Annotated in this window: 48 protein-coding genes (2 of these 48 cut by a window edge); 9 read left to right on the top strand and 39 right to left on the bottom strand. The window is 36.0% G+C overall.

The features are described from left to right. The 15 genes from FHG64_RS06425 to FHG64_RS06360 form a co-directional block, all read right to left on the bottom strand. Positions 1-1,069, bottom strand: the 5' portion of a protein-coding gene (locus FHG64_RS06425; protein ID WP_317133592.1) for a type I restriction endonuclease subunit R. It extends 1,514 nt beyond the left edge of the window; only the first 1,069 of its 2,583 coding nucleotides appear in the window; it begins with the start codon at positions 1,067-1,069; the stop codon falls past the left edge of the window. Continuing rightward, the gene (locus FHG64_RS19880; protein ID WP_317133591.1) at positions 997-1,368 is read right to left on the bottom strand and encodes a hypothetical protein; all 372 of its coding nucleotides are present in this window, start codon (positions 1,366-1,368) and stop codon (positions 997-999) included. Before FHG64_RS19880 ends, FHG64_RS06425 begins: the two co-directional genes overlap by 73 nt. An 11-nt stretch (positions 1,369-1,379) precedes the next feature. Further along, entirely contained in the window at positions 1,380-2,609 is a 1,230-nt protein-coding gene (locus FHG64_RS06420; protein ID WP_139065646.1) for a PDDEXK-like family protein, read from the bottom strand. Next, positions 2,610-3,158 (bottom strand): hypothetical protein, encoded by a 549-nt coding sequence (locus FHG64_RS06415; protein WP_139065645.1) that lies wholly within the window; start codon positions 3,156-3,158, stop codon positions 2,610-2,612. 2 nt (positions 3,159-3,160) lie between these two features. Further along, positions 3,161-4,072, bottom strand: a complete 912-nt coding sequence (locus FHG64_RS06410) for an Abi family protein (RefSeq protein WP_139065644.1) — start codon at positions 4,070-4,072, stop codon at positions 3,161-3,163. 201 nt (positions 4,073-4,273) lie between these two features. Beyond that, positions 4,274-5,431, bottom strand: a complete 1,158-nt coding sequence (locus FHG64_RS06405) for a restriction endonuclease subunit S (protein ID WP_139065643.1) — start codon at positions 5,429-5,431, stop codon at positions 4,274-4,276. 1 nt (position 5,432) lies between these two features. After that, positions 5,433-6,995, bottom strand: coding sequence for a type I restriction-modification system subunit M (locus tag FHG64_RS06400; RefSeq protein WP_139065642.1), 1,563 nt, complete (start codon positions 6,993-6,995; stop codon positions 5,433-5,435). 64 nt (positions 6,996-7,059) lie between these two features. Continuing rightward, on the bottom strand, positions 7,060-8,004 hold the full coding sequence (locus FHG64_RS06395) for a hypothetical protein (RefSeq protein WP_139065641.1): 945 nt from the start codon (positions 8,002-8,004) through the stop codon (positions 7,060-7,062). Between the two features lie 270 nt (positions 8,005-8,274). After that, a complete protein-coding gene (locus FHG64_RS06390) occupies positions 8,275-8,955 on the bottom strand; it encodes a hypothetical protein (RefSeq protein ID WP_139065640.1) in 681 nt (226 codons plus the stop codon). A 5-nt stretch (positions 8,956-8,960) separates the two neighbouring features. Beyond that, complete coding sequence (locus FHG64_RS06385) at positions 8,961-9,611, bottom strand: hypothetical protein (RefSeq protein ID WP_139065639.1); 651 nt, start codon at positions 9,609-9,611, stop codon at positions 8,961-8,963. 483 nt (positions 9,612-10,094) lie between these two features. After that, entirely contained in the window at positions 10,095-10,520 is a 426-nt protein-coding gene (locus FHG64_RS06380) for a BLUF domain-containing protein (protein WP_139065638.1), read from the bottom strand. Positions 10,521-11,084: 564 nt separating this feature from the next. Further along, on the bottom strand, positions 11,085-11,369 hold the full coding sequence (locus FHG64_RS06375) for a hypothetical protein (RefSeq protein ID WP_139065637.1): 285 nt from the start codon (positions 11,367-11,369) through the stop codon (positions 11,085-11,087). A 79-nt stretch (positions 11,370-11,448) separates the two neighbouring features. Further along, a complete protein-coding gene (locus FHG64_RS06370) occupies positions 11,449-12,612 on the bottom strand; it encodes an exonuclease domain-containing protein (protein ID WP_139065636.1) in 1,164 nt (387 codons plus the stop codon). Positions 12,613-12,742: 130 nt separating this feature from the next. After that, positions 12,743-12,955: a hypothetical protein gene (locus FHG64_RS06365; protein WP_139065635.1), complete on the bottom strand. Its 213-nt coding sequence runs from the start codon at positions 12,953-12,955 to the stop codon at positions 12,743-12,745. Between the two features lie 105 nt (positions 12,956-13,060). Next, entirely contained in the window at positions 13,061-16,339 is a 3,279-nt protein-coding gene (locus tag FHG64_RS06360; protein WP_139065634.1) for an SNF2-related protein, read from the bottom strand. Between the two features lie 288 nt (positions 16,340-16,627). On the opposite strand from FHG64_RS06360, the gene tnpA (FHG64_RS06355) reads away from it, so the two are divergent. The 3 genes from tnpA (FHG64_RS06355) to tnpC (FHG64_RS06345) are packed head-to-tail and all read left to right on the top strand — an operon-like array spanning position 16,628 to position 18,957. Beyond that, the gene (gene tnpA / locus FHG64_RS06355) at positions 16,628-16,912 is read left to right on the top strand and encodes an IS66 family insertion sequence element accessory protein TnpA (RefSeq protein ID WP_139064652.1); all 285 of its coding nucleotides are present in this window, start codon (positions 16,628-16,630) and stop codon (positions 16,910-16,912) included. A gap of 3 nt (positions 16,913-16,915) precedes the next feature. Further along, the gene (tnpB, locus tag FHG64_RS06350) at positions 16,916-17,290 is read left to right on the top strand and encodes an IS66 family insertion sequence element accessory protein TnpB (protein WP_139064653.1); all 375 of its coding nucleotides are present in this window, start codon (positions 16,916-16,918) and stop codon (positions 17,288-17,290) included. 38 nt (positions 17,291-17,328) lie between these two features. Continuing rightward, the gene (gene tnpC / locus FHG64_RS06345; RefSeq protein ID WP_139064654.1) at positions 17,329-18,957 is read left to right on the top strand and encodes an IS66 family transposase; all 1,629 of its coding nucleotides are present in this window, start codon (positions 17,329-17,331) and stop codon (positions 18,955-18,957) included. 191 nt (positions 18,958-19,148) lie between these two features. Here tnpC (FHG64_RS06345) and FHG64_RS06340 read toward each other — a convergent pair whose 3' ends face one another. The 12 genes from FHG64_RS06340 to istA form a co-directional block, all read right to left on the bottom strand. After that, on the bottom strand, positions 19,149-19,766 hold the full coding sequence (locus FHG64_RS06340) for an HNH endonuclease (protein ID WP_139065633.1): 618 nt from the start codon (positions 19,764-19,766) through the stop codon (positions 19,149-19,151). Between the two features lie 200 nt (positions 19,767-19,966). Beyond that, on the bottom strand, positions 19,967-21,595 hold the full coding sequence (gene tnpC / locus FHG64_RS06335) for an IS66 family transposase (RefSeq protein WP_139064654.1): 1,629 nt from the start codon (positions 21,593-21,595) through the stop codon (positions 19,967-19,969). A gap of 38 nt (positions 21,596-21,633) precedes the next feature. Beyond that, positions 21,634-21,768, bottom strand: coding sequence for a hypothetical protein (locus FHG64_RS19875; RefSeq protein ID WP_317133590.1), 135 nt, complete (start codon positions 21,766-21,768; stop codon positions 21,634-21,636). 44 nt (positions 21,769-21,812) lie between these two features. Then, a complete protein-coding gene (tnpB, locus tag FHG64_RS19560) occupies positions 21,813-22,007 on the bottom strand; it encodes an IS66 family insertion sequence element accessory protein TnpB (RefSeq protein ID WP_246054314.1) in 195 nt (64 codons plus the stop codon). A gap of 3 nt (positions 22,008-22,010) precedes the next feature. Continuing rightward, positions 22,011-22,277: an IS66 family insertion sequence element accessory protein TnpA gene (gene tnpA / locus FHG64_RS06325; protein ID WP_139065632.1), complete on the bottom strand. Its 267-nt coding sequence runs from the start codon at positions 22,275-22,277 to the stop codon at positions 22,011-22,013. Continuing rightward, the gene (locus tag FHG64_RS06320; protein WP_139065631.1) at positions 22,265-23,650 is read right to left on the bottom strand and encodes an AAA family ATPase; all 1,386 of its coding nucleotides are present in this window, start codon (positions 23,648-23,650) and stop codon (positions 22,265-22,267) included. The genes tnpA (FHG64_RS06325) and FHG64_RS06320 overlap by 13 nt, the downstream gene beginning before the upstream one ends. 145 nt (positions 23,651-23,795) lie before the next feature. Next, the gene (locus tag FHG64_RS06315; RefSeq protein WP_139065630.1) at positions 23,796-25,292 is read right to left on the bottom strand and encodes a P-loop NTPase fold protein; all 1,497 of its coding nucleotides are present in this window, start codon (positions 25,290-25,292) and stop codon (positions 23,796-23,798) included. Positions 25,293-25,437: 145 nt separating this feature from the next. After that, positions 25,438-25,851 carry a hypothetical protein gene (locus FHG64_RS06310; protein WP_139065629.1) on the bottom strand — a complete coding sequence of 138 codons (414 nt, stop codon included), beginning with the start codon at positions 25,849-25,851 and terminating at the stop codon, positions 25,438-25,440. 151 nt (positions 25,852-26,002) lie between these two features. After that, positions 26,003-27,733: an ATP-dependent nuclease gene (locus FHG64_RS06305; RefSeq protein ID WP_139065628.1), complete on the bottom strand. Its 1,731-nt coding sequence runs from the start codon at positions 27,731-27,733 to the stop codon at positions 26,003-26,005. A gap of 313 nt (positions 27,734-28,046) precedes the next feature. Continuing rightward, a complete protein-coding gene (locus tag FHG64_RS06300) occupies positions 28,047-28,595 on the bottom strand; it encodes a hypothetical protein (RefSeq protein ID WP_139065627.1) in 549 nt (182 codons plus the stop codon). Between the two features lie 567 nt (positions 28,596-29,162). Continuing rightward, on the bottom strand, positions 29,163-29,900 hold the full coding sequence (gene istB / locus FHG64_RS06295) for an IS21-like element helper ATPase IstB (RefSeq protein ID WP_139064981.1): 738 nt from the start codon (positions 29,898-29,900) through the stop codon (positions 29,163-29,165). 20 nt (positions 29,901-29,920) lie between these two features. Continuing rightward, the gene (gene istA, locus FHG64_RS06290; protein WP_218937560.1) at positions 29,921-31,453 is read right to left on the bottom strand and encodes an IS21 family transposase; all 1,533 of its coding nucleotides are present in this window, start codon (positions 31,451-31,453) and stop codon (positions 29,921-29,923) included. A gap of 241 nt (positions 31,454-31,694) precedes the next feature. On the opposite strand from istA, the gene FHG64_RS19975 reads away from it, so the two are divergent. Continuing rightward, on the top strand, positions 31,695-31,901 hold the full coding sequence (locus tag FHG64_RS19975) for a DUF3892 domain-containing protein (RefSeq protein WP_139067905.1): 207 nt from the start codon (positions 31,695-31,697) through the stop codon (positions 31,899-31,901). Between the two features lie 340 nt (positions 31,902-32,241). Here FHG64_RS19975 and FHG64_RS06280 read toward each other — a convergent pair whose 3' ends face one another. The 3 genes from FHG64_RS06280 to FHG64_RS06270 all read right to left on the bottom strand — a co-directional run bounded on the left by FHG64_RS06280 (position 32,242) and on the right by FHG64_RS06270 (position 37,130). Then, a complete protein-coding gene (locus FHG64_RS06280) occupies positions 32,242-32,856 on the bottom strand; it encodes a hypothetical protein (RefSeq protein WP_139065626.1) in 615 nt (204 codons plus the stop codon). A 2-nt stretch (positions 32,857-32,858) separates the two neighbouring features. Continuing rightward, complete coding sequence (locus tag FHG64_RS06275) at positions 32,859-35,984, bottom strand: HsdM family class I SAM-dependent methyltransferase (protein ID WP_139065625.1); 3,126 nt, start codon at positions 35,982-35,984, stop codon at positions 32,859-32,861. Positions 35,985-36,686: 702 nt separating this feature from the next. Beyond that, positions 36,687-37,130, bottom strand: coding sequence for a helix-turn-helix domain-containing protein (locus FHG64_RS06270; RefSeq protein WP_139065624.1), 444 nt, complete (start codon positions 37,128-37,130; stop codon positions 36,687-36,689). Positions 37,131-37,848: 718 nt separating this feature from the next. Here FHG64_RS06270 and FHG64_RS06265 point away from each other — a divergent pair. Genes FHG64_RS06265 through FHG64_RS06255 form a run of 3 tightly spaced genes read left to right on the top strand, consistent with a single transcriptional unit; the run spans position 37,849 to position 45,159 of the window. Continuing rightward, positions 37,849-40,854 (top strand): SusC/RagA family TonB-linked outer membrane protein, encoded by a 3,006-nt coding sequence (locus FHG64_RS06265; RefSeq protein WP_139065623.1) that lies wholly within the window; start codon positions 37,849-37,851, stop codon positions 40,852-40,854. Between the two features lie 11 nt (positions 40,855-40,865). Continuing rightward, a complete protein-coding gene (locus FHG64_RS06260) occupies positions 40,866-42,266 on the top strand; it encodes a RagB/SusD family nutrient uptake outer membrane protein (protein WP_139065622.1) in 1,401 nt (466 codons plus the stop codon). After that, a complete protein-coding gene (locus FHG64_RS06255) occupies positions 42,253-45,159 on the top strand; it encodes a M16 family metallopeptidase (RefSeq protein ID WP_139065621.1) in 2,907 nt (968 codons plus the stop codon). The genes FHG64_RS06260 and FHG64_RS06255 overlap by 14 nt, the downstream gene beginning before the upstream one ends. A gap of 54 nt (positions 45,160-45,213) precedes the next feature. Here FHG64_RS06255 and FHG64_RS06250 read toward each other — a convergent pair whose 3' ends face one another. From FHG64_RS06250 to FHG64_RS06235, 4 genes are all read right to left on the bottom strand, one after another. Beyond that, on the bottom strand, positions 45,214-45,477 hold the full coding sequence (locus FHG64_RS06250) for a DUF6520 family protein (protein WP_139065620.1): 264 nt from the start codon (positions 45,475-45,477) through the stop codon (positions 45,214-45,216). Between the two features lie 89 nt (positions 45,478-45,566). Further along, positions 45,567-46,046, bottom strand: coding sequence for a MauE/DoxX family redox-associated membrane protein (locus FHG64_RS06245; RefSeq protein WP_139065619.1), 480 nt, complete (start codon positions 46,044-46,046; stop codon positions 45,567-45,569). Positions 46,047-46,136: 90 nt separating this feature from the next. Continuing rightward, positions 46,137-47,069 carry an AraC family transcriptional regulator gene (locus FHG64_RS06240; protein WP_139065618.1) on the bottom strand — a complete coding sequence of 311 codons (933 nt, stop codon included), beginning with the start codon at positions 47,067-47,069 and terminating at the stop codon, positions 46,137-46,139. 14 nt (positions 47,070-47,083) lie between these two features. Continuing rightward, positions 47,084-47,464 (bottom strand): DUF7793 family protein, encoded by a 381-nt coding sequence (locus tag FHG64_RS06235; protein ID WP_139065617.1) that lies wholly within the window; start codon positions 47,462-47,464, stop codon positions 47,084-47,086. A gap of 220 nt (positions 47,465-47,684) precedes the next feature. Between FHG64_RS06235 and FHG64_RS06230 the strand changes: the two genes are divergently transcribed. Next, complete coding sequence (locus FHG64_RS06230) at positions 47,685-50,108, top strand: bifunctional aminotransferase class I/II-fold pyridoxal phosphate-dependent enzyme/GNAT family N-acetyltransferase (protein ID WP_139065616.1); 2,424 nt, start codon at positions 47,685-47,687, stop codon at positions 50,106-50,108. A 318-nt stretch (positions 50,109-50,426) separates the two neighbouring features. Here the strand turns inward: FHG64_RS06230 and FHG64_RS06220 are convergent, their stop codons facing one another. Next, positions 50,427-51,083, bottom strand: coding sequence for a hypothetical protein (locus FHG64_RS06220; RefSeq protein ID WP_139065614.1), 657 nt, complete (start codon positions 51,081-51,083; stop codon positions 50,427-50,429). A gap of 344 nt (positions 51,084-51,427) precedes the next feature. Here FHG64_RS06220 and FHG64_RS19150 point away from each other — a divergent pair, with 344 nt between their 5' ends. Beyond that, complete coding sequence (locus tag FHG64_RS19150; RefSeq protein WP_168191326.1) at positions 51,428-51,595, top strand: hypothetical protein; 168 nt, start codon at positions 51,428-51,430, stop codon at positions 51,593-51,595. 142 nt (positions 51,596-51,737) lie between these two features. Here FHG64_RS19150 and FHG64_RS06215 read toward each other — a convergent pair whose 3' ends face one another. From FHG64_RS06215 to FHG64_RS06200, 4 genes are all read right to left on the bottom strand, one after another. Beyond that, positions 51,738-53,855: a glycoside hydrolase family 97 protein gene (locus FHG64_RS06215; protein WP_218937574.1), complete on the bottom strand. Its 2,118-nt coding sequence runs from the start codon at positions 53,853-53,855 to the stop codon at positions 51,738-51,740. A 121-nt stretch (positions 53,856-53,976) separates the two neighbouring features. Beyond that, positions 53,977-55,368 carry an alpha-amylase family glycosyl hydrolase gene (locus FHG64_RS06210; protein WP_139067904.1) on the bottom strand — a complete coding sequence of 464 codons (1,392 nt, stop codon included), beginning with the start codon at positions 55,366-55,368 and terminating at the stop codon, positions 53,977-53,979. A 31-nt stretch (positions 55,369-55,399) separates the two neighbouring features. Next, positions 55,400-56,755 carry a SusF/SusE family outer membrane protein gene (locus FHG64_RS06205; RefSeq protein ID WP_139065612.1) on the bottom strand — a complete coding sequence of 452 codons (1,356 nt, stop codon included), beginning with the start codon at positions 56,753-56,755 and terminating at the stop codon, positions 55,400-55,402. Positions 56,756-56,766: 11 nt separating this feature from the next. Next, positions 56,767-57,671, bottom strand: partial view of a RagB/SusD family nutrient uptake outer membrane protein gene (locus FHG64_RS06200; RefSeq protein ID WP_139065611.1) — the 3' portion only. 589 nt of this gene lie beyond the right edge of the window; the window shows 905 of its 1,494 coding nt (coding positions 590-1,494); its start codon lies off the right edge, out of view; it ends in the stop codon at positions 56,767-56,769.

Here is a 57,671-nt window from a genome sequence, read left to right as displayed (position 1 = left end):
TAAACGTATTGCTCTTTTGCTTATACCTGCCAATATATTCTATGCTGAACTTTAAAACATTCTGATCCCTGATAGCATCTGTGATCACATATTTGTGCAGGCACTCTCCAAAAAGGTCTTTTGTAGTTCGTTTTCCCAGGTCATTCTTCGCTGCATTATCTGCAAAGATTGGTGTTCCGGTAAAGCCGAACAGCTGAGAATTATTAAAGAAACTGGTGATCTTTTTATGCGTATCCCCAAACTGACTGCGGTGGCATTCATCAAAAATGAAGACAATACGCTTGTCCTGCAAATGGTCCATTTTAGACTGATAACGGCCGGGGGAGATGGCATTGTTCAGCTTCTGAATGGTTGTTAGGATGAGTTTGGTGTCATCGCTAAATTGCTTTACCAGGGAAAAGGTATTATCTGTAACATCAACAGAGTCTTTCTTGAAGCTGTTGAATTCCTTCATCGTTTGGTAATCCAGATCCTTCCTGTCCACCACAAAAACCACTTTATGCACCTCCGGCAGGTCCATCAGCAACTGACTCGCTTTAAAGGATGTCAATGTTTTTCCGGAACCGGTGGTGTGCCAGATGTAGGCATTGTCCCCGGAGGTCTTCACCTGATTGATTATCGCCTCTGCCGCATAGAACTGATAGGGGCGAAGCACCATCAAAATTTTATGGGTCTCGTTAAAAACAATATACTTAGCAAGTATTTTCCCCAGGTGATCCGGGTTTAGAAATGCAGTGGTAAAATCTGTAAGTTCTTTTATGTTTCTGTTCTGCCTGTCGGCCCAGAAAAAGGTCTGCTTAAAAGTGAGGGTTTGCAGCGGATTGTTGGAAAAGTATTTCGTGTCCACTCCGTTACTTATTACAAACAGCTGCACAAAATTGAACAGCCCGTAATTATTCCAGTAGGAGTGGCGCTTATAGCGGTTTATTTGTTTAAAAGCTTCTTTGAGTTCGAGTCCGCGTCTCTTTAATTCGATTTGCACCAGCGGCAAACCATTTACCAGCAGCGTGACATCATACCGGTTTTTGTAAGTTCCTTCCTGGGCGATCTGGTTGGTGACCTGGAACAAATTCTTTGTCCAATCCTCATTATTAAAAATCGAACATAAAAAGAATCTTCATTGTCCCGGGTGAGCTGGTACCGTCCGCGCAGGGTTTTTCCTTTTTCAAAGACATTGCCTTTGGCGAGATGATTTAAAATACTGCCGAATTCCTTTTCAGAAAAAGAAGTGTTGTTAAAAGCCTCCAGCTGACTTTTAAGATTCGCCAATACCGAAGCCTCAGAATTCACCTGCACTCTTTCGTAGCCCTGGGTCTCCAGCTGTTTGACCAGGTTGTTTTCTAATACTGCTTCAGATTGGTAGCTCAAATCCTTTTTATTTAGTTTAAAGAAACTTGAGTGCCATTTACATTATTCGTTAGATGCACTTTTTTCAAAGGCTCTTCACAGGCTTTTGCCAATTCCAGAAATTTTTCAGAGAGATCTAAAACAAGTTCTTTTCTTTTATTCTCAATAAATAAAACAGCACGTGCCTCATCATTGCTGAAATGAAGGACAGTTTTATAAAACGGCCACACCTTATTCGACTTAAAGCCTTCCTGTAGAAATTCTACATTAGACAGTTCATCATTTAGTTGTTTACGATTACAAACCTTTTCATTTCCAATAATTCCATAAATACTATCACTCCAGGGAACCTTTGACTGTCCTTCAAGTTTTACATATACATTTTCCGGCCAATCCTTATGACTAATATAAAGGCCTGTCCAGGCTTCTTCCAAATCATCATAGACCTCTACTGACCATCCATCCTGTAATTCTTTTTCGAGCTCACCTTTTATTTCATTTAAAAAGAGTTTAGTATATTCTAATTCAACTGTTTTTAAGTTTGCTGCAAGGGTTTTAGTCGTGGTGTAATTTTCAGCAATAAGCTTTTGGATTTCCGCTGCCATTTTATTATCGGTAAGTTGGTTAGTTAATTTTTTGATGAGTATGATATACTGCTGGATACTCTCTCGAATAATTGGAAGATTACAGGCTTCTTTAGCACATGCCGTTAACCAATCTACTATATCATCGGCATAACTCAAAAGATGAAAATTTTCTCCAGGTTTCAAATCTCCCCGGCTCTCTTTTCCTGGCTCTTCTCCTTCAAGAGTAAGATAAAACACTTGGTTCTTATCTTTATTATGATTGCAATATCGTTCAATTTGTACATTCTGATCAGGGGCATAAATTTTATTCTCGATACAAATTGAGGAATTGTTTTTATCCCAAATATATATATCGATTCTACCGCCTATTTTTTCATTATCATTCCTCTCTCCCACATATCTTTCTAATTTTACCTTAGTAGATTCCAGGTCAATGTGTTTTACATCAATAACATCAAAGAAAATTTTTAGAAATGTACTGCCGAAATTATGGGAGCCTTCGGGATCCAATAATTCTCCTAAGAAAGCAGAATGAGTTGCATTTTCTTTAGATTCCATTTTAAGGATGGAAAAGATGTTGAAGTTTTCTCCTTTTAAAGTGGAGATTTCCTTTTGATGCTCAAGAACACGGGAAGCTTCGCTAATTAACTTAAGACAATTTCTAGTATTTTCCATTTATCTTCGTGTAAATATTTCTAATTCCATTTCTGCTAAAGACTTATCGGGATAATTTTTAGCCCTCACGGTTTCAGCGAATTCAATAACTTTTTGATAGTCTTCTTCATTTTCAAATTGAGTCCAGGCTTTTAATTCAATTTTAGGTATTCCTGAATCTTTAGCTTCTTCATTTAGTTTTCCCTGTATTAATCGATCTACTGGAAAATGTACCGGTACTGTCTTTATTTTTCCAACGCACCAGGAATATTTAAGATAGAGATTGAGAAGTTTTTGAGCTACTCCAAAATTAATTTCAATAGGAGCTACTCCAAATTTTGTATTTCTTGAAAAGATTACTAAAGAATGAATGTTTTCTAGATGCTTTTCCTCAGTTACAGTTTTATGATATTGCTCTTCAACAAGTTTTTCTATTTGATCTCTCAAAGCCTGCCGGAATTCTTTTCTAACTTCGGTTGTTACCTTTTTTTCTTTGTAAACATTGGCTCGTTGAAAACCACCACCAAATGTGAGAATCCAGATTTCGTTATTTAAAAATTCTGCTTTCATTTTTAATTTCTATTTACCCAAAGCGGTTCTTTCTCCCAGTCAGTTTTCATCCCCAGTGCGTTAGGATCAACATTGGGATATTTTTCAAAAAGTGCACTTAGCTTTTCAGTAAAATGATTTTCAGGTTGTACTACATTGAGCATATACTTCATCAAACAGAGGTGAACATACAAATAAAGAAATTCGTGCTGTTTCGGTACATCAGAAATCCATTCAAAAGGAGGTTTGGAAAGAAGTTTTGGAGCTCCGGGTAAATTTTTGTTCCATAATCTTGAATGATGAGCACAATAATTTCTAATCTGTGAAATACTTTGTAGCCAGCTTGGGAGGTAGGTATGATTTACCGCTCCATATTCCTGCGCAATAATGTCCTTGGACTTTATATTGTTCTTCAAATTACCATATAATTTGGACAAGGCACCCAAACTTGTTTGCTCTAAAGATTTCCAGGCAGGAGGAAATCGTAGATCGTCTTTATGTTTCTTGAGGTGAGATTTAATAGTGATATCTTTCGTGCGGTTTATTTCTTCTTCCAGGTTTGCCAGAGTCTTAACTAAAGCCCTGCTATCCTGAAACAAATCAAAATTTTGAAACCACCAGGCATCAAACTCATGCGAAAGATGGTATATCATTTTGGTTCGAAGGCTTATTTCTAATTTTTCGATGACATCGAATAACAGGATTCGTAATTCCCGGTCAAAGTTGTAAAGAGCGATAACATCTGCAAACTTGCTATTTGGTTTGAAGGTATGTGCAACTTTATCATCCTGCATTACATACCAGTATTCCCCAAGCCTGTAGTAGCTAATATGGGAAAGGAAATGTTCAGCCCCATCCTCAGGGTTAATAATTAACCCCCGGGATTTAAGCTGCTCAATTTGTTCCTTTATTGTAAATGCTCTTTTAACAAACATAGATTTATAAAATAAAAAACCCCGCAAGGCCAGACCTTGTGGGGTTTAAATATAATCTCTTAAAAGCAAAAGACACACCCTGGGACGCTGTTCTTATGGGTAGCGTGGTGTGTACTGTTGCAGCAAATATACAACATAAGTCGTAATTTTCACGACTTTTTTGCTCCTTAGTATTCATTTTATTTTTCAGTTCTAAGAAAATCATACAAACATTTGTTGCAACAGCCCTTTTTTAAAGCTTTGCGATTTTTCATTTTGCTGCGAAACTGCTTCTATTTTTTCATCAATGGCAGATAAAAATTTCGCTATTTTTTGTTGTTCTTCAATTGAAGGAAAAGGTAATTTTATTTCTGAAAAATATTTATAGCTAATCATTTTACCATCTCTAATCCCTTCCAGGTTTTTCTGTAGTTGTTTGATGTAGAATGGGGTTTTTAAGTACAACTTATAAAAAGTTTTATCTACATTTTTAGAATTCGCTCTTAAGACTATATATGCCGGACTGCAAATTCCGTGGTAATCAGAATATTCAATTCCACCTTGAAAGGTCCTTAAGCTTATCACGAAATCCCCTTTTTGAACAACTTTATAACTTTCTACACTTTGTTTAGTTACAGTGATTTTATAATTGATCAAGTCCCTTGGAATTGCACCTTGATCTTGAGTAATAGCTAAAATGGGCAAATCTGAATTGTGATTTTTATCAGAAATATTATCAAACAGTTTATTACCATTTACCCATTTCCACTCCGGAAAATCCTTCCCATCCTCATCCTTAAACCTTATATCCTGCGAAAACAACTGCTGCATCACACCTTTTTTATAAGTTTCCAGCAATTCTTTTTTACGGGTCACCTGTTGGAGCTTAATATTTACGACCGAAAAGAAGGATGTGATTTTTTGTTGCTCTGGGAGGGATGGTAAAATAATTTTAATGGATTTAATTAAACCGCCGGTAATTAGAGGTTGACCAGAACCGAAAATTAATTTATTTAAGTTGAAATGCATAAGAAATAATTCAGCAAATTTTGGAAGGAGCTTATTTTCTTCAGGGATAAGCACCAAAGTATTATCTGTTACAGAGAATTTTCCTATAACTCTTTGAATTTTACCTGCATTAGCTCCTACACGTGCAATTAAGATAAATTCGCCATCGTGAGTGAAATATGAACAATTTCCTATTATTCCTGTCGAACCAAAAACTGGATATTTACCATTATCTTCCGGCTTGGTTTTTCCAGAAGAAATGGACTTTATAATTTTCCCCAGTGGAATTTTAATCCAATTACTTTCAAATTCCCTAAATCTTAATTGTGGAGCTATTTTTTGTTCCCTATTTCTTTCTACTTCTGTCTCCATCTTAAAAAGGTTGTTCAATTCCTAATTGGTTACAGAAATCGGCTATTTCAGCATCTGTAGTTTTAATATCATTTTTCAGCCCTTTTAATTCAGCAGAAACAGCATCAAGATCCACTGGCTCTTCTTCCTCAAAAGTATCTACATAGCGGGGGATGTTCAGGTTATAATCATTTTCCTTTACTTCGTCTAGTGATGCAACAAAGCTGTATTTATCAATGGTGGTTCTGTTCTTATAGGTGTCAATGATCTTCTCCACATCCTCTTCCCGCAGGTAATTCTGGGTTTTTATCTTTTCATAGTGTTCGCTGCTGTCAATGAACAAAATGTCTTTGCTGTGCTCCCTGTTTTTCTTCAGCACCAGGATACACGTAGGGATTGAAGTTCCATAGAAAATATTGGAGGGTAAACCTATTACCGCGTCCAGGTAATTTTTGTCTTTTATCAGGTATTTACGAATATGTCCTTCCGCCGCGCCGCGAAATAATACCCCGTGAGGTAACACACAAGCTATAGTTCCTGTATTGGAAAGCTGGTGTACCATATGCTGCACAAAGGCAAAGTCAGCTTTAGTCTTTGGTGCGAGCTTTCCGTAAGGGGAGAAGCGGTCATCACTCATAAACAGCGGACTCGCGCTCCAGTTGGCAGAGAAAGGAGGATTGGCAACTATGGCTTCAAACTTTTCCTCCAGATGCTGCGGGGAAGGATTCTCCAGCGTGTCCTCGTTGTGGATATCAAATCGTTTGTAATGCACATCGTGCATGATCATATTCATCCTGCATAGGTTATAAGTGGTAGGATTGCTCTCCTGTCCAAAAAATGCTCCTACATTTGCTTCCTTTGAAACACGGAGCAGGAGGGAACCCGAGCCGCAGGTGGGATCGTATACATTTTTGATCTGCTCCTTTTCAATCGTTACCAGCTTCGCCAGGATCTTACTTACCTGTTGAGGCGTATAAAACTCCCCGGCCTTTTTTCCGGCACCGGAAGCGAATTTACCAATCAGGTATTCATAAGCATCACCCAAGACGTCACTCTCTGTATTCTCCAGGTCAAAATCCACCTGGTCCAGGTGAGTGAGTACTTTTACGATAAGTTCGTTTTTGGCTTCTTCAGTCTTTCCAAGCTTGCTGCTTGTAAGGTCCAGGTCTTCAAAAAGATTTCCGAAATCTTCCTCACTTTCGCTACCCATTGTGCTTTGCTCAATGTTGGTAAGCACCTTTGCAAGGTCGCCGAGAATGAATTTGCTTTTTCCGTTCCCGTTCCCACGACGGGCGAGTTCGCTAAAAAGTTCAGACGGTTTCAGGAAATATCCCAGGTGCTCCAGAGCATCATCTTTCACCGCTTCGAGATATTCTTTTTCCTGCGGGTGGCCTTCCAGTTCGTGGAAAGTTAAATTATCAGGTTTTAGGATCTTGTTGGCGTGAAGTTCCATCTTCCTGCTCAGGTACTTATAAAATATAAATCCTAATATATAATCCCGAAATTCATCGGCCCCCATTTTTCCGCGGAGCGTGTTGGCGATATTCCAGAGTTGTTGTTCCAGTTGTTGCTTGGATTGGGTCATTTCTTATTTGAGGTAATTAATAGGAAGTCTGCTTCTGCCATATAAGAGATTCGTGGTTTGAAATTTATAATTTACGAACTTCTAATTCTTTATACAGTTCCTTTATCTGTTTAGATTCTTTCGGATATTCTTCTTCTGCAACTTTAGTCAATGTATTTAAACCTTCTAATTCATCTGTATAAATGAATTCTACTTTGTTTAAGCAATTAATTATATCTTTATAAACATATTTAAAGGTGAAATGATTGTTTGAATCAAAAAGAAATATGGAATAATCAAGATAAGCCATTAATGCAATATTACTATTTCCTTTTAAAGCGGCAATTTCAGCATTATGTTTTAAAATATCCCTTTTAAATTGATTAGAATGAAATTTTAATTGCTTTTTGTTTTCCTGGTTAATACCCTTTAATTCTTTGTTTATTAAATTTACATTTGCTTCAAATTGTTTTTTATAATTTTCGATTTGAGATTGCAAATTTTCATTATAAGATTTTAGAAGATTTTGATAATTTGTAATAGCTACTTGGTTCTCATCTTTTAACTCTTTTTTCGATTTAGTAGAAACTTTCTTTAACTCATTTATTTTTTCCTTTATTTCATTTTCTAAAGCTCTTTTAAACTCGTTAAAGTCATTAAAGGTTTCGGCGGACAATTGATTAATGTTTTCTTTAATTTCCGTATGATTTTCATTTTTTATATCTGTGGCTTTATCTTCCAGATTATTTAAAAGGTCTTTCACTTTTTTCTCATTGAACCACCAAGTACTACCGAAAACTAATAAAACTGCAGCTCCTAAGCCCCCTAATGCATAAAATATTGTAGATAAAATTGCGGTATTTGAGTTAATTTGATTTTCGTACAACATTTTATATGCCTGTGCTTCAGTTAAGCTTATTGTGTCTCTATTCTTTAGGATTTGAGAAAGTGAGTCGCTCTGGGAATAAGAAAAAATGGTGATGGACAAGGAAAATAGAATTGTACAAACAAAGGTTTTGAAATTTCTCATTTATTTTTTATTGAATAACGTCTAAAACTAGAACTGCACGGAGTGCCTGAAAATTTTGTTCCAGTTGTTGTTTGGATTGCGTCATTTGTTATTTGGGGTAATTAAAAGGAAGTCTGCTTCTGCCATATAAGCGATTCATGGTTTAGAATTTCAGCTTCCAGAGTGTAGGGACAATGGAAATTGTATGTGATTGTAAATCTAAATATTTTCTTAAAGAATTAAATGTCCTTTGACCTAAAATGTTTAAAAATCCTCCCTTCAAAATAACCTTTATAGAAGTTTTTGGATTGACTCCAGACTGGAATGTAATAAAGATGGAATTTCACCGCTGGTAATCTGGCTGTATTTTACACTGTTTAAACTAGAAACATCCACGGCTATACAAAAATCTGGCTCGATGATATAATTTTTGGAATAGTTGCTAAATAAATATTCATTTAAAGCTTCTGTGAAAATTCCTATTTCACCTGGATTAAAACCATCTTTAATTGAAACAAACCAAATAGCCCCAATTTTGTCTTCATTATTTTCTTTATAGCTGTAAACATGTTGCGGGCGTATTTGGAGCGGAACACCTTTTATTTTAACTATGGATTTTTCATTAGGTTTCGCTTTATAACTTAAAGTGCTTTCAGGTTTGTAAGAAGTAAAATCGAAATTTTCAAAGTTGTGGAGTATTTCAATATTTTTTAAATACATTCCTTTTGATGTCTTCGCCTGAGCTAAATTATACCTACCAAGTAGATCATTTATTTTATCAAGAATAAGTTCCTTTTCTTCTGTTTTGAAATATTTACTAATTGCGCTAATTGAGGTGGTCCAATAGTTTCCTCCTTCCGAATTTTTTTCCTTAATTTTCGGTGTTTTTAAGTTTTTAAGGAGAGTTAATTTTGAGGAATCAGACTTTTTTCTTCTAAATTCTATTATTTTGGCTGTGGGAAACTTTTCCATTCTAATTACTCCAGCGTTGAACCATCAGTGAATATAATTTTCTCAGGCGTCCATACAACCTTGAGATCTTCCATTTTTTTACTTCTCAATCTGCTGTCTTCATCCATAAATTGGTTGTAATCTGTAGTATAGGTGCCACGGTAAGTTTCACCGGCAATAATGGGATCATCAACAGTGAGATTTATGGATTTAATTTCAGTATCAAATAGGTCATTTATTACCAGTGAACCTTTAAAGGCCCGTATATCTTTATCTGAAGTGTTTTCGAATGCAAGGCTATAGGTAAGATATTCCTGATATCTTCTTTTATCATATCCTTTATTATACATAGCTACAGTTAGGACAGATCCTAAAAGTTGTCTTTTTTCCTCTTCTTCCCTCCTTGTTCTTTCTGCCAGTTCCTCCTGTTCTTTTTTGTAGTCCCTGGCTTCATCCAGTATTTCTTTGTATGTTTTACCTTCCAGGTCCTCACCTGAAAGCTTTGATTTTACAATCCAACCAGCAAGAAGCTCTGCTTCTTTTTCATTGAGGTTGCCGCTTTCTTTTAATTCTTTGGCATCTTCAGCCAAAGTTTCTTCATTATATTCCTTTTGAAGAGGATTTGAACAGGAATAAAAAAGAAAAATAAACAGGGGGAGAAAATAAAGTTTTTTCATTTTTGCTGAAATTTTAGATTATTCTTCTAAAATACAATGTATCAATGGTTGTTAATTACGGTTTTCCGTAAAGACGATAGATTTATCTGTGAATTCAGGAAATAATTTTCCCAATGATGCCAAAAAAAGGTGTGAACACTTTTTATAAGTATCCACACCATAAGAACAAAGGTAGGGCCTTGCCCGAATATTAAATGTTGAGGTATAAAATTGTAATAAAAAGACTTGTGGAGGGTAGTAACAAAACAAATGGTAGAATTAAATAAGGGGGTATTTTTTTCATTATCTGTACTCCGAGGGAATTGAATTTTACCAAAACTATAAACTATTAATATAATCACCATGCTAAAGTTTGTTTTTAACAAAACATTAATAATCAGAAGATTGCAGCTGGATGTTATCCTTATTTTTTATTTGAATTTTTTTAAAAATTTAAAAGTGCAATAAAACTTCATCAATCCTCAATCTCCTTTCCATTTGCTCTTAATAGGTGCTTGTGTTTTGTTTATTAGCCGTTTGAGCAAATGCCTTGAGGATCTCTTTTACTGCATTTGAAGTAGGTGTCATCCTCGAAACCAAATGCTTCATTGATTTATCGATATTTAAAGGATGGAACGTGAGGTCGCAGATTAAAAAAATTGGTTTAGCTATTGTAGAAATTTCAATGGCATTTTTGAAAACAGTAATAATTTTAGAAAGTATTGGATTTTTTTGGAGCTTCTTATATGCCAATTCCACTGTATTTTTTTCTCCTTCCAGCACTAAGAAAATATTTCCCTCAGCAAAAACTAATAGGCCGTTAAGGCTATTGGATCTATTCTGGAACTCTAAATTTTTTAAAGCTTCCTTTATTTCAGGATACAGTATATCGCTCGGTACGGTACATAATAAACTAAGAGAATAAAACATTTGTAATAAAATTTGTGCTTAAGAAATTTTCATTTCACCCCTTGAGCTGAAGGTAAAAACTTGAAAAAATTACTGCTGCTAAGTTATTTTAAGAACAATAAATTCCAAGTAACTATATGTTAGCAATACTGACATTGAAAAGCGAATATTTTAATATAGGTAGTTTTTAATTTGTAGGAATTTTCTACAAATTAAAAACTATTTTTTTTATTAATTGCTAATCATCGGTTTTTATTGGTTTTTATCTGGTTTAAATAATGGCTAATACAGTTTTTCTTTAATGTTATTTTGAGTGGGGGATGACGAAAAACGATTATAAGGAAGGATTGGAAAGTAAAGAATTATCACTAGGTACAGGTAGAGCTTTTTATATAAGAAAGCAACAGCTTAAGATTTACAGGTAAGAAAAAATAGTATCAAAATTTTTGCCCTCATAATGAGTAGAAAAAGCTGTAATTATTGAAGGAATGACCAATTAGATTACAAGATGATGGAATTTTTGGTCAACTATAATTAACAAGATTAAATATAATTTTACTCATAATTCTTTCTACCCAAAATAATTTATTCTGGATTTTTACCTTTTGAAGCACTTTGGACAATATTTGTTGATTTGTTAGTTACCAGTGTAACATCAATATCTTTATAGTAAACAACCCATTTTTGGTTGTTAGTTCCATTTAATGTCTCAGGACTTACCTCACTGTAGCCATACGCAATGTCAAAAACATCCATCCCAATTAATGAAGAGACCTCGTGTACTTCTCCATTAGCTGTAGTGAATTTTTCTGCGTCACAACTTAAAGTTATTAGAATAGTTAACAGAAAGAAAAGTTTTTTTAGGTTCATAATTATAAGTTTATTTTGATTGTTTAGACAGCAGGGTTATTTAAACTGTGACAATATTCCTTTAAGGCTATCCTCATTCTTAATTCGCGGACTTTTCTTTAAGCAAATTAAAATCTGAGTTTGACAAAATTTTGATGTTGCAATTCTTTTTTGAATTGAGTTCATGAACTTTTTGAATTTTTGCCCAGCCGTAATCTGCTCCAATGACTACAAAATCAACTTTACTGGTCACACCAGATTTAATTACTCCTCCATTACTTATAATGAACTCTTTACAATCATTTCTATCCTGAGTTAATTCCCCGGAGAATAAAAATCCCTTATTCGAAATATCTATGTTTTGGATTTCTACCTTTGAAATTGAATATTCCTGGATTATATCAATGTTGTCATTTTTGACCTCTGTAGAAACCTGGCTTTTCCTTTGCTTTTGAATTTCCTCTTCATGATTTAGTTTTCTTATTAATTTTTCATAACCTGGATAAATGTCAATAAGCTCATTAAAGATAAATGCACAGGTTTTGGCATCTGAAACCGGGTCGTGGAGGTTCTCTATTTCAATTTCAAATTTAGCAGCGAGATCTTCAAGTTTCTTAGGTTGTCCACTTTTTTCTGCTAGATGCATAGTGTCAATATAGCTTATATCAAAACCGGATATATTATAATGCTTAAATAGGTTTTTCAAAATGCTCAAATCCATACTCGCATTGTGAAAGACAATAAGGCTGTCATTTAAGTATTTTGATAATTCATTTTCCCATAGTTCATCAAAATGTTCCCAATGATCAACATCTTCCTGGCAAATACCGTGTAAGTTTATATGGAATGGAGAAAATTTTTCTGTGATGGGTGGTTTAATATTGAAGCTTACTTTATGTGCTATTTTATAATCTTTTATAAATACTAATCCAATAGCGCACGCACTTACTCTGTTTTTATTTGCTGTTTCGAAATCTATTGCGATGTAGTCAAACTGGTTATCAAAGTACTCAGGAAAACAATGCGGATTTCTAAATTTTCCTGTTTTTATTTTTTCCTGTATGGCCTGCTTATACTGAGATTTGAATTTTATGTTATTCTTTTTCACCGCGGCACACCATTTTTCTAAATGTGGTGGGTATGCGGTAGCGACAAAATCATAAAATAAAAATTCGTTATCAGTATGGGGATTTACTCCGGCAATAGCAATATTAACCGAATCGTTTTTAAGTTTGCTTTTTTTAAACCAATTGAACATTGCCATTTAGATTAATTTGGAAAAAAGGGACAGAATCATCAATAAGAAAAACTTCTTTTATGTTCTACATCACAATTCTACAAATAATCTTTCAAAATGAAATGTGGTTATCCATAATGCACATTACATTTTAAAATTAGAAGGGAGGATAATTTAATCTTCTACGTTCTATTTCTTTTACCAAATATGGAATTAATTTGTCTTGTTTTTCCAATTTAGATTTTGATAGAATTTCCAAAATCAATACAGAAGAAAGAGAGTCGAGTACCTGTTGGATTAAAACCTCAGGATCATTTTCATATTTTTCAGGATTATTTACTATATCCAAAAGACGGGCCCAGTTTACCATTTGCTTATAATTTAGTTCAACCGATTTGAAAATGACTACTTAAGCTGTCTGTGAGGTTTACTCAAATTTTAGCAGAATTGTGATCCCACTAATTATACCTAAACATTAAATAGCCTTACAAATATCATTACCCTTAACGGGCACACCAACAATACATGAAGCTATCTTATGGTCGATTTCCTCATACTGAGGTGCATTTTCAAAAATTTCTTGCAGTTGTTCTTTATCAAAGTTAATTCTTTTTACTTCAGCAGTACTTTTCAAATTATTCAAATTGTAAACGTGCCTGCTATTTCGACTTTTATTTCGCTTATCATCTAAATAAGGTTGTAAAATCTTTATCCAGGTTGAGGCAAATTCATCAAGGTTGACAAATTTGTTTTCCTCATTAAATAGTTTTAGGAGCTGTTTAATTATTCCTTTTTCATATTTATCAATATTTCGTGGCGTAATTTTGTGGGATAGGATATGTCTCGCCACATCCAATGCCCGCCTTTTTTTAGGAGCTAGTAAATCAAATTCCTTTTTCCTAAGTATGTTAAGGTAGTATTCTAAATAATCATCGTTCCATTCAACTTTAACTTGTTTAGTTCCTATATGCTGTCTAAGTAGACCACATATTTCCTGAAATTCTGTAAACACTGTTTGCTTATTTTCGGCATCAATAAAATACCATTTTGGGCTTTTTGCTTTATCTCCCCGTACTGCTATAAAACACCATTTTTTATCACTTTTTAAAAAACTCACTCCTGTTTTCACAGAGGCTTTTACATTTTTATACGAATTGTATTCTTCTTCTGAAATTAAAGGATTATCACCTTGCTTTAAATCCAATATGGGTTGGAAACTATCGTTAATGCCTTCCCAGGAATCATCAGCCAATTCATAAGCTTCATATTCTTTTATTATGTGCTTTATATCCTCAGTTTCAGAAAAATGTTTAAATTTAAGGTTGTCCGGTACTTCAAAATTTGAACCTATAGTATCGTGCACCAGATCTGTTAATTCAAAAAGACGCTTATCTCCTTTTAACGAAAATTCAGTGCTGTCATCTGGCCAGTACATTTCGATTTCTTTGAAAGGAGTATCCATTCGGTCAATTCTGCCAAATCGTTGTTCAACAATTCTTATTACACTTGGAAGATCCAGTAAGGTAACCGCAGAAGCTTTTTGGAGGTCAACTCCTTCTGACATTTTATCTGAGCATAAAGCTATAATTTCTTGGGAATTTTTGGAGGTTAGTTTAAATTTTTCCAACACTTCATCGCTCTCCTTCCCGGTATCCCCAGTGGCTAGCAATATTTTGGCCGAGGGCTTAATTCCTAATATTTTATATTTTAAGTAATGAAGGGTAATAACACAATTATCAAAAGCTAATATTTTTTCGTGATCTTTAAGTTGTCTTATTAATTCCTTTGCTTTGCCGTTTTCCCTTGCGGGAGATAGTTTTTTTACTAAAGCAGCTATTCTACTATATAACTCCCGCTCTTCCTGGCATGCTTTTTTGTATTCATTTTTATCAACCATCCATTTTGGCCATTCGCACTCTTTAAAATCTTTATGGATATATGGAAGTCTGTTTTTTGAAATTAACTTATCAATCTCATCCAATTTTATCTTGTTTTGGGCAACTTTGATACAATCGAATCGCTCCCATTTTTGCAATTCTTCCATTCCTATGATGTGCTCCAAAAGAGCTACTCTTGATGATCTTAATCTATGCCGTATTACATAAATTGATAAAAACTTTGAGGCCGTTAATCGTCTTTCTATATAGCTCTGCCGTTCTTCTTCTTTAAGTTTGAATTTAGGTTTTTTAGTTTGTTTGAGGTAAGTTATTCCTTTTATCCTAAGACATAAATTATTTATTTGTTCTACAATTTCTTTATCCTTTTCCGTTTCTAACGTTCGATATGTTTTTGCTATCTGGGTTGGAAATCTACAAGTATTACCCAATGCATTTTCATAAAGGGCAGGTTCCTTAGCTATCTGTTCGTTTATAGACTTTTTAGTTCTTCTTACGGTAAACTTACTTACAAATTGTTTTAATATTTCAGTGTCTCTAGGGTTTTTAAGATCTGGGCGAAGTTTGAGGTTTTTAAAAGATTCAAAGCTCTCATCATCTAAATTATCAAGGTCCAGAAGCTCTACGATTTTCAAAAGGTCATCAAGTTTTTTATTAATTGGTGTGGCAGTTATAAGAATTTTAAAATCTGCATTGTTTCGTCTTATTGCAATACTTCTTTTAGAATTTATATTTAGATAATTGTGGGCCTCATCAATAGCCAGAATGTTCGCAAGCTTCAATTCACTTTCTGCAATTTTAAGTTTTTTGAGCCTTCCATTGCTCAAAGTACCATTTGAAATTTGATTGTTTGAAATAGTGGAAAGTTCTTGAAATTCTTGTCTCCATTTGTCCATTACAAGGGGCGGACATACAATTATAGAATTTGCTTTTTCTCTATTGCCGGTTTCGTAAAGCCAGCTTTCCAATGCTAAAATTATTGTGGAGCAAAGTTTGGTTTTTCCCGCCCCTGTTGGATCAGCTATTAAAACATTGGAATTCTCCTGAAGAATTGTCATCGCTTGTGCAAGACCTCGCCATTGAGTGGGCCATAATTTAGTATTACCCAATTTGGCCATTAAGTTTTTATATTCTGATAACCAACCTCCGTCTAATATCTCAGATATTGCTCTGGCCAGAGCATCTCTCCAATCTACCTGTCCAATCAAAGTTTGAAGCAAGTCAACCAATTCATTATAATTATTCGCCTTGATGTAGTAATTCTCAGCTATTGTTTTAATCGCATCGTATTTATTTTTCTCTTCATCAATCATAACTCTAAGGTTTGCCTCAGTTTGCTTTGTTAAACCGTTTTGACTGAAATTAGCGGAGCCAATCATCGCTGTTGAATCTCCTACATAAATTTTGGCGTGAAGCTTGTTAAAAAACTTGAACTTGATTATTTCCTTATCAATTTTTGAGATTAAGCTAATTACACTTCCCCCTTGCAAGATTGAAAGCCCTTTCAATAACCAGTATTCTTTTATTTCCTTATCAAGAGGTCTTACATGATACCGTTTTCTTCCTCTAAAATTTGGGTCAAAACCTAAAACTACTTTAATGGTTTTCCCCTCTGTTAAGTTATCAGTCTTTCCAAATTGATCTATAAGGTAGGAGAGCGAAGTATATCCTGTCAGTATTATAAATGATCTAGACTTTGACAAATCATTTAAAAGCACACTTTCTACTGTTCGAGGTGGATAGGGTAGATTTATCGGGAAATCTTCTTGATTCGGCCAGCATAGATAAGGATCAGGAAGAGAGTCAAAATCCAAAAAAAATTGCTGGGTATCAAGATTAATATTTGGAGCTTTTGACATTAAAAATTTTTAATTTCATTTGTGCCTTAAATTCAAGTTGTTTTGGATACAACACCCCTATCTAATAAGTGTGTATATCTAGGACATCTTTTCAATATGTCTAATATATATTTTTAATCTAGAGAATGCAAGTGCCTAAGAGGCAGTGGGATTGGTATTCAGGCCAAATTATTAATGGATGAGGGAGGTGAACTGGGCTAGAATAGGTTAACTGTTCAGTTGTATCCGGTTGGCCAAGTACATCTGGTGTAAACTTAAGATAAATTCTAGCTTGCCTCCAAAAAAGAGATGGATAAGCAAGCCTATATGTTTGAGTTAATTCAGGAATGGGAAGTTAGTGGTTTAAGTAAAAAGGATTTTTGTCAAAAGCATGGGATCATTCGGAGTAATTTTTATTACTGGATCAAAAAATGGAAGAACAGCAAATCGGAAGCTCCGGAAGGATTTTTAGAGATCACTCCAGGTAAAACGGATTCCTTCCACGCTCAATATCGACTGAAATATCCTAATGGAGTACAGCTAGAAGTCTCCGGGATTGGTTTAAACCAATTAGCGGCTCTTGTAAACCTGTAATCCATGTTTAGTTTAAGTTCCTCCAATCGGTACTACCTCTTTAGCCAGCCTTGCGATATGAGAAAGGGTTTTCAGGGCCTATCGGGACTGGTCACCGCCAAGATGGGAAAGAATCCCATCAGTGGCGATGTTTTTATATTCATCAACCGCAGGGCTACCCATATCAAACTCCTGCACTGGGAATTCGGGGGCTTTGTGATTTATTATAAACGTCTTGAGAAAGGAACGTTCTCGCTTCCCAAAGTGCTCCAGTCAGGAAGTGTTAGTTGGAGTCAGCTGGTGCTGATGATCGAGGGGATCAAGGCAGAAAAGCTGCGTCACCTTAACCGGTACAATCCTCCTGAACCCCCTGATTTTACTGATAAAAACACAAAATAATTGTTGTAAAAAAGCAGGGAAATCTGTACTTTTATGCTATGGAAAAATCCCTGGAAACCCTTTCAAAACAACAGTTGTTGGCCCTTTTAGAAGAGCAATCAGCGCAGGCGACATTCCATAAAAAAGAGCTTCAAAAATCTCAGCAAGAATTAAAACAAAAGACTAAGGAATTAAAGCAAAAAGACAAGGAACTTGCCCGGGCTGATGAGCATCTTCGCAGCTATTTGAGTAAGTCCGGAGTTCTAGAGGAAAAAGTGGCCTACCTGGAGAGCCAGCTGGAGATGTTCCGAAGGATGCAGTTCGGTCAGAAACGCGAGCGTTTTGAAGATAAGGAACAGTTGGCTTTGCCTTTTGAGGTTACTGCCCAGGAGCTTGAAAAACGAGAAGAAGCCTTTACAGAAAAGATTACCTACCAGCGTAAGAAGAAAAATGCCACTCATAAAGGGCGTCAGCCGCTTCCGGATCATCTTCCGGTAGAGGAAGTGAAGATCTATCCTAAGGGAGATATCTCTCAGATGAAGTGTATCGGTCAGGAAGAGACCGATGAATTGGAATACGAGCCTGCACGATTTTTTATTCGCAGATATATCCGGTATAAATACGCTCACAAATCCGGAGAAGGGGTGATCATCGGAGAACTTCCTGAGCGGGTGATCGATAAGGGTATTCCAGGATCCGGACTGGTAACTTCTCTATTAGTTGATAAATACTGTGACCATATGCCGCTTCACCGTCAGCTCGAACGTTTTAAAAGAGAAAAGGTCCCCATCCCTCCCTCTACTATGAATGGCTGGTGTGCCAGAGGGATCGATCGGATTGTTCCGCTCTTTGAAGAACTCATAGCCGATGTAAAATCTCAAGGCTACTTGCAGGTTGATGAAACAACAATAAAGGTGCAGGATGAGGGGAAAAAAGGAAAAACTCATCTGGGATATTATTGGGTATATCACAGTCCCATCGATGGAAATGTAGTCTTTGACTACCAGCCTGGCCGTGGGCAAAAGGCACCCGAAGCCATGCTTAAAGATTTTAAAGGCTACCTTCAGACAGACGGCTATGCGGTCTATGATCATTATGCTAAAAAAGAAGAGGTCACCCATTTAGGATGCTGGGCCCATGCCCGTCGTTATTATGAAAAATCGCTGGATAATGACCCGGAAAGGGCAACCCGTGCCTTAAAGGAGATCCAAAAAATATACGCTATTGAAAGAAAAATCAAAGAGGCAAATCTTAGTCCAGAGCAAATTAAAGAGGTGCGCCTTAAAGAAGCATTACCAGTAATTAATGAACTGGGGAAATGGATGACTCAGCAGCTTAAGTTTACCTTGCCCAAAAGTCTGATAGGAAAAGCACTTGCCTATAGTGTATCTAGGTGGGATGCGCTGTGTGCTTACCTGTATGACGGAAATTTATTTATAGATAATAATCAAATTGAAGGAAAAATTCGTCCGGTTGCTGTGGGAAGAAAAAATTACTTATTTGCAGGATCTCATAAAGCTGCTCAGAGAGCTGCGGCAATCTATTCCTTCTTTGCTATTTGTAAAAAGCACCAGGTGAATCCCTATGAGTGGTTAAAATATACCTTGGAAAATATCATGACCATCAAATACAAGGATATTAAGAATCTCTACCCCCAGAATTACAAAAAATTACAGCTGGGTAAATAAGCAAAAACTACTTACAAAATTATACTCTATTTACCGCGGCGTATTTAGCCGACTGCATACGTTCAGTTTACAACATTTTTCGAAATTGTCTTCTTAAATTTTATAAGATTTAAAAACGGTTCAGGTCCAAAGAACAATCATTTTAGCTAGGCCATATCGCCTAACCAATCTTCGTTATGAAGAAATAAGTTTTAGCGAATGGCATTAGTCAAAAGCTTAACTAATTCTTCTTTTTTTTCGTTAGACGCATTCTTTAAATCAATGACTAATGACTCTAAAGTTGACGTTTCTAATCCTTTAGTAGCCTTTATTTTTTCTTCTACTGTGCTTAAACGAAATAATTCACAGTAAGTAATAGTTTCACTTCCTTTCGCAGAATTAGCAGTAAATACACAACCATTTACGATATTGATATGGTCTGAATAATTATCAAAATGGGCGTGGACGATTTTATAATTATTAGAGTTTTTGGAATATTTAACGGTAATTGTATTCAAGACAGGTTTAACACTTTTTTTGGTATTACAGCCGGGACAGCTTAATGCCAAATTTAATGGTTCAAATGTGAATCTTTCGTGTCTTGATTTAGGAACAATATGTTCAATATCAACTTGTTTAATGTCGAATCCTAAGTCATATTTACAATAACAACATTTGTTTTTCTGTTGAATTCTCAAATAATCAATTAACTTCTCTTTTAAGTTATTAAATATTCCTTTAGGCCAGTCATTATGATTTCCGAAATTATCTTTTATAACTTGTTTTTCGGCAATTGTCCAGACATATGGTTTTGAAATTATATCGCTCATATTACTCAGCGTCAAGTATTGCTTTGAGGACAGGTTTAATTGGATCGTTATCCAAAATGAATGGATAAAATTTAATTAGGTTCTTTTGAATCAATTTAAGATTGCTATGAGAACGGTTATTATCAGCTAGCAACCTCAATGTATGCAGTCGGCTAAATACGCCGCGGTAAATAGAGTATAATTTTGTAAGTAGTTTTTGCTTATTTACCCAGCTGTAATTTTTTGTAATTCTGGGGGTAGAGATTCTTAATATCCTTGTATTTGATGGTCATGATATTTTCCAAGGTATATTTTAACCACTCATAGGGATTCACCTGGTGCTTTTTACAAATAGCAAAGAAGGAATAGATTGCCGCAGCTCTCTGAGCAGCTTTATGAGATCCTGCAAATAAGTAATTTTTTCTTCCCACAGCAACCGGACGAATTTTTCCTTCAATTTGATTATTATCTATAAATAAATTTCCGTCATACAGGTAAGCACACAGCGCATCCCACCTAGATACACTATAGGCAAGTGCTTTTCCTATCAGACTTTTGGGCAAGGTAAACTTAAGCTGCTGAGTCATCCATTTCCCCAGTTCATTAATTACTGGTAATGCTTCTTTAAGGCGCACCTCTTTAATTTGCTCTGGACTAAGATTTGCCTCTTTGATTTTTCTTTCAATAGCGTATATTTTTTGGATCTCCTTTAAGGCACGGGTTGCCCTTTCCGGGTCATTATCCAGCGATTTTTCATAATAACGACGGGCATGGGCCCAGCATCCTAAATGGGTGACCTCTTCTTTTTTAGCATAATGATCATAGACCGCATAGCCGTCTGTCTGAAGGTAGCCTTTAAAATCTTTAAGCATGGCTTCGGGTGCCTTTTGCCCACGGCCAGGCTGGTAGTCAAAGACTACATTTCCATCGATGGGACTGTGATATACCCAATAATATCCCAGATGAGTTTTTCCTTTTTTCCCCTCATCCTGCACCTTTATTGTTGTTTCATCAACCTGCAAGTAGCCTTGAGATTTTACATCGGCTATGAGTTCTTCAAAGAGCGGAACAATCCGATCGATCCCTCTGGCACACCAGCCATTCATAGTAGAGGGAGGGATGGGGACCTTTTCTCTTTTAAAACGTTCGAGCTGACGGTGAAGCGGCATATGGTCACAGTATTTATCAACTAATAGAGAAGTTACCAGTCCGGATCCTGGAATACCCTTATCGATCACCCGCTCAGGAAGTTCTCCGATGATCACCCCTTCTCCGGATTTGTGAGCGTATTTATACCGGATATATCTGCGAATAAAAAATCGTGCAGGCTCGTATTCCAATTCATCGGTCTCTTCCTGACCGATACACTTCATCTGAGAGATATCTCCCTTAGGATAGATCTTCACTTCCTCTACCGGAAGATGATCCGGAAGCGGCTGACGCCCTTTATGAGTGGCATTTTTCTTCTTACGCTGGTAGGTAATCTTTTCTGTAAAGGCTTCTTCTCGTTTTTCAAGCTCCTGGGCAGTAACCTCAAAAGGCAAAGCCAACTGTTCCTTATCTTCAAAACGCTCGCGTTTCTGACCGAACTGCATCCTTCGGAACATCTCCAGCTGGCTCTCCAGGTAGGCCACTTTTTCCTCTAGAACTCCGGACTTACTCAAATAGCTGCGAAGATGCTCATCAGCCCGGGCAAGTTCCTTGTCTTTTTGCTTTAATTCCTTAGTCTTTTGTTTTAATTCTTGCTGAGATTTTTGAAGCTCTTTTTTATGGAATGTCGCCTGCGCTGATTGCTCTTCTAAAAGGGCCAACAACTGTTGTTTTGAAAGGGTTTCCAGGGATTTTTCCATAGCATAAAAGTACAGATTTCCCTGCTTTTTTACAACAATTATTTTGTGTTTTTATCAGTAAAATCAGGGGGTTCAGGAGGATTGTACCGGTTAAGGTGACGCAGCTTTTCTGCCTTGATCCCCTCGATCATCAGCACCAGCTGACTCCAACTAACACTTCCTGACTGGAGCACTTTGGGAAGCGAGAACGTTCCTTTCTCAAGACGTTTATAATAAATCACAAAGCCCCGAATTCCCAGTGCAGGAGTTTGATATGGGTAGCCCTGCGGTTGATGAATATAAAAACATCGCCACTGATGGGATTCTTTCCCATCTTGGCGGTGACCAGTCCCGATAGGCCCTGAAAACCCTTTCTCATATCGCAAGGCTGGCTAAAGAGGTAGTACCGATTGGAGGAACTTAAACTAAACATGGATTACAGGTTTACAAGAGCCGCTAATTGGTTTAAACCAATCCCGGAGACTTCTAGCTGTACTCCATTAGGATATTTCAGTCGATATTGAGCGTGGAAGGAATCCGTTTTACCTGGAGTGATCTCTAAAAATCCTTCCGGAGCTTCCGATTTGCTGTTCTTCCATTTTTTGATCCAGTAATAAAAATTACTCCGAATGATCCCATGCTTTTGACAAAAATCCTTTTTACTTAAACCACTAACTTCCCATTCCTGAATTAACTCAAACATATAGGCTTGCTTATCCATCTCTTTTTTGGAGGCAAGCTAGAATTTATCTTAAGTTTACACCAGATGTACTTGGCCAACCGGATACACCTCAATGCCTTTGTTACATTGTCGTATAAGTCAAAATTTCTTGTAGATGGCATTTCAAAAACGTTAAGCAAAATATCTTCGGCGGCCCAACCGTATGTAGAATTAGTAATAGCCTCTGATTTTATAAAGCCTTTCTTATTTTTTAAGGTTATGACACTAGAATTATTAGGATTCAAATCTGAAGCTATAAATGGCGAGTGGGACGCAATAATTACGTGACATCCTGAAACATTTTCTAAAATCTTATTAAGTAAATCAATGTATTTAGATTGCCAGAGTGGATGTAAACTAATCTCTGGCTCATCTATTAAAATTAAACTATCATTTTTGAGAAGTGGAATTAATGAAAGTAATGTTGAAAGAATGCTAGCTTCACCAGAACTCGCATCTGAAAAATTAAAGGGCATTCCTCCTTTTTTAAAAACTTGAATTTCCAGATTTTTAATTATGTCTAATTTCCTTAGAATATTTATAACCTCGTATTCATAAACATTTTCGCTATATAAAGAGTTGTCATCGCGAATTCGTCCGATATTTTTCGCTGAAAAATTTATAGTTATTTCATTTTCATTTTCTCCTAAGCGGAAATTTGTTCTATCAAGTATAAATTCACAGATCTCTTCCGCTCTTTCTTTTACTAAATGAATTAACTTCTCATTTCGATAGGTAAATCTGTTTTCGATATCATTCTTATTTTCAACAAGCTTAATTAAACTGCTTGGATTAATAGTCTTTAAATTCCTTAATGTTGAGTTTCTGAATCTGTAGTTAATTTTTATTATAGGTTCATAGTCTAAATAGTCAAAAATATGTCTATAATTACGGGAAACATCGTATTCGGAATAACTCTCAAAAACAATTTCGAGAGCTCTATTCATTAATGCTTTATTGGAAAAGCTATTGAACCTATTTCTTGTACCTAAGTAATTATATTTAAAATTACGATGCAAATGCTCATTTAGGTCAAGTCTTGATGGTCTAAAACTACTATCTATTGGAAATTTATCCGAAATACTATTAGTAATTGTAATAACTTTTGAAGGAAGAATATTGAACTTAAAATGGGATTCGGTAAAAAGACTTCGTTGCCTACCTTCATTAAATTTTTCTTTGAAAAAACGGGCTATCTCACTTAAGATTCTGCTCTTACCTGTACCATTATTTCCAACAATTAAAGTGAAGTAGTTGTCATAAGATAATGAAGAGAATTTATTAATTAGATCAACTCTGTCAGTATTAATATTTTTATTATTTATCTCTAAACTGTATAATTTGAATCCACTCATTTTATAGTTTTACATTTTTTTTGCCTTACATTCAGTATTTAAATTTGCGGGCTGATAAGTTGAATTACAATAATGTAAGGTAGCCAAACACATTTGGAAACAGGTTTAAGAAAGGTATTTTCTAATGTTGAACCATTATGTGTTTTTATTCAATTTGTTTAGGTATGCGTTCATAAACTAATAGTGCTTTTTTCAAGATTTGAAAATATTTTATTCTGTAATTTAGAATACTACGTAATTCTAAAAACGGGGAATCCGGTGAGGCTTCACCAATTTGTTGAGCTTTACCTACTATTCCATAATCCGTAGGATTAATTTCATAATTTATTTTTACTCCTATTTCCAAATCATAAAATTTCTGAGTATCTGACTGTGGTTTTAAATTTGTTTTATTGTACTCCAAAAGCATTATTAAATTTCCTAATCTTTGATTCCAATAATCATTATAGGTTGACATCTCTATGATTGGAAATTTTTTTATTGTTTTTTCCACAGCAAATTTGAAGTTTTCCAGACCACCAAATAACTTTATTAGAATTTCGAATACTAAAAAAATAGGTGTATCCTTGGTGTAAATTTTATGAGACGAACCTGTTTTTATAACATATCCATTGGGGCGATAATCTATTTTTAAAAAGTTAACTAAGGACCTCATACTTAAAGTGTTTGAATTAATAAAATAACCCAGTAAGAATGATAATTCTTTAGTGTAATAATTACTGCTATTATTAATTATATGGGCTACAATGCTCTTGTCGTTGGAATTTATACTTCTAAAAAACTTCTCAAGGCTGGAAATTAAAATATTGGAAAAATTGTACTCAAAGATTTCTAAAGAATAGAACTTATCAATGTACCCAGAAAAGTCAATATCTGTTCCGTATTGATTGTGAAAAATTCCTCTAATGTTATCAATATCACATATTAAAATAACCTTGTCAAAACCAAATTTATTTTCACCATTTAATTCGTAGTAGTCAAAATGCGCTGAGAAGATATTTAAAATTCTAAAAATATGCTCAGGATCTATTCTGTCTAAGTCATCAATTACTAGGACAGTCTTTTTTTCTGAAAAATTTTCCTTTAAAGTCTGAAGAAGTATGTTGATCAATTCGGTTATTGAATTTTCTTCCCGAAATGTTCCCTTCTTAAGTTTAAATTCTTTGAGAAAATCTATTAAATCTTTTTCCTCATCAATCTCGTTTTGTTCTTTAAAACCTTGAATTTTATCTTTTAAATTTAAAATTGGTCTAACAATTGAGTTAAGTCTGTGATCAAGTTTTGAAAGATTATTTGCTAAGGATTCGATGATATCCTCAAAATTTTGCCGTACAAAAAATTCTGTGGCTAAAAGTTTGTTGATTTCAATTTTCTCAAAGTTGGGATTTTCTTTGAACAACTGATATCCAATATCGAATTTGATTAATTCAAAAATATCCTCATTTTGGGAGACAGAATAATTAACAGGATTTAATTTTATTACAATGAATTCATTGCTATTAGCCTTAAAAAAATTATCTATAAAGTAAGTTTTTCCAATCCCAAAAATTCCAGATAGAATTATTCTATTGTTGTTTTCTAAAATTAAATGTTCTTTAAATCTTTTCGATTCTTCTTTTATTGATAAATCTTTAAATTCCATAGTTTTTAGTAGTTGATTCTATCTTTAAAATTCCTCCCGCCTAATAGGAGATCAGTGGTTTAGCACTTAACTTTGCAATTATATTTACCGTATGAGCTCGAAAAAGAATTTCTTTATTAGGAACCATTGTTGCAATTAGCGCTTTTTAGATTCTGTTAAATAATGCTTGAGCATCCTTCTGGTTTGCTGTTAATTGATTATTTGATCCAGTAGCATAGGTTTTAACTACATATTCATTCGTATAACTTGGGAAATTTTTTGTTGCAGCTATAGTTCCATGTGGTTTTCGATCAGCAGTCCTACATGCACATATACAAACATCACATTTTTCCTTAACTAAATCAGACAGCCTATCATTCACCAAATCATAAGTATCACCTGAACTTGTGATTCCGACCTTTTTATTTCCATCATCAAATATATCAAGAAAATCTCCCCCGTAACTTTTCTTCTTATTTGGAACTTGCTTATATCCGTTTGAGATAAGAATATTTGGTAATTTAGTTATGGTGGTTGTTTTTCCAGAACCTCCTCGTCCTTGTAATGCAATTATTTTCATATATTTTATTATTTAGTTTTCTTGAGTTTTGTTCAACGTCATGTAGATAACTGGGCGAGCTTAAACGAAGTACAATCAGGTGTCGCAAGCGACCTCGGGCTTTCGAATTGATCCCCGTTTAAACAATGTTTGTATAGATTGGTATCCAGTACTACTCCTCAAATCTGATTTTAAGTTCATCAATTTTATTCCAATTTATTGCGTTATTGGGCAAATCCGTGGTTAAATCACAAAGGTTTGATAGTAATGTTTCAACACTTTTAAGAACATCGGGATTATCCTTAATCATACTAATCGCGGTATAAGGTTTTTCACTTTTCAATTCATCATTATAATATGCTCCTTCGAAATGTGGTATTGAAGAAACTAATTTAATTCTACCATTTCCCTTACTTGTCTCCTCCAATATTTTTGTATTATTCGTCCAAGCGGGATTAACTATGGATTTACCCTTTCTCATACAAGTAGGTGTGTCACTATCGTGAAGCACAGAATAGTTTGCGCCAAATTGATTCAAGATTTTGCATAATGAAACAATGGTAGCTTTACCTCTAGCTCTTATTATGTGGACGTCTTGGAATTTCTCTTTATCTTTCGCTATAATATGTCTGAAAGCACTATATTCTGTATCTCCTTCTACGATTATAATTTTACCCCCAAAAAAGAATTCTCCAACATACGGGTCATAAACATTAAGGAGTTTTAAATTTACTTTGTCATCTTCTGTCAATTTTGCTCTATCCGGTCTAAAAATAGTTGTTCCGAAAACTTCGCCATCTAAATTTCTTTCAACTCTAATAATTGTAGTGTTATCTCTTGAAATATCAATGAATTGAGGCGAATGAGTTGTTACCATAACTTGCCAATTATCATTTTTTGGTAATGAATATAATAAATCGCAAGATTCTCTAATTGCATTCGGATGAAGACAAATTTCTGGTTCGTCCAATAATAATACGTTTGGTCTATTAATATCTGCTTTAGATTTTTTGTTTTCAGCAACTATTCTTAGAGCCGTCCAAAGCAATGTTCTTCTTGCTCCGCTACCTTGTCTTTCAATTGGGGATTTGAAACCGTTAGTTGGACCGATTAAAAGTTGGGGGTTAGCTTTAAAAAAATTAATCGTACTTTCAATATTTTCTTCTGGTTTAGCATCGAACTCGACTTCATAATTTGGAAAAACTTTACCTACGTATTTTGATAATTCTTCTTGAATTTTGTTTATCTGTTCTTGTGATTGTTCTACGATGTTTTTCTGTAAATCTTTTACAGTATCGAGAAGAGTCCTAAATGTTGATTTTTCATCATCATCTTCTTTCATTGTTGTAACTCGCTCATTTAGTATAGAAACCAAGATACTAATTACCTGTTTGGTTTGTTCTTCTGGTGATGCAAATGCCTCCACGATGTGAGGTTTAGGTCTTCTTGAGTTTGCAACATTTGGTGCGCCCCAGGGCACTTTTATTTTATCGGCCGCATCTGCCCAGTCATTTTTGGCAACATCAAAACCGTAGCGTGTAGGTTTTCCAATATTATTCCAAGTCCATTTTTCTTTAATTAGTTTTTCCCTGTCCTCAGTTTCGAAAATCCATTTTTCTCCAGGACTTTTATCATAAACGATTGTATGAAGCTCAATTTCAGGATATTTGTCTTCAACAATTTTGTGGTTTGGAAAGTCTTCTATACTTAATTCACATTGTTTCGAGCCCTCGCTCATCACAAGTTCATATGCTTTTAGAATACTACTTTTACCTGCATTGTTGGCTCCAACTAAAACTACAATATCGTCTAACTCAATTTCGACTGGATTTTCACCAATACTCCTAAAATTCTTAATAATTAACTTATGTAATCTTGGATGTTTAATTTGTTCTTCGCTCATTTTTTATTATGACTAAGGTCAATTTTAGTTATTATTTGTTCAAATAGTTTTAGTTATCGGCTCTTACCAACTTTACGGTTAAATTTTGGAAAAACTCTAGATATTGTACGTAAGTCTAAAAAATGATTGGAGCTTCTTCATATAGGGAATTTCCTATAAGTCTTCTAAAAATAACAGTGTGAGTTGGTTTATTTGATTGCGTGCAGGACAAGCAGGCGTTGCAAAAGAATATAGACATTCGTATTGTAAACCCTAAGAAAATTACAGTTTCTTGTTCTACTTTTTAAAATTGAGGGATTCTTGATTGTAATTCTTACAATTTCAACTCTTCAATTTTATTTTTAGCCTCTATGAAATTCGATTCAATTTTGTCCAAATCATTAATAAATAAAGTAGTATCTGAACCGTACTTTTCTAATTTCATATACCACGTAGTTTTACCTTTCCTAACAAAATAACCCAATTGGAACCCATCTTCTGTAATAAATTTATTTTCTAGATAATCTGGATTTTTATTATTATCTGTGTCAACTTCAGACTTTAAACTGTGAAATGCTTTTATTACCTCTATTAAATCTGAATATTCAATTGAGGCGGTGGAATTACTATATTTTCCAGGTTTTTCAATTTGGTAAAAATATCTTTCATTATCTCCACTACTTATTTTTCTTACTCTAGTCTCGGCAACCGTATAGGAAGATTTTAAATTACTCAAATTAGTATCAGTAAATTTTGTTATAACGCCTGTCTTTGATGCAAATGTTTCCATTTTGGTTTTTGCATTTTCAGATTCTTTTTTAATGTCTTGCGAAAAACTATATGTTGTGATTAATAAAACGGAAATAAGTAGTATTTTTTTCATGTAAGTAGTTATTAGATATTTATTTCTTAGTAATTAAAATTTCAAATGGGCAATAATAGATAAAAAGCCTCCTTTTACTTTCTTCGTAGTTCTTCTTTACCATCAACCTACTATGTTTTTTAACTAATCCCCAGGCTTATGCTTGTGAGGCTTAAGTTTTGGATGTTTTGGTTTAGTTTCTGGATTAACTCGTCTTCTTCTATCTGGAGTTCCATCATCTTTTTTCGGTTTTGGTCCGGGTTTGATAGCTTTTAGGGTGTTCATATTTTTCAATAGTTGGTTAAGGTTAATTAAAAAATATATCGAATAAATTTTTGTATTCTTTTATAAGACTCAATGCTATTTTCTGGTCCTAAGGTATGGAAGATGATTTAATAACTTTTACGGTTTCCCGTAATGGAAGATCATGTAATAATTTATTCCTGCATTTTGCGTGTGCATGAATAAAAATCTTCTTCCATATTTCTTTTTTTATTAACTTGTGGCTATTTCGGAGTGACCGTGCCACTGATTTCGGTTCAAACAGTGCCACTTTGAAAGATACTGCAATTATATAAAAAATTAATGTTACTCGTTTTTTAAAACTCCTTTTCTTAATGATTCTCCTTTGAGATCTATCCTGTGAGATGAGTTTACAATTCTGTCCAGGATCGCATCAGCAATAGTTCCTTCTCCAATAATATCGTACCATGCAGATACCGGTATTTGAGAGGATAGTATAGTAGATGTTTTATTGTAGCGGTCATCTATAATATCCATTAAGGTCTCTCTTGCGTGATTATCGAAGGCCTGAAGTCCAAAGTCATCAAGGATGAGTAGATCTGCTTTAAGGAGTTTATTGAGTTCTTTAAGATAGGTTCCATCAACTTTACAAAGTTTAAATTTTTTAAAAAGGCGGGCTGTATTTGAGTATACAGTTTTATACCCCATAAGGCAAGCCTGGTGGCCTAAAGCCTGGGCTAAATAGCTTTTACCAACACCGGAGGCACCGGTGAGAATCACATTTTCTCTTCTGCTTATAAAGTCCAAGGATCCCAGGCGTACAAACATATTCTTATCCAGATTACGACTGGAGGTGTAGTTCACTTCAGCAAGACTTGCTTTCTGCCTGAAGTTTGCTTGTTTAAAAAGACGGTCAATCTTTCGGTTCTCGCGATCCTCCCATTCGTGGTCTGCCAGTAGTGCCAGGTATTCATCGGCAGTAATATCGTTTAGTTGATTGTTGTTCACGTACTGATGATGTAGCTGGGCCATAGCACCCAATCGCATTTGTTTTAATTTTTCAATAGTTTGATTGTTATTCATATTTCTGATTTAAATGAGTTTTACTTGTAAGCAGCAGCACCCCTAATGTTTTGATGGGATGGAATATGGGTCTTATCTTCTTCAAGGTCCTGGTAAAAGAGGGAGCTTTGGTCGAGGTTGTTTTCTAATATCTTTTTGATCCGCTTGTATGAAGCCGCATCTGCCTGCAAAGCTCTTTTACACGCATTGTCAAGCCTCTGGGAACTGTAGGACTTGTGAAGCATGATAAGCCCCATCACCCGTTTGTAACCTGTTTCAGGATAGTCACTGTCAGCAAGGATCTTTTCTACACAGCTCACTACGTTAGCCCCATGCGCAGCGGCTTTGTTTTTAAAGTATTCAGGACTCCAGGAGGTATATCCTTTATGGGTGCTACTTAAGTGTTCTGTATTTGTGGTGTAGGTTCCCTTAACAGGATTTCGCTGATGCAGGGCAATTCGAACGTGGTTATAATAAACCTCTACCACACTTTTTGTATAATGGATCAGAGTCTTTTTGCCGATGTATCGGTAAGGAACGCTATAATAACTTTTATCTGGAGAGAAGTATACATATCCCATCTTCTGAACCTTTGCACGTTTATAATCCTTGATCTCATAGGCAGATGTAGGCAAGGGTTTTAGGTATTCCCGCTCTATGGATTGAAAGAGTTCCCTGCGGCTGGCTTCCTTTCGCTGGAACAGTAAATTATTATAGGTAACAAGCAGGCGTTTTATCTCCCGGTTTAGATCTTTTAAGGAGAAGAAGGTCATCTCCCGCAAGGGATAATAAATCCGTTGATAGACCAGGTGGACTGCATTCTCCACCAGAGCTTTATCCTGTGGAGCATAGCTGCGGGTGGGATTGATCACACAGTTATAATGGCGGGCAAAGTCTTTAAAGCTTCGGTTGATCTCCGGCTCATATTTACTTGCCCTGGTCACTGCAGATTTTAAGTTATCTGATACAATGGCTTTAGGCACACCTCCATAAAAATGTAATGCATTACCGCAAGAAGTGATAAGATCCTCCCGTTTCTGGCTTTGACTAGCCTCTACGTAAGTATACTGGCTGTTAGGAAGGATAGCAATAAATACTTCTACGGGAATAAGTTCTCCAGTGTCTTTATCAACGATATGCAGTTTTTTGCCCGTATAATCAATGTACATCTCATTACCTGCTTCGTGCTCAAGTTTCATGGAACCTTTGACCTTAGCATATTTACGCCGGTAATGCTCCATAAACTGCGTGTAGCTATAAGGCTGGGAAGCATGTTGTGCATATTCCTGATAATGGTATAAAAACGTAAAACCAGGATGATTCCGGGCCTTATTGACCCCTTCAAAGTAGAGCATCAGTTCATCATGCCGCTCATTATCAATAGTGGTATGTGAAGGAAAAAGCGCATCCAGGCGTGCATTATCAAAGGATAGTAGTTCTTTAAAAGAATAGTCACTGGCCTTAAAAAGCTTCATGTAGCTGTTGACAGTGTTTCGGGAGATGCCCAGAGTAGCACCGATTTTACGGTTACTAAAACCATCCAGTTTTAAGGTAATAATTTGTTTTAAGTCCATCGGATCAAGGGTGTTGGCCAGATCTTATTACATTTTTTGCAACAAGATATTACTTGATCTTCCAAAGTGGCACAAAACGAACCGATACGACTGGCACAAAACGAACCGTTATGGTTCCTTGAATTCCGGAAGTGGCACAAATCAAACCGAAATGACTGGCACAATTTGAACCGTTATGATTTTCATTGCTGCCAAAAAGTGGCACAAATCAAACCGAAATGCCTGGCACTAACCGACCGAAATCACTGGCACAATTCGAACCGAAATAGCCACCCAGCAAGATGCACTAACCGGGATTGAAAAAGGGGAATGGGATTTTTTTGTAAAGCGAGGCTTGCTAACAGTTGACGTCATTGTGGCTAACAGTCGTTATGGTAATAAATATTTAAAGACGGTTAATGACGGGGAAGAACCTAATAATCTTTTGAGTTTACCTGAGTGCCCGTAAAATCCTTTTCTCTTAAAGAGATGTAACTTCAAAATTTTCCTATTTTTAAAACCTCTTTAACAAAACAAAAGTATGGTGACCCTACACGCCGGTGTCTTTTTAATCAATTCCACTCCTGCATGCGGATCGAACAGACACTAACTTCAGGGCATCCTCATATACTCAAAGAGCATACGTATGGAATAATGGTGAGATCTAAAATTGTTCGTATGAATTATAATTAATCTTCTCATCTACATTCTTTTCCTCATATAAGAATCTTTCTAGACTTATTCCAATTGAGCTTGCTATATAAGAAACTTCTAAGGAATGCGTTAATTAAATTAAATAGGAACAATTTTTATTTAGGAATTCTCGTGTAGTCCAGGATGAAATGTTTAAGGGTATTTATTCCAGGGTGGGAGGATTCATAAAAAAAATTAAACCACTGGTTTGATGTAATTTTCAAAATTTCAGTTTCTCTTTTATCTTTTTCTAAAAGATAATTAATTCCATTTACGGTCTTATCTGTTTTTCCTTCTAGTAAATAACCTACTAAACTTCCCTTTTCATATTTTTTTGAAACAAAATTATCAATTCCGGTGGTAATATATCTTCGTTTTAATTTTGAATCATTCTGTTTTAAATTTTTGGCCTCAAAGAAGTACTCGTATTCATAAGATTTCCTAAATGAGGTAAGCTTAAAATCTATTCGGGGGAATTTATCTGCAAAACCTTTTACTTTCGGAATATTTTTCGGAATAGTTCCTTCAACATTTATTGTAATTTCCCATTGGTATCTAAATGGATTGGCTTTTATATTCTTGTGTAATTCAGATGAAATATCATTTTCATTCCAATCTAGTTGAATTATTTTTTCAGTCAAAGTGGTATGATATGCCGCAGCCATTAATTGAAAACATTTTTGCTCAAAAGAGTTATGGAAATTTTCATAAATAGTTTGATTCAATACCATCTTTAATTCTTATTTAAAATTTCAAGAATCAATTCGGATGCATCTTCTATTGCCATTGATTGAGACCAAAACCTGCGTTGATTTTGACGAATAATATATACGTCATCTCCTGTTTTATAATTCAATTTTTTATTAAAATAGATATTGGAGGATTTTTCTTCCCATAAGTAACGGTCTAATTTTTTTAGTTCATTCTCAAGTAATTCATTAGACGTTAATACTTCTTTAGGTGTTTTATCAAAAGAAATTTTAATCATCATTAAAGGAGAAAATCTACTTATAATAAACACAGTAGCATTTGCAAATAAATTCTTGCTACCAAGGAAATTGTTAAGTTCCAAGCTTATATTCTTTCCGTACCTTATTATTTGTTCTTGTTGGACGGCATATAAAGAAATAGATTTTTCTTGTTTAAAAAATAAATCTACTGTATACGTGATGAAATCTTCTATAAATTGTTTATCGGTTAAATCTAAATTGTAAAGTCCGAATACAATATCGTTAATTTGATTTTCAATTTCTTTAAAATCTTCTTCTAAAGCAGATTTTTTAATTGAATGTTCAATTTTTTCATGAAGGAGATTAAGTTTTATAAATGTGCCCTTATCATTGATAATTGGAAATTTGTATATTTCATTTGGCTTAATTCTTTCTCGTTCCACTCCCCAAGAATTGGAAATTAAAAGCAAAAAATAAGTTGATAAGCGAGAATTTAAAAGGGCCGATAAAAATCTTAGGCTTGCTTTATTATCAGATTTAAAACCTAAAATAGTGCTGTTATAAACAACTGAATGCGGAACAAAACTAAAACAGAGTTGATTGTTCTTAAAGCCTTCTTTGGCTAAAAGCATTGGTCCTGGAAAAATGTTTTTTCCTGTTATTCTTCTAAACACATTAATGGGAGGGAGATCATAAATAGTTTCTACAGAGTAATAATTTAAATATGTCTTTATAGTTTCTCTGTTTTTTAACAAGGAATTCATATTTGAAAAATAACTTTCATCAGTATAAAAGCGTTGAATTCTTTCTGGTCTAATGAATTTCATTAAAGAAATTTCATTATCGACTATAGGTTTTTCAGTAGATTTATTTATAGGTTGTAATCCAACATTAAATTTTATATTATTTTCTTTTGTATAAGTGCCGACATTATTTTGTTGATTTAATAATCTTTTCACCAAACCCCAATCATACATTCCACCCCACATTGCAATTTTCCAAATCATGCTTTTAGGGTTTTGACATTCTTCTCTAGGTAAATATTTTAAATCTGTAAAATCTATACTTAAACCATCTATAATATTTGATTTGATGAATGTTTTTGGAGCGTAATATGCAATCTTATCAGAAGGGATTTTGGGTTGTTTTTTTCTGAAAAATACAATACTTATAGGACCTGTTGCATCGCCAAAAAGTTGGCCGCCAAAACTTTTCTTTGCCTTACGAAGAATAGAGAAATTGAAAACCTTTTCCACGTAGCAATCCTGGAATAACCATTTTCTAAAATTTTCGTAAGTTCCTCCTGTGTTTGTTAGGACCTTGGTGTTGAAGATTAAAGCTATTTCACCATTTGGGGTAAAATTTGTGGATTTGTGTAGAAATGGTAAAACCATTTCCTTGGCAAAACCGTGCTGGTCACAATAAGCACGCACAGATTCTAATAAATCAATTGTTCCGAAGGGAGGATTTCCTACTACTAAATCAAACTCAATATTATCAATTTCTTTATTAAGTGAAATTGTATCTCGGCAAAACAGGTTATGTCCTTGTTCCTTCAGAGACTTATCATAAGGATTGTTTATCAAATTTGGCAAACGATGTTTCTTCTTTTGCCATAAGTCTTTGGGGTCTAATTTATCCACTAAAGCTAAATACAAACTAAATGCCGCTACCTTAATGGCTTGTGAATTTATTTCAATCCCAAATATATTTTCAGTTAATAATTTTTTTAGTTTGTCAAAATCTGTTAATTTTTCTTGATGTTTATTCTCGTATCGCTTTACCAGTCGTTTATAACTTTCTACTAAGAAAATCCCGGACCCACAACTTGGATCTAAAACTTTGACGTTATAATTTTTTTCTATTTTATTATTAGGAAGTTTGTCGTTCAAAATAAACTCAACTAGGGAAGGGGGAGTATAGTATGTTCCTGTTTTTTTCTTTAATTCAGGATTGGTTTTGAACAAGAAGTTTTCGTAAATCTCACTTAATAACTCTATCTGTATTATGCTAAAATCAAACATTCTCCAGTTCTCAAACAGTTTAACCTGTTGTGTGTTATCATTACCATTTATAAAGCATTTTTTAATAAGGCGCAATTGTTCTATGGAAATATTTTCGTCCTTTTCTATGGTGAAAATATTTCCATTAAAATCCTCTTCTAAGCGTTCGTATAATTGACCAGTAGCTTTTGGATCATTTAAAATATCAAAATAAGATTTGCTTCCTTTTTTTATTTGGGAATATAATTTTTCGTCTGTAGCTCCTCTATCTTCCAGATATAAAAGGAATAACGAGCGCAGAATGATTTTATGTATAAAATCTAGTTCAAGTCCTTGTTGTTTAAGTTGTTGGGCTGTATTTACTAAGCTTTCTACCAAATATTTGTCAACCCTTTGCTGTAACGTAATTTTATCCCGAACAAATTGAGCCTCTTCTAAGGTCCAAACAATTCCCGTGTCAATAGCGATTCTTGAAAAAATATTATTGAGTTCTTCTAGTTGTTGGTGATCTGAAAAAGAATAGGTTTTTATTTCGACACTTTCAAGTTTCTTTTCATAATCCAAATCCTCCTTAGGTTTAACTAGTGGTTTTACAGAACAACTATAAATTCTTATTTGGGTATCAGAATATACATAGAGAAAAAGCACTTTTTTGAAGTTCCAAACTTTTTTATGAATGTCCGCTATTTCGAGTAATGTTTCCTTATCAAAATTTTGCACTTTTTTAAGAAAAATTGCGGGAAAGCTGTTGGAACTTTCATCGGTATTAAAATATACTGCATCAATATTGAAATGGGATACTTGTGCTATTACCTCTGATATACTTGTAGATAAATTATGCGGGTTAGAATTTATAGAAGTCGCTTTTTCTAAACCTAGATAACTTAAAACATCTAATGTGATCATTGAAAATAATTTTAACTTCAGAAAGCGCTTAAATATTCAAATATAAATAGCTTTCTCATATGGTTTAGAAAAAAAAAGATTAATTGTGCAAGAGTTATTAAATACTCATTTATTGGATTATATCCAAAATTAGGAAATATTCCACAAAGATGCAATTATGGAGTAATTTTTGGGTGATAAATAAATTTTTGATCAATCCTCTATAGCAAAATCTCCAATGGACCTTTGCAAGTATGGTTATAACAAATAAAGTAAGATCTTAGACAACAACCATCTTTTTGAAGTGCAAATGCCACCTTCCTAGGTAAACCTATTAATTCTCTCGGCTATACGCCCTTTGGAGTTGCTGGCCGATAATCCATTTTTCTAGAAGTTTTTTTGTCGGTATCTCTCCAAGTGCGATTTCCACTGGTAAAGAATTACCCATATTAAACCGAAGTATGTTCCATCCTTTTCATTTTTCCCTAAGACCAGGAGCAATTTATTGTTTATACTCAAGGGGAATACTTGGATCTGAGAATAGAGGAACAGGAGATTTGTTTATATGCTGTGGATAGATTTTTTTTAGAGGTGGAATATGATATTATAAAAAATGAATTAATCAACATGGAAAATTTTTTGAATCTATAAGAGTGATATTTAAATGTATTGTCGAAAGAAAAAATTCGACAATATGGGATATCTATAAATAAATGGGATTGATCAACTTGAAATTATTTTAAGATACTTTAATTTTTTCGTCTTGTCACTGCTATTCCATAGTTCCACTTCCTTTTTATTAAGTGGTTTTTTAGATATAACATCAAATCTTTTCACAACATTTCCCAAGCTATCAATTTCGTGTCTTCTATTGGATCGCTGTTTCAGCTTTAATTTTATTTTCACTAAATCATTAGCAACAATTGTTTTAGGAAATAAGGAATCGTAGGATGTAAGTTCTAATGCATCAGCAACCCTGTGAAGCATTCGTATATTATATTTAGATGGAATTTTAGGGTTCTCAATACTTCCAATATAGCCTTCCGAAACACCGATTTTTTGAGCTAAAGTAACTTGGTCAATATAAGGAGAAGATTTAATTCTTAATTCCCTTATTTTTTCAATCAGGTAAAAATCTAATTCCGAAATTATAATTTCAATTATCATGGATAAGTTTAGGAATCTATGAACTAACTCAAAAAATTAATTATTTTCACATACTTATAGGTATGTAATAAATTTTCATTATATTTGACTGTTATTAATATATTTGCGAAACTTCTTTAGTTAAAAATATTAGAAGCATTCGCTTTGAATCTCGACTTGAAAACTGGTAATTTTTAAACACAAGAGATGATAAGCAAGGATGCTCACGACCCGGGCGTGGGCGGCCGCTTATTTGTGTGAAGGTATACCAGTACCCCAAGTCAGTAAGTTGTGTCACCACGCCTTTTTGTTTCCCCACATTTAGGCAACCCCCCGGTACCAACTTTTCTTCAAGGCAATCTCTTCTTCTATTCATGGAACTTCGCATTTATTTTTAAAATATTTGCCGCGTAGCTATGTTCAGTTTTGGCTGTTTATGGTGCTGTACGGGATATGAAACAACATCAGGATTGAATTAGCCCCTGGTGGACCATTACTTTCTTACCCTTATAAAGTTGTAATGGTGGGTGGGAGGTGGGAAAAGCTCCTTAAACCTAAATGGGTGATAAAGGTGCTTGATTAAAAAGTAATAACCATTAAAACCAATTGCCTATGAGGAACAAAGCATAAGAAAATTTCGAGAACCAAAAATTAAAAAGGCCTCCTAATCAACTTTGACGGGGAGATAGGAGGCCTAATTAAACAAAACAATAAAGTTTTATCTAACCATTACAATATTATGAAAAAAATATACAGCCGGTTAATGTTAATCGTGCTTATTTCAGTATTGCTTTTTTTCTGCGCTCTAACCGTGCAGGCAAAAGCAGCCAATAATCCCTTACATGCCGGTGATGATTATTCACAGCAGGAGGTAAGAGGAATAGTAAGTGACCAGGCGGGAATCCCCCTACCCGGGGTCACAGTAGCAGTAAAAGGTAAAAACCGTGGTACTACTACAGATATAGACGGGCAATATTCCATTACTATTGAACCAAATGACATTCTTATCTTTTCCTTTGTTGGGTTTCAAACTTTTGAGGAACCTGTAAATGGTCGCCGTGAAATGAATGTGCGGCTCGAAGAGGAAATTGGTTCCCTGGGAGAAGTACAGATCAATGCAGGGTATTATAACACTACAAAAAGAGAAAGTACCGGGAATATTTCCAGAGTAACAGCAGAGGAAATCGAACTGCAGCCGGTAATAAGTCCATTACAGGCCTTGCAGGGGAGGATGGCGGGGGTGGAGATTATTCCAGGTGGAAATCAACCAGGTATGGCCTCTACAATACGAATACGAGGTAGAAATAGTTTGCGAGAAGATGGGAATTTTCCATTATATATAATTGATGGAGTTCCTATTAATTCAACCCCAATTGAAAGCAATAGTCTTATAGGAAACACTGGAATGGATCCTTTAAATACTTTAAATATTTCCAATATTGAAAGTATTGAGGTCTTAAAGGATGCAGATGCTACAGCCATTTATGGTACCCGTGGCGCCAATGGAGTAGTGCTTATCACCACAAAAAAAGGGAAAGATCGAATAACCGGTCTTGATGCCCGTGTTTATAAAGGAGTATCTACAGTTCCGCATAGACTGGATTTATTAAACACTCAACAATATCTTCAAATAAGAAGACAGGCATTTGAAAATGACGATGTAGAACCTACAATTTATAATGCTTATGATTTAGTGCAATGGGACCAAAATCGATATACAGATTGGCAGGACTTCTTTTTTGGTGGGACATCCCCAGTTACTGATGTCAATTTAGCTCTTTCCGGGGGTAGTGACAATACAACCTATCGAATTAGTGGCTCTTATTTTAACCAGGGAACTGTATATCCTGCAGATTTAAATTACCAAAAAATGACAGGTGGTTTAAATTTAAGTCATACCACACGGGATGAAAAAATACAACTTAATCTGTCTTTGAATTATGGAGTGGATAATAATAGATTATTAGGCAATGGGGTTAATCTAAATTCAAATGCATTTAGATTGCCTCCTAATGCTCCTTCAATTTTTAATACCGATGGTAGTCTTCACTGGGAGGAATGGGGGGAAGCCGGGATCTCTAATCCATTGGAAGGATTCTTTAATTCAAGTCAAACACAAAGTTATAATCTTGTTTCTAATCTGGGTATTACATATCAATTCTCATCTCATTTTAGCTTAAGAACCAACTTAGGATATACAAGATTTAATAGTGAAGAACTACTTAAAATCCCAACTAGGTCTTATAACCCTGCATATGATTATACCCATTCCTCGATATATTCACAAGCGGCACGTACCTCGTGGATAATTGAACCACAGTTAATCTACAGTAGGAAGTTTGGTGAAGGAAGGCTAGATGCCATTCTCGGTACCACCTTTCAAAAAAGTGAAAACAGTAAAATGGAAATTCAGGGAGACGATTATGCATCTGAAGTTATGATAGGTAATTTAAATGCTGCCGGCAGCATATTAAATCCTTCAAATATCTCATCAGAATATAGATATAGCGCTCTTTTTGCACGCTTAGGATTTAATTGGGATCAAAAATATTTTATTAATCTAACCGGCAGGCGGGACGGTTCTTCAAGGTTTGGTTCAGGTAACCGCATTGCTAATTTTGGCGCTATCGGCGGTGCCTGGATTTTTATAGATGAACCTTATGTAGAAAATAATTCAAAGTTTCTCAGTTTTGGAAAATTCAGAGGTAGTTATGGTCTTACTGGTAATGACCAAATAGGGGATTACGGCTATTTAGATACTTATGAAGCTACGGCTGGACCAGGAGGACTTTATCCTACCCAACTCTCTAACCCTGATTATTCATGGGAAATAAATAAAAAAATGGAGGCTGCAGTGGATCTTGGTTTTTTTAATGATAGACTCAACTTAACCCTAAGTTGGTACAAAAATCAATCCTCAAGTCAGCTTGTTGGTTATCCTCTCCCGGCTATTACCGGGTTTAGGTCTGTCCAGGCGAATTTACCGGCCACAGTTCAAAATACGGGCTGGGAAGTGGAACTGGCAAGTGTAAATGTTAAATCCCGCAATTGGCGTTGGCAAACTTTTCTAAATGTAAGCTTTCCAAAAAATATGCTGATAAGCTATCCGGGTATAGAGCAATCTTCTTATTCAAACATTTATAGAGTAGGACATCCATTAAATATTGAACTATTATATGAATACGAAGGACTTGATCCCGAAACGAATTACTATAGGATCGCTGATGTAAATGAGGATGGGAGATTGGATTATGAGGATCGAGTAATAATAAAGGATATAGGAAAAGAGTTTTTTGGTGGATTAACTAATAACCTCACTTATAAAAATTTTTCCCTTCAATTTCTCTGGGAGTTTGTAAAGCAGGAAGGAACTATAAGATCTTTAACAGATGTAGGCCAACTAAGTAATCAGCGAGTTGAAGTCTTGCAGGCTTTAGGAAACCAGGTTAGATTTCAGAGAATTTCACAATCATACCAGGCTTATACAGAATATTACAATGTTTTAGACACTACTTTTCCTTTTGAAGATGCCTCTTTCTTTCGCCTAAAAACGCTTTCTCTTGGACTCTCCCTTCCTCAAGCATTTATGGAAAGTATTAGAGTCAAAAGCGGTAGTCTTTTTATAAATGGACAAAACCTTCTTACTCTTACCAAATTTGGCGGAATGGATCCAGAGATGCCTAATGGGGGAACTTCCTTTGTGGCCTTGCGTACAGTAACAGGTGGAATACAACTCAATTTTTAAAAATGAAAAAAATGAAAAAAATCATATTTATTATATGCCCATTTATAGGATTATACTGGCTTATGAGCTCTTGTGAAGACTTCCTTGAAGTTGAAGCGCCAAATCATATTATCACTAGTGAGGTGGTTTTTAATAATGACGAAACTGCTATAGGTGCATTAAATGGAATTTACAATCAACTATATACCTCAGCTTTTAGTTCAGGATGGCAGGATAGTGTAACAGCTTTAGCCGGATTATCATCAGATATATTAGAGGTTATAAGATCTACTAATATCACCTTGAAGGAATATGACCAAAATGAAATAAACCCGAATAATACGCGAAATTTTAATATATGGTCCAGCGGGTATAACATCATTTATATGACTAATTCTCTTTTAGAGGGTTTAGCAAATTCTAATAATGTAACAGATGAAACTCGTAATCGGCTGGAGGGCGAGGCAAAATTTATACGTGCATTTACCTATTTCAATTTGGTTAATTTATATGATGACATACCTCTTTTGACATCAAAAGATTATAGAAGCAATGCTCTTGCAGCACGTAACAGTAGTGAAGAAGTTTATGAGCTTATTATTAGGGACCTGGAAAATTCGATAAACCTATTAGGGGAAAGCTACCTTGATGGAGAACGTACACGAATTAACAATTATACATCAATGGCACTTCTGGCCAGAGTTTATTTATACCGGGAAAATTGGGGATATGCTGAAAGTTTGAGTGAAAAGGTAATAGCCCAATCTGGAATTTATGAATTGTTAGAAAATTTAGATGAGGTTTTTCTTGCTAATAGTAAAGAAGCAATTTGGCAAATTTCACCTGCAGGAAGAGGAACAATTACCTCGCATACTAATGAAGGCTCAATATTTATTATTAACCCAATCTTTGCATCTCTATCACATTTTAAACTTTCTACAGGTTTTGTGAATTCTTTTCAGGAGGAAGATAAGCGTTTCCAAGATTGGATCCGGTTCCATTCTGGTTTATCTGTCTATTATCCATATAAATATAAAATTAGGAACAGTACGGAATCCATTACAGAATATTCCATGGTGCTTCGTCTGGCAGAACAATATTTAATAAGGGCTGAGGCTCGTGTAATGCAGGACAATCTTATTGGTGCTATAGATGATATAGATAAAATACGAAGCAGGGCGGGGTTGGAACTCCTTGCAGAAACTAATCCTGGTATTAGTAAAGAAGCTTTACGGGAAACCATTATGGAGGAAAGGAAAAGAGAACTCTTTACGGAATGGGGTCACCGCTGGATGGATTTAAAGCGAACTGGTCGGGCAGCAGAGTTACTTGGTGCAAATAATTCTTTGTGGCAGGATACGGATATACTCTATCCAATACCGGAAGAAGAAAGGATGAAAAACCCGAATCTAACCCAAAATGCCGGATATTAATATGGATGTTCTAAAAAAAATAATTCTAATAACTTTTATAGGAGTGTTTTCTTTTTGTTCTACCTCTGCGCAATCTGAAATTAGAGATACTCTGCACTCTAAGATTCAGGATGGAGAAATAATATTTGGTAAGTTACCCAACGGCCTTAGTTATTATATAAAACCTTTAAGCACACCCCAGGACAAAATGCATCTCCTATTTTACGTAAAGGCTGGTTTTAATCATGAGGAGACCCATCAGATGGATTTTTCCCATGCAATTGAACATTTAGCCTTTGATGGTAGTTTGCACTTTCCTAAAGGGATATCAAACAATGTAGAGTTGATGAATATGCTCAAAATGAATGATAGAGACTTGGGAGGTACTACAGGGTTCGACATGACAAGGTTCATTTTTAATGCTCCTCCAGATAACCCGGAAGCTGTAAGGGTTGGCTTGCAATGGTTTAAGGATATAGCAAACAATTTAAAATTAAGTGATAAGGATATTGCGAAGGAGCGAGGAATATTGAGACAGGAATTTATTTACAGTAAAGGAGAAAGTTTAATTGATAAGTATAAAATGATCTCAAGCCTATTTCCATGCAAGAAAGATTACTCTTACTTTTTTGACCACAATAAAAATTTTTCACAAGATTCTTTGAGAAGCTTTTATAACCAATGGTATCGCCCAGATTTAATGGCTGTTGTAATTGTTGGGAATTTAGAGGAACCGGAGGCAATGGAAAGGCAAATAGAGCAAGTCTTTGCGAGTTTACCCCTTAACCCTAAGAAAATTAATGTCAGAAATTGTGATAGTATATTTTTTAATCGCCCTCCACAATTTGTTATTGAAAGCAGCCAGCGAAGGTCTTTAAAAGCTGAAACTCCCGGAAAGGTAACCTTCGACTTCTTCATACGTCAACCCTCATTACAAGAGGAAATATATTCAAAAGAAGGGATGACAAACCTATTGGCTTTTCAATTATTAGTCCAAATTATTGACGGCCGGTTTAAGGAGCTCACCAGGAAATATAACCCCTCTATTGAAGCCAACGCCATCGATGCAAATAAAAATCTTAGTTTACCTCAAGGTATTAAAATCAGCATTACTACAGAGAAGAATAAAGAAATGCGTGATTTAAAGGAAACTTTCGAAGTTTTACATCAATTAGAAAAATTTGGAGTAAGCCAACAAGAATTAAATAATGTTAAAAGGGAATGGCTTGAAATAGCACAAAGTGGCAATCCCCCTGGACCAAAATACTGGATGGATGAGATAGGAAAACATTTTATAAAAAATGAAATTCTTATTCCCGATAAACAAAGTTTTCTGACTAAATGGGTGGAAGGAATTTCTTTGGAAGATTATAATTCTATAATTCTTCCATTTCTTGCCAAAAGACCTGAGGATATAGGGGTTATAGTTCCTCAAGGACATACAGCTTTACAATATAAAGAATCTAAAGTGCGTGGATGGATACAGAAAGCATTTGAGCAGAGGGTAATACCTTATTACATGCCCCAGGTTCCAGTAGCATTGATGGATTCATTACAACGAAACAACCTGCCGAAAAAAGCTTATTTGGATAAAGGAAAAACGAAGTTTGGTGCAAGTGAACTAGTCCTGGAAAATGGAGTTAAAGTAATTCTTATGCCTTTCGAACCTGCCGCAGGAATATATAAGGATAAAGTTTTAATTAATGCTATAAATCTTAAAGGAGCATCTGCTTACCCTGCTAAAGATTTCTTTTCGGCTATAAATGCAGGCAGTATTATCCAGAATGCTGGAGTTGGACAGTATGATAAATTTATGGTAGAAAGATTTCTCGCAGCCACCGAAATAAACAACGTAAGACCCTTTATTGGTTACAAAGAGTCGGGAATAAATGGCATATCAGGTGTAGAAGATCTGGAGAAAATGATGGGGTTGATATACCTTTATTTTACAGAACCCCGGATAAATAGAAAGGCTTTTAAGGACTGGAAAACTAACCAGATAAAACAATATGAGAACCCATCTTATAATTTAATTACTACAGATTTTAGGAATGCGATAAAGGATCTTACAAAGGATAATTATCTTCCGCTGGTTTTAGGAGATCGACAACTTAATGGCACAAAAGCTTATAAAGGATTAAGGCATACAGATGCTAAAAATGGATTAAGTATATACAAACATATATTTGGGAACGCTCGAGATTTCACCTTTATCATAAGCGGAGATTTTAATTTGAAAAGTGTACTCCCTATAGTTCAGAAATATCTTGGAAATCTTCCCAATACCCAATTGGCCACTGTAGCAAATAGAGCGAAGCCGGTGGAAACTGTTTTACCCCCAGGACCTGCAACACATCAAATAGCAAAACCGATTTATGATATGAAAGGAAGTAATTATGCTTTGACTTACATTAAACCAACTGCCAGAAATGAGGATTGGAAAAATCATCTAAAAGTAGAAATTTTAGCAACGTTGAGTAATCTTTTAGTTCAAAGCCTACGTTATGAAAAAGGTTATTCTTTATATAATTTCGGTGTCTATGGGAAATTTAATAAGGATATGCAGCGAGTGGAGATAATTTTTGAATTACAAGGTGAACCCCACGAACTGGAACAAATAAGAGAGGAATGTAAAAAAATAGTTGAGAATATCAAGAACGGAGAAATAAGGCAAGAGTTTTTTGATCAGGCATTGAAAAAAGCGCTGCATTCAAATAGCACTAAGCTTCTTAGGAATCATCGGAATATGAAGAAAAGATTATATGAATTTTACAGATATAATGAATCGTGGTTAGACCCAGTGGAAATTGAAAATTATCTTAAATCACTCCGGATGGCCGATATTATAAAGTCCTCCCGGGAAATCTATAAAGAGGATTACCAATATGAATTCGTAATGGGCAGTAATTTTTAGTAAAAAAATCACCCCCGGATGAGTTGCCGGGGATGATTCTCAATTAAAAATGAATTAAAGTTGGAAAGGAGTAGTTCTACTGGTTTTTTTTCGTGATGACAAACTAGGTGTGTCATACACTTCATGAATGCTACCATCTTCCATCCTTACTTGACAGGTGAGGGAACCGCTGCCGCAATCAATTTCTGGTATCTCTTGCCAATCACTACCTACCCTAATGTAGTCTAATGCTTCATCGGCACTGGAGTTAACCGTTGTAAAAGACATCCCGATAGCAAATATCATTGCTAATACGGGTAATAAAAATTTAGTTTTCATAATAAATAAATTATAATTAAACAATGCCTAATTTATTCAGGCTTAGGACTACCTGCTTTTGCTGCAACAAAATTCTTTTAATTTTTTTATCAAACTTGGGTGAGTCTATTGTGGCTTATTTTTCTAATAGACTTTTTCTTCTTTTTCAAGAACGTAATTCCTATTATTACTAATCCCATGCATATCACATTAAGCAGTAGATGTTGATTCCAGGAAAGAAGCGTAAGGATACTTCCGCAAGAACAGGGGGTATAAGGACTTAAAAATATTATCCAGAATAGATATCCTGTAAAAACAATAAATAAGCCGAAAACAACATACAATCCTTTTAACCGGGTTTTTGGCCATACAATTAATAGGGCTGCAATAATCTCTAATAAAGGGATGATGATAGAGACTATTGAAGCAATTGTTTTATCTTCTAATTGAGGGATATTTAGAATGTTGGCATAGAACGTCGATCCATCCAGGAGCTTGGTTAAACCTGCATACATAAAAAGTATAATAAAAAAAATGCATATTGCCTCAACACCAATTAATTGATATTTATGGAAATGTGAAGTTTTCATACTATTGATATTTTCAATAGTATAAAATTCAGGGTTTTAATTTGCTTATTGATGCTGGTGACTTGCCAAATAAAGGTATTTTACTATTTCTTATTTATCGTCTCCATGATGATCTGGATTTCTTTTTAAAACAATGGGAGAATAACCAAACCTTCGCTTGAATGCTTTAGAAAAATGTGGATAGGAGGTATACCCAATACTTTCAGAGATATCTTCCAGGGAATTATTCGTATTTCTAATCAATGTCTTAGACTCCTGTAGCCTGAGTTCAGTAAAATATTTAAACGGGGTGAACCCAAAAAGCGTTTTAAAACCATAGGTTAATTTATGCTCATTAATATCAAACATATGGGCAAGTTCCTTATTAGATAATAGAGGATTGGTGAAATTATGGGAAATATAATCATGGATACTTTGTATTGCTTTTATATCCCAGTTTGACATCTTCTTTTTTGAATTTCCATTTTGGTGAATAGCTGTATCGTCCGATTTTTGAACAATAGTTGTAAAAAAGCTTACCGTGTATTCTCCGGTAGGCCCTTGTTCATCAACCATGCGTAACACAAAGCATTTGGCAGGAACCAGGAGATTGTCGCCGGTTACATACTCCAACTGGAAGGAAGAATTGGAAAGTTCATTTTTATTAATCGCCTGCCTTATTTCATTATAAACCGGCATAGACTCCCTGCTTAATATGGTATCAAAAGCTTTTCCTATTATTTCCTCCTGCTCCCTGTTTAGTAATTTTAAAGCATTTGGACTACACCCGGTGATGTTTTGAGCGTCATCCAGAAGAAAACACATATTGTGAATGTGCTGGTAATTCCTGTGAGGATTTACGTAACTCAAGTGGTTTAAATTTTCACGAAGGTCCTCTGCCATCATATTGAGCCGTTGGCTTAACGCCTCTATTAGGTCCCTGTAATTGGAGCGCGGTATCTTATAAGCAAAATTTCCTTTTGCCACTTCTACAATCATTCTAAAAATCTCCCGCATATTCTTAAGGTTAAATTCTCTTTCCATATCATTCCATTTTCTTAGTCTTTATACTGCTCCAGGAATTTAAGAGCCAAAAATTTATTGGTGAATATTTTTGTGGGGATCCTGGGTTTACTGGTCTGAATATAAAATTCCACTATACTGGTTGAAACAGGTTCAAGAGCAAGGGAGCTCACGGCTTTGGCCAGTATTGATCCCTCTTTTGCCAGGTAATCCCGGGCCTGCTTGTCTATAGCATCTATACCCCTTATATCACAAAATATGGGATAGGATTTATTTTCCTGAAGGGCAAGTCTTGCCGCAACAATTTTCCTTGCCACCTCAAGAGTTAAAACCGTATTAGGCAAATATTCAAAGTAGAGTATGCCGGTCTCTATTTTAATACGAACCCTTTCATTCTCAAAGTATTTTTTTTCCATAGTATCATTTTTAAATACACGGTAGGGCCGGGGGTATGTAAGAAAGCATTTACATAAATTACTAATAATTATAAAATTAGAGGTTTAAGAATATATGAAAGTTGTCTTAAAAGTCAATTTACTTGTCAAATAAGTCAATTTTTGATATTATTTTAAATTTTTCCTTTACCTGCTTCTCCTCAATATTTAGCTTAGAGTTATTCTATTTAATAAGTGAGCGATGGCAAAAATTAGACACAATAATTTTTTGGATACAGTAGATGAGGTTTTCTCGAATGCTAAACGAGAAGGAGTATTGCACCTGTTCTCACAGGATGAAGTCCTTTCCGGAAGAACTATAAAAATTAAAGGAAGGGATTTATTTCATTTTGGAACTACAGGTTACCTGGGCCTGGAGCAGGATGAACGGTTAAAACGAGCAGGAATGGATGCAATTTGGAAATTAGGAACTCAATTTCCTCTTTCACGTACTTATGTATCCCACCCCCTCTATGATGAAATGGAAGAAAAGATCTCCAGGATGTACGGCAACCCTGTTGTAATCACAAAAAATAGCACTCTTGGCCATATCGCTGTTATTCCTACTGCTGTTAGGGATGAAGATGCAGTCATTTTGGATCACCAGGTCCATTGGAGTGTCCAGAACGCAGTACAGGTTCTTAAAACAAGAGGTGTACCCGTGGAAATGATTCGCCATAATAATCTTGAGATGCTTGAAGATAAAATAAAGGAACTTCGCAATAAGGTCTCAAAGATATGGTATATGGCAGATGGGGTTTATTCGATGTACGGTGACTTTGCTCCTGTAAAGGAATTAATGAGACTTGGAAAAAAATATCCGCAGCTTCATTTTTATTTTGATGATGTGCACGGGATGAGCTGGCGGGGCAAAAACGGTACCGGCTATGTAATGGGGGAATTAGAGGGTAACTTGCCAGAGAATGTTCTTTTAATTGGTACCCTGAGTAAAACTTTTGGAGCAAGCGGGGCTTTAATGTCCTGTTCAAACCGGGATCTTCACCGTAAAATAAAAACCTTTGGTGGACCGCTTACTTTTTCTGCACAATTAGAGCCGGCATCAGTCGCGGCGGCATCTGCATCTGCAGATATCCATCTCTCACCGGAAATTTATGTGCTACAGGAAGAACTAAATTCTAAAATTAATTATTTCAATGACCTTCTTGAAAAAACACAGCTGCCTCTTATTGAGAAAAACTCTTCCCCTGTATTTTATATAGGCACGGGAATGCCGGTTACAGGCTATAATTTTGTGAAACGACTTATGGGAGAAGGGTTCTTTGTAAATCTTGGAATATATCCCGCTGTTCCTGTAAAAAATACCGGTGTAAGACTTACTATCTCCCGTCACAACCAGAACCAAGAGATGGAGGCTCTGGTAGAAGCAATGTGTTACCATTATCCAAAAAGCCTGGAGGACACCCATACTACACCTGGAAGAGTTAGAAGGGCATTTAAAATGCCAGAGAAAGAACTTCCAAATATTATAGCGATTGAAACTAATTTACAGGTCCAAAAAGAAAACTCTATCTCAAAAATTGAGAAAGAAGAATGGGACAGTGTTCTTGGTGGGCATAGTACCTTTGACTGGGAAGGGCTTAAATTTTTGGAACAGGTATTCAGCAATGAAAATCTCCCGCAACACAATTGGAAATTTCATTATTTCCTTATTAAGGATAAGACTGGTAGAATAATACTCGCAACGTTTTTCACAGAAGGTTTATGGAAGGATGACATGCTTGCACCAGTTTCTGTTTCTTTACAATTCGAAGAAAGAAGAAAAATGGAACCATATTACATGTCTTCCAAAGTTCTTGCATTGGGCTCTCTCTTTACTGAGGGTGAGCATTTATACTTGGATTGGAACCATGAGGAAAGAGAAGATGCCTTAAAATTATTTTTCTTACATACAGAGGATCTTGAACAACATGCAGGTGCAGCCATGTTGGTATTGCGTGATTTTGAAGAAAATAATCCAATAGCAGAAGTATTCCTCAATAAAGGTTTTATTCCCGTTACTATGCCGGAAAGTTGCATTATGGATAACCTCTCCTGGAAAACAGAGGAGGAATTCGTGAATAGTTTGTCGAGTCGATCAAGAAGGCATTTTAAAAATGAAGTTGCCTCCTTTGTGAAAAAATTTGAGGTTGAAATTATTGACACTCCTACATTGGAAAAAATTGACCAATATTTTGAACTCTATAAAAATGTGAAGGAGCAGAATTTTGGGTTAAACACTTTTACCTTCCCGAGGGATTTATTTACCAAAATGGCCAGCCATCCTAATTGGGAATTTATTGTCCTGCAACTACGCGAGGATATAGATCCCAGGCCCGTACGAAAGCCGGTGGGGGTGATGTTTTGCTATAAGAACTTAGGAATTACCTATTCCCCAAGTTTTATTGGTATGGATTATAGTTTCTCAAGAGAATATAATATTTACCGGCAGTTACTTTTTCAAACCATTAAAAGAGCCCGGGAGTTAAAATTCCAACAGGTAGACTTAGGATTTAGTGCCAGTTTTGAAAAGCGAAAACTAGGTGCACGCGTCATTCCCAAAGTGGCTTATGTCCAGGCCAAGGATAATTTCTCCATGGAATTGATGGGAACAGTTCAAAGCACTTAAGTCAAAATTATATTTAGGTGGTGTGACAAGGAAACGAGCAATGGTAGCAACCATTCGCCCTTGGATATCTTTCCTTTGCTTTAGCAACAGCATCCCGGCAGTTACTGTAAAAGCCTAAAAACTCCCTGTTTAATAGATTAGGTAAGTAACTACAGGTATCTTTATGAACTTCATTATCACCGTTAGCTTGTTTTTGTTGGTTTACGTAGTAATAAGGCATATTAAAGTATTAAAGGTTGTGAATTATTAAAGATATAACTATTAGTGATTTTTTTCGGCTTTCATTAAGAAGGAGATTTAAAATGAATTAGATTGGAGTTAATTCCTTATATACTTCTCAACCATATACTTAGTTATGGGTTTTAATGTCTTACCATTTTCAGGATGTATTCCCGGTGCAGTAAAAAAGTCTAGTTGATTATTGCTTTTATCATACCATACCTGCACTTCTCCATTTTTAAAAAATGTAGTGGTATCTGTAACCTGGATTTTTTTAAAATTTTCCAGTAGATAAGGATTAAGTGCTGTTTCTACAGCGGCACCTGTGCATCTTTTTTCAATATAATGATTCTCATCCCAGGTCATGCATTTTTCAATACCCCCTGTATATCCAACATAGGCAGAAATTCCTATAACAGGTATTAGCAATAGAAGTATGGATAATCTTTTCCTTTTGCTATGGGTTACCGGTTTTCGGCCCACTTCCTCGATCATAACTTTCTCTTTCTTTGCAGTTGAAGCCAGGACATATTCTTCATAAGTTTCAAATCCTAGAAATATTGCCAAAAAATTCTGTGTCTCCCGTGTGGGGGTGAATTCTCTTTTGTAATAGCGAATAAGCGACTTAGGCGAAATTTGGAATTTACTTTCTTCCCAAATACTTTCAGCTATGAATTCTGCCCGGCCATTAAGCGAATCCTTTCCTGTCATTTCCCCTGCTTTTAAAAAAGCATCCCGTAATAATTGATTGATCATGATGGTCTTAAAAGTAAAAAAAACTCAGCTAATAATTTATGGAAAACCGTAAAGACAAAGCTGTCCTACAATTGTCCCGCCTTTGTCCTACTGTCTTCATCCCTTTCCTCATTTCTTTGCTGTGTAATTAAGAGTAACCTCCGGGACCTGCAATCCAGGGGTACGCGCAGCTCTTCTTTATAAAATGATCCGTGCGGCCGGCATAGCCACCGGGAAGTAGCTTTTTGCTGTCGCACCGGATCATTACTTCCCACAATTGCCCATTACGGGTTTCACAGATTACCTCATAACACCCACCGGAATCCCGTGCAGGTAATCCTATGTCTAATTTTTAATAGAAAAACATGAAAAAAGTATATTTAATTATGTGTATACTCCTTTGTAGTACAGTTATGATATCCTGTACTGAAGAAAATTTGGCTGATCTCACAGATCCCGGAACCAATGTTTATGCCAGCGATGGTGAGGACAGCAAAACAGATCCTAAAGAGGAACCTCCCGGAGGAGATTAAACAATTAAAAGGGCCGCTGAAAAGTGGCCTTTTTTTAGAAAGCTCACATTATTAGAAAGCTCTCTTTAGAAGGAGAAAAAAAACTTCCGCAGCGTTAACCGGCGGAAGTTTTACTTATTTGAAATGGACCTTTTAAGGCTAATTACAACCTTTTCAAACCTTTCATTTCCTCTTTTGTACCCTCTTTAATGCTAACAGCAAAGCCACCTCCGGGTGCCAGTTGCTGCTTTAATTTGCTCTTTGAGGTTACCCTCACTTTTCGAATATTATAGCTTTGAGGTTTTTCATTCCAGCTGGCATCTTTTCCATCGGCATAAATAGTAGCGATATAAGTTTCTCCGGGTGGAAGGAAATCAAAGGATATGGTGGAAGTTCTGGCATTCTCATCTGTAATTCCACCAACGTACCATTCATTTTTGTTTTTCGCCTTACGTGCAACAGTGAGGTAATCTCCGGGTTCAGCTTCCAGGTAGTAACTGTCATCCCAATCCACGGCTACATCCTTAATAAACTGAAAAGCATCGGGAAACCTTTCATAGTTTTCTTTAAGGTCTGCAGCCATTTGTAACGGGCTGTACATGGTAACATAATAAGCCAATTGTTTTACCAGGGTGGTATTCACTCTTTGGTTACCGGAGCCATAATAAGAAAGATCTGTCTGGAAAATTCCGGGAGTGTAATCCATTGGCCCGCCCATTAATCTCGTGAAGGGAAGGATGGTGGAATGGTCCGGGTCCAGCCCACCCATTGCTTCAAATTCTGTTCCCCTGGCAGACTCCTGTGCCAGCCAGTTGGGGTAGGTACGGTGTAATCCGGTTGGACGTACAGCTTCATGGCTGTTGATCATGATCTCATAATCTGCAGCGCGGTTTGCCACATGTATGTAATGATTCACCATCCATTGGCCGTCGTGGTGTTCTCCCCGCGGAATGATCTGGCCTACGTATCCTGTTTTAACCGAATTATAATTATTATCCTTCATGAACTGAAACGCCCTGTCAAGCCTGCGCTCATAATTGGTGGCAGCACCGGAGGTTTCATGGTGCATCATGATCCTTACTCCCTTTGAGGCTGCGTAATCCCTAACCTCTTCCACATCAAAATCTGGATACGGGGTCGTGAAATCAAAAACTTCTTCTTTCCAGTTGCCTATCCAGTCTTCCCATCCAATATTCCATCCTTCAATTAAAACGGCATCAATACCATGTTTGGCTGCGAAGTCCACATAATCCTTTGCGTGGGCAGTAGTGGCACCATGCCTCCCGCTGGGGGTGAGTTCATTAAAATCCTGGTCCAGTTTTACATTGGTCTCTGTTCCATAAGCCCAGGTACTTTTTCCTTCCACAAAATATTCCCACCATATCCCTATGTATTTTAACGGGGTGATCCAGGAGGTGTCTTCATAACTTGTAGGCTCGTTGAGGTTGAGTATAAGGTTGGAGGCAACAATATCTGTAGCCTTATCACTTACAACAACAGTCCTCCAGGGAGAAAAGGTTTCGGTTTGTAGATATCCTTTATTCCCTACTGCGTCCGGAGTTAAATGAGTGCTGAAGTGGAAATTTTCAGCATCTACATTTAAATTCATTGCAGGATAATTAACCAGGGCAGCCTCATGGATGTTTATATAGATCCCGTCTGAAGACTTCATCATAGAAGGCGTTTGTACCGCCAGGTTATCTATAGGTCGCTGGGCGGTAATTTGTACCGTTGCTTCCTCCATAAGCCCCGGAATTTCAGAAATTGTGGAGGTCATATAAGGATATTCATTGGTGTCATAATCACCCGGGATCCAGAATATTTTGTGATCACCGGTCAAATTAAATTCTGTATGTTCTTCCTTAAGCACAAAATAATTTAATTCCTCCTGTTTAGGGAATTCGTATCTAAAGCCAAGCCCGTCATCGAATAATCTAAATTTGATCCTGATGTACCTGTTATTGTGCTCCTTTTGAGAGAGGGTTACCAGTAATTCATTGTAGTTATTCTCAATCGTGCTTTGCTTACCCCATACCGGGCTCCAGGAGTCGTTGACAGAATTCTCCTGTGTATCAATAATTTCAAAACCATCCATGAAAGAAGGTAGGTTGTTTAATTCCAGGCCTAAACGGCTTGGAGAAATGACCTGCTTGTTTTTATAGGTCAATGTATAGGATGGGACACCGCCTTCCTGTAGTTTAAATTCTAATTGTAAATTTCCATTGGGAGATGAGAGCTCCTGTGCCTGTACAGAACATACAGTTACCAGTGCTGCCAGCATTGTCCAGACTACTTTAAGCCGGAACTGAAATGCTGAATAACCTTTTTTATAAAACATTTTTTAATAAATAATAATTTTCAGGTGCCCCGCTAAATCAGGACACCTGAAAATAAGGGTTAATTTAATTTCCTGTTCTTAATACAAGATATTGAAATGGTTCCAGGGTAATTTGTGACTCCAGGGAAACAGTACCGCCATTAAAGATGTCTTCCCATGACGTGCCGGCCAGGGTAGAAGGGAAGATGAAATTGTTTTCCCTGTTCCTTTGGTTTGATAGTACCAGCACTGTCTCATCCTCTGTGCTCATGGTAAAGGCAGCCACATGTTCACTGCTGTACCCGTTATATTCGCCCCTTCTTATCGCTGTACTATTGTTTCTGAATTCGATGATATCCTTATATTCTTCCAGCAGCTCATTATTTGCTGCATTCCAGTTTATAGGATCCCTGGAGAAAAATTCCAGGCGTTCATTCCATCCTATTTCCTGCCCGTTATAGATCATAGGAATAGATTTCATATAGGCGGCAACTACAAAAGCAGCCATGGAACCTCTGTCTCCGCCAAAAAGTTCCTGCGGGGTACCGTCAGATAAATTAACGTCATGATTGGAGGTGTATCTCACCACTCGTTTTGTGTCGTCATAGACATTCTCATATTCTGTTGCAAACGAATTTTGTAACACAGTAGCAGAAGCATTATCTACAAAAACCTGCTTTAAATGGTCAAAGAAATTAAAGCCGAAAATGTAATCAAAACCTGCCCTGAAGTGATCTTTTCTTGAACCTTCAGCAAACATTATCATGTCCTGGTTTTTAATATTTCTTAAGAAAGGTACGGTTTCTGCCCAGAAACTATGTGGAACATAATCTGCCGCATCAACCCTGTATCCATCTATGTTTGCAGTGTAGATCCAATAGGACATAGCATCTTTCATAGCTGCGCGCAATTCATCATTTGAATAATCCAACTGCGCAACATCCTGCCAGTTTGTTCCCGGTGGATGTATAATATTGCCTTCTTCATCCTGTTGGTACCATTCTGGATTGGTAGTGATCCACTCATTATCCCATGCTGTATGGTTAGGAACCCAGTCCATAATTACCGCCATTCCTCTTTCGTGTGCCCCGTCTACCAGGTTACGTAGATCTTCAAGAGTGCCAAATTCCGGATTTACTGAATAGTAATCGCGAACAGAGTAAGGAGAACCAAGTCCCCCGGCAGATCTTTCTTCACCTACAGGATATACCGGCATTAAGTACAGGACATTCACCCCAAGGTCACTTATGTGATCCAGCCCGTCTATCACTCCATTAAAAGTTCCCTCTTCACTAAATGCTCTTATGTTTACCTGGTACATGGAAACGTCCCGGCTATCTGGCACCTGCTGAAATGCTGTGCCGTATTGTTCGTATTCCTGGTGCCCTCCTCTTGTTATTTCATCATCTGATGTTTGACAGGATAAAAGAGATGTCGTTCCCAGGAAGATGAATAATACATTGATGTAATTTCTCATTTTATTTATCTTTTTATTCATTTTGATTTTTCTAATTAGTTGTTCTGTCTACTGTATACGTTGCGGTAGAGGGATCTTCAGGATTCAAGGTAAGGGTGATGTCATAGGTGCCTGCCTCTTCTATACCATGTGCTCCCGGATCATCAAGATAAAGGATTCCGTCTTCATTATTTCGCGGGCCATAATTAAGGGACCAGTCATTATTCCTTCTAAATTTTAATGCTCCCGGTGTAAGATCGGCAGTTACTTCCCATACTCCTGTATCACTGTTCCACGTCATTGGGGTATCTGTATCCCAACCACCTGCAGTAGCATCACCAATAATTCCCCAAACGATAGGTTCAATGGAGTAAAAAGCCCTGGTGTTATCTTCAGGATCAATGCTGAAGGTTACTTCATATAAACCTGCCTCTGTAACATCATGAGCACCCGGATCATCCAGGTAAGCTATTCCTTCTTCATTGTTCCTGGAACCATAATTGATTTCCCAGCTGTCATTAAGCCTAAATTTTAATGCTCCCGGCTGAAGCTCGCCGGTATAAACCCATACCTGTCTTTCAGAATCAAAAACCATATCTGTATCTGCATCCCAGCCACCCTCAGTCGCTGTTCCAATAATTCCCCAGGAAGTTTTGGTTGCTGTCCAGGTCATGGTGTTAAAGTTAACAGTGATCTCGTAAAATCCTGGTTCTGGGACGCTTAGATTAGGACCATCAAATACGAGGTTTCCATTCCCGTCATGGCCGTAATTCTCTGTCCAGTTTCTGTCCAGGGTTATTTTGAAATCGAGAGCATCCTGGGATGGTAAATTTAAATAACCGCGATAGATACCATTTTCTACTGCAGGTATGCTTGCGGCAGTTTCGGGATCCCACCCCTGGTATGCCCCGGGAAGGTAAATTTCTCCGGTTGCAACTTCCGGTGTAAATGGCGTCACACTTATTATTAAGGGTTCAGAAGAGATTCTCCTATCCATGTAGGATTGTACCCGTACCGCAATTTCACCTTCTACATCATCTTCCAGTCCAAGATCTTTTGCCAGTTCATTTAAATCCCTGCCCATGAAGGTCTTGCTTAGCACATCCACTCCTGCCTCTGCATTTATGGCATTTGCCCAGCCATTTACACCTACGGTATCTGCTGGGCGGGTGAATTGTAGGTTATATGTAACGGGAGCCTGTATAGGATATGTGACCTCCGGCCAGGAGATGTTCAGGACTGCCTGATCCATATTTTCCTGCTCTAATACAATATTATTATGTGAAGCTACAGGGGCCGCAGTAAAATGAACCGGCTGCAGCATCGTGAGCTCCTCATCCTTTTCACAAGACCCGAACATGAAGAGAGCCAGTCCTAAAAAAACTAATTTATTTAAATATCTTTTCATAATATATATATTTAGTAGCCGGGGTTTTGTTGAAGGTTAGGATTGGCATTTAATGCCGAAGTAGGAATAGGGAATAATTTTCTGAATTCCTGCGAAGCTCCCCTGAAGTCATTGGGCTCCAGGAAGGTGTTAAACCGTATCATATCCTGTCTTCGATGCCCTTCCCAGTTAAGTTCAAAACCCCTTTCCAGGTAGATATCTTCCAGGGTTGGATTTGAAGCCAGGGGTTCCAGCCCTGCACGCTGCCTTACGGCATCAATAAAAGGTTTAGCCTGGCCCGCATTTCCCAGTCTCACGTGACTTTCTGCCTTCATTAAAAGGAAATCTGCATAACGATATATAGGGAAATCGTTGGAAGCTCCCCCGCCATCCATTGGTGGTACCGGGTAAAACTTTATATTGCGAACACCTGCAAAAGGAGCTGCCCCGGGATTGTCTAAGGATAACACCTGGGTAGAATAAGTTACTCCCCCGGGCTGTTGCCCCACCAGGAATTGCTGCTTCCTGATGTCATTATCACTGTACTTCTCATAAAAAGCTGTAGGGACTATAGTTCCATTCCAGCCATTGTATCCAAATAACGCCTGTGCATGCGGGCCGCTTAAGCTACGCACTGTAAAAATGTTTCTTGATACAATATTCGCTTCCACAAAAATTGCAAGTATGGTTTCATCCTCCGGCATGGTGTCACCAAACAATTCATAATAGCGGTAACCCAGCGGGCTGGATTCACTGGCACCACCCGGGTGAAGTGAAAATCCTCCCTGTTCCAGCATTTCTATAGCTTCAAGTGCTTCAGCATATTGCGGCACCCCTGTGTAAACTTCAGCATTCATATAAACCTTTGCCAACAGGGCATAGGCTGCCCATCGGTTGAATCGGCCATAGAAGGATCCCCCCTTTGTTGTTGGAAGGT

Origin of the sequence: Antarcticibacterium flavum (assembly GCF_006159205.1) — a bacterium.
Taxonomy (GTDB): domain Bacteria; phylum Bacteroidota; class Bacteroidia; order Flavobacteriales; family Flavobacteriaceae; genus Gillisia; species Gillisia flava.
This window is presented reverse-complemented; position numbering and strand designations above follow the sequence as displayed.

What these genes read in the sequence shown, in the direction of transcription:
- FHG64_RS06205 (WP_139065612.1), bottom strand. Translation starts at nt 56,755, where the DNA reads ATGAAAAGATATTTAAATAAATTAGTTTTTTTAGGACTGGCTCTCTTC.
- FHG64_RS06220 (WP_139065614.1), bottom strand. Translation starts at nt 51,083, where the DNA reads ATGATCAATCAATTATTACGGGATGCTTTTTTAAAAGCAGGGGAAATG.
- FHG64_RS19150 (WP_168191326.1), top strand. Translation starts at nt 51,428, where the DNA reads ATGAAAAAAGTATATTTAATTATGTGTATACTCCTTTGTAGTACAGTT.
- FHG64_RS06235 (WP_139065617.1), bottom strand. Translation starts at nt 47,464, where the DNA reads ATGGAAAAAAAATACTTTGAGAATGAAAGGGTTCGTATTAAAATAGAG.
- FHG64_RS06420 (WP_139065646.1), bottom strand. Translation starts at nt 2,609, where the DNA reads ATGGAAAATACTAGAAATTGTCTTAAGTTAATTAGCGAAGCTTCCCGT.
- FHG64_RS06215 (WP_218937574.1), bottom strand. Translation starts at nt 53,855, where the DNA reads ATGCTGGCAGCACTGGTAACTGTATGTTCTGTACAGGCACAGGAGCTC.
- FHG64_RS06240 (WP_139065618.1), bottom strand. Translation starts at nt 47,069, where the DNA reads ATGGAAAGAGAATTTAACCTTAAGAATATGCGGGAGATTTTTAGAATG.
- FHG64_RS06260 (WP_139065622.1), top strand. Translation starts at nt 40,866, where the DNA reads ATGAAAAAAATCATATTTATTATATGCCCATTTATAGGATTATACTGG.
- FHG64_RS06315 (WP_139065630.1), bottom strand. Translation starts at nt 25,292, where the DNA reads ATGGAATTTAAAGATTTATCAATAAAAGAAGAATCGAAAAGATTTAAA.
- FHG64_RS06390 (WP_139065640.1), bottom strand. Translation starts at nt 8,955, where the DNA reads ATGGAAAAGTTTCCCACAGCCAAAATAATAGAATTTAGAAGAAAAAAG.
- FHG64_RS06395 (WP_139065641.1), bottom strand. Translation starts at nt 8,004, where the DNA reads ATGAGAAATTTCAAAACCTTTGTTTGTACAATTCTATTTTCCTTGTCC.
- tnpB (WP_246054314.1), bottom strand. Translation starts at nt 22,007, where the DNA reads ATGTTTAGTTTAAGTTCCTCCAATCGGTACTACCTCTTTAGCCAGCCT.
- istA (WP_218937560.1), bottom strand. Translation starts at nt 31,453, where the DNA reads ATGGACTTAAAACAAATTATTACCTTAAAACTGGATGGTTTTAGTAAC.
- FHG64_RS06410 (WP_139065644.1), bottom strand. Translation starts at nt 4,072, where the DNA reads ATGTTTGTTAAAAGAGCATTTACAATAAAGGAACAAATTGAGCAGCTT.
- FHG64_RS06385 (WP_139065639.1), bottom strand. Translation starts at nt 9,611, where the DNA reads ATGAAAAAACTTTATTTTCTCCCCCTGTTTATTTTTCTTTTTTATTCC.
- tnpA (WP_139065632.1), bottom strand. Translation starts at nt 22,277, where the DNA reads ATGTTTGAGTTAATTCAGGAATGGGAAGTTAGTGGTTTAAGTAAAAAG.
- FHG64_RS06265 (WP_139065623.1), top strand. Translation starts at nt 37,849, where the DNA reads ATGAAAAAAATATACAGCCGGTTAATGTTAATCGTGCTTATTTCAGTA.
- istB (WP_139064981.1), bottom strand. Translation starts at nt 29,900, where the DNA reads ATGAATAACAATCAAACTATTGAAAAATTAAAACAAATGCGATTGGGT.
- FHG64_RS06305 (WP_139065628.1), bottom strand. Translation starts at nt 27,733, where the DNA reads ATGAGCGAAGAACAAATTAAACATCCAAGATTACATAAGTTAATTATT.
- FHG64_RS06270 (WP_139065624.1), bottom strand. Translation starts at nt 37,130, where the DNA reads ATGATAATTGAAATTATAATTTCGGAATTAGATTTTTACCTGATTGAA.
- FHG64_RS06255 (WP_139065621.1), top strand. Translation starts at nt 42,253, where the DNA reads ATGCCGGATATTAATATGGATGTTCTAAAAAAAATAATTCTAATAACT.
- FHG64_RS06400 (WP_139065642.1), bottom strand. Translation starts at nt 6,995, where the DNA reads ATGACCCAATCCAAGCAACAACTGGAACAACAACTCTGGAATATCGCC.
- FHG64_RS06405 (WP_139065643.1), bottom strand. Translation starts at nt 5,431, where the DNA reads ATGGAGACAGAAGTAGAAAGAAATAGGGAACAAAAAATAGCTCCACAA.
- FHG64_RS06310 (WP_139065629.1), bottom strand. Translation starts at nt 25,851, where the DNA reads ATGAAAATAATTGCATTACAAGGACGAGGAGGTTCTGGAAAAACAACC.
- FHG64_RS06365 (WP_139065635.1), bottom strand. Translation starts at nt 12,955, where the DNA reads ATGGTAAACTGGGCCCGTCTTTTGGATATAGTAAATAATCCTGAAAAA.
- FHG64_RS06275 (WP_139065625.1), bottom strand. Translation starts at nt 35,984, where the DNA reads ATGATCACATTAGATGTTTTAAGTTATCTAGGTTTAGAAAAAGCGACT.
- FHG64_RS06320 (WP_139065631.1), bottom strand. Translation starts at nt 23,650, where the DNA reads ATGAGTGGATTCAAATTATACAGTTTAGAGATAAATAATAAAAATATT.
- FHG64_RS06300 (WP_139065627.1), bottom strand. Translation starts at nt 28,595, where the DNA reads ATGAAAAAAATACTACTTATTTCCGTTTTATTAATCACAACATATAGT.
- FHG64_RS06210 (WP_139067904.1), bottom strand. Translation starts at nt 55,368, where the DNA reads ATGAGAAATTACATCAATGTATTATTCATCTTCCTGGGAACGACATCT.
- FHG64_RS06230 (WP_139065616.1), top strand. Translation starts at nt 47,685, where the DNA reads ATGGCAAAAATTAGACACAATAATTTTTTGGATACAGTAGATGAGGTT.
- FHG64_RS06280 (WP_139065626.1), bottom strand. Translation starts at nt 32,856, where the DNA reads ATGGTATTGAATCAAACTATTTATGAAAATTTCCATAACTCTTTTGAG.
- FHG64_RS06415 (WP_139065645.1), bottom strand. Translation starts at nt 3,158, where the DNA reads ATGAAAGCAGAATTTTTAAATAACGAAATCTGGATTCTCACATTTGGT.
- FHG64_RS06375 (WP_139065637.1), bottom strand. Translation starts at nt 11,369, where the DNA reads ATGAACCTAAAAAAACTTTTCTTTCTGTTAACTATTCTAATAACTTTA.
- FHG64_RS06250 (WP_139065620.1), bottom strand. Translation starts at nt 45,477, where the DNA reads ATGAAAACTAAATTTTTATTACCCGTATTAGCAATGATATTTGCTATC.
- tnpC (WP_139064654.1), bottom strand. Translation starts at nt 21,595, where the DNA reads ATGGAAAAATCCCTGGAAACCCTTTCAAAACAACAGTTGTTGGCCCTT.
- FHG64_RS06340 (WP_139065633.1), bottom strand. Translation starts at nt 19,766, where the DNA reads ATGAGCGATATAATTTCAAAACCATATGTCTGGACAATTGCCGAAAAA.
- tnpB (WP_139064653.1), top strand. Translation starts at nt 16,916, where the DNA reads ATGTTTAGTTTAAGTTCCTCCAATCGGTACTACCTCTTTAGCCAGCCT.
- FHG64_RS06245 (WP_139065619.1), bottom strand. Translation starts at nt 46,046, where the DNA reads ATGAAAACTTCACATTTCCATAAATATCAATTAATTGGTGTTGAGGCA.
- FHG64_RS06380 (WP_139065638.1), bottom strand. Translation starts at nt 10,520, where the DNA reads ATGTTTTATTCTCTTAGTTTATTATGTACCGTACCGAGCGATATACTG.
- tnpC (WP_139064654.1), top strand. Translation starts at nt 17,329, where the DNA reads ATGGAAAAATCCCTGGAAACCCTTTCAAAACAACAGTTGTTGGCCCTT.
- FHG64_RS06360 (WP_139065634.1), bottom strand. Translation starts at nt 16,339, where the DNA reads ATGTCAAAAGCTCCAAATATTAATCTTGATACCCAGCAATTTTTTTTG.
- FHG64_RS06370 (WP_139065636.1), bottom strand. Translation starts at nt 12,612, where the DNA reads ATGGCAATGTTCAATTGGTTTAAAAAAAGCAAACTTAAAAACGATTCG.
- tnpA (WP_139064652.1), top strand. Translation starts at nt 16,628, where the DNA reads ATGGATAAGCAAGCCTATATGTTTGAGTTAATTCAGGAATGGGAAGTT.